This is a genomic window from Alteromonas sp. S015, from assembly GCF_036864485.1.
Taxonomy (GTDB): Bacteria; Pseudomonadota; Gammaproteobacteria; order Enterobacterales; family Alteromonadaceae; genus Alteromonas.
Map to the genome: position 1 here is coordinate 57,672 of NZ_JAZETO010000006.1, position 57,671 is coordinate 115,342.

General features: G+C 43.6%; 40 protein-coding genes. 30 read left to right on the forward strand and 10 right to left on the reverse strand.

All coding sequences use genetic code 11. The features are described 5' to 3' along the window. Window positions 1-294: 294 nt before the first annotated feature. From V7R42_RS12445 to V7R42_RS12495, 11 genes are all read left to right on the forward strand, one after another. On the forward strand, window positions 295-3,111 hold the full coding sequence (locus tag V7R42_RS12445) for a TonB-dependent receptor (RefSeq protein ID WP_334020576.1): 2,817 nt from the start codon (window positions 295-297) through the stop codon (window positions 3,109-3,111). A gap of 130 nt (window positions 3,112-3,241) precedes the next feature. Next, window positions 3,242-4,762, forward strand: a complete 1,521-nt coding sequence (locus V7R42_RS12450) for a tryptophan halogenase family protein (RefSeq protein ID WP_334020577.1) — start codon at window positions 3,242-3,244, stop codon at window positions 4,760-4,762. A 285-nt stretch (window positions 4,763-5,047) separates the two neighbouring features. After that, window positions 5,048-8,098, forward strand: a complete 3,051-nt coding sequence (locus tag V7R42_RS12455; protein WP_334020578.1) for a TonB-dependent receptor — start codon at window positions 5,048-5,050, stop codon at window positions 8,096-8,098. 83 nt (window positions 8,099-8,181) lie between these two features. After that, entirely contained in the window at window positions 8,182-12,513 is a 4,332-nt protein-coding gene (gene pulA, locus V7R42_RS12460; protein WP_334020579.1) for a pullulanase-type alpha-1,6-glucosidase, read from the forward strand. Between the two features lie 165 nt (window positions 12,514-12,678). After that, window positions 12,679-13,539: a patatin-like phospholipase family protein gene (locus V7R42_RS12465; protein ID WP_334020581.1), complete on the forward strand. Its 861-nt coding sequence runs from the start codon at window positions 12,679-12,681 to the stop codon at window positions 13,537-13,539. Window positions 13,540-14,235: 696 nt separating this feature from the next. Then, a complete protein-coding gene (locus V7R42_RS12470; protein ID WP_334020582.1) occupies window positions 14,236-14,745 on the forward strand; it encodes an RNA methyltransferase in 510 nt (169 codons plus the stop codon). Window positions 14,746-14,837: 92 nt separating this feature from the next. Continuing rightward, window positions 14,838-15,734 carry a PEP-CTERM/exosortase system-associated acyltransferase gene (locus tag V7R42_RS12475; RefSeq protein WP_334020583.1) on the forward strand — a complete coding sequence of 299 codons (897 nt, stop codon included), beginning with the start codon at window positions 14,838-14,840 and terminating at the stop codon, window positions 15,732-15,734. Between the two features lie 124 nt (window positions 15,735-15,858). After that, on the forward strand, window positions 15,859-17,811 hold the full coding sequence (locus V7R42_RS12480; RefSeq protein WP_334020584.1) for an alpha-amylase family glycosyl hydrolase: 1,953 nt from the start codon (window positions 15,859-15,861) through the stop codon (window positions 17,809-17,811). Window positions 17,812-17,968: 157 nt separating this feature from the next. Further along, the gene (locus tag V7R42_RS12485; RefSeq protein WP_334020585.1) at window positions 17,969-19,915 is read left to right on the forward strand and encodes a glycoside hydrolase family 13 protein; all 1,947 of its coding nucleotides are present in this window, start codon (window positions 17,969-17,971) and stop codon (window positions 19,913-19,915) included. Window positions 19,916-19,953: 38 nt separating this feature from the next. Continuing rightward, a complete protein-coding gene (locus V7R42_RS12490) occupies window positions 19,954-21,435 on the forward strand; it encodes an MFS transporter (protein ID WP_334020586.1) in 1,482 nt (493 codons plus the stop codon). A gap of 1 nt (window position 21,436) precedes the next feature. After that, on the forward strand, window positions 21,437-23,134 hold the full coding sequence (locus V7R42_RS12495; protein WP_334020587.1) for an alpha-amylase family glycosyl hydrolase: 1,698 nt from the start codon (window positions 21,437-21,439) through the stop codon (window positions 23,132-23,134). 121 nt (window positions 23,135-23,255) lie between these two features. On the opposite strand, the gene V7R42_RS12500 is transcribed toward V7R42_RS12495, so the two are convergent. After that, window positions 23,256-24,278 (reverse strand): LacI family DNA-binding transcriptional regulator, encoded by a 1,023-nt coding sequence (locus V7R42_RS12500; RefSeq protein WP_334020588.1) that lies wholly within the window; start codon window positions 24,276-24,278, stop codon window positions 23,256-23,258. Between the two features lie 298 nt (window positions 24,279-24,576). On the opposite strand from V7R42_RS12500, the gene glnS reads away from it, so the two are divergent. After that, window positions 24,577-26,244 (forward strand): glutamine--tRNA ligase, encoded by a 1,668-nt coding sequence (gene glnS / locus V7R42_RS12505; protein ID WP_334020589.1) that lies wholly within the window; start codon window positions 24,577-24,579, stop codon window positions 26,242-26,244. 95 nt (window positions 26,245-26,339) lie between these two features. Here the strand turns inward: glnS and V7R42_RS12510 are convergent, their stop codons facing one another. Beyond that, the gene (locus V7R42_RS12510; protein ID WP_334020590.1) at window positions 26,340-27,083 is read right to left on the reverse strand and encodes a YciK family oxidoreductase; all 744 of its coding nucleotides are present in this window, start codon (window positions 27,081-27,083) and stop codon (window positions 26,340-26,342) included. Window positions 27,084-27,403: 320 nt separating this feature from the next. On the opposite strand from V7R42_RS12510, the gene V7R42_RS12515 reads away from it, so the two are divergent. From V7R42_RS12515 to V7R42_RS12530, 4 genes are all read left to right on the forward strand, one after another. Next, the gene (locus V7R42_RS12515) at window positions 27,404-30,001 is read left to right on the forward strand and encodes a VolA/Pla-1 family phospholipase (RefSeq protein ID WP_334020592.1); all 2,598 of its coding nucleotides are present in this window, start codon (window positions 27,404-27,406) and stop codon (window positions 29,999-30,001) included. A 240-nt stretch (window positions 30,002-30,241) separates the two neighbouring features. Next, complete coding sequence (locus V7R42_RS12520) at window positions 30,242-32,755, forward strand: acylase (protein WP_334020593.1); 2,514 nt, start codon at window positions 30,242-30,244, stop codon at window positions 32,753-32,755. 119 nt (window positions 32,756-32,874) lie between these two features. Continuing rightward, complete coding sequence (gene sohB, locus V7R42_RS12525) at window positions 32,875-33,909, forward strand: protease SohB (protein WP_334020594.1); 1,035 nt, start codon at window positions 32,875-32,877, stop codon at window positions 33,907-33,909. Window positions 33,910-34,011: 102 nt separating this feature from the next. Beyond that, a complete protein-coding gene (locus tag V7R42_RS12530; protein ID WP_334020595.1) occupies window positions 34,012-34,635 on the forward strand; it encodes a TetR/AcrR family transcriptional regulator in 624 nt (207 codons plus the stop codon). Between the two features lie 143 nt (window positions 34,636-34,778). On the opposite strand, the gene V7R42_RS12535 is transcribed toward V7R42_RS12530, so the two are convergent. After that, on the reverse strand, window positions 34,779-35,123 hold the full coding sequence (locus tag V7R42_RS12535) for a hypothetical protein (RefSeq protein WP_334020596.1): 345 nt from the start codon (window positions 35,121-35,123) through the stop codon (window positions 34,779-34,781). A gap of 230 nt (window positions 35,124-35,353) precedes the next feature. Between V7R42_RS12535 and V7R42_RS12540 the strand changes: the two genes are divergently transcribed. Then, window positions 35,354-36,115 (forward strand): Nif3-like dinuclear metal center hexameric protein, encoded by a 762-nt coding sequence (locus tag V7R42_RS12540; RefSeq protein WP_334020597.1) that lies wholly within the window; start codon window positions 35,354-35,356, stop codon window positions 36,113-36,115. 15 nt (window positions 36,116-36,130) lie between these two features. Then, window positions 36,131-36,874, forward strand: coding sequence for a methyltransferase (locus V7R42_RS12545; protein WP_334020598.1), 744 nt, complete (start codon window positions 36,131-36,133; stop codon window positions 36,872-36,874). Window positions 36,875-36,931: 57 nt separating this feature from the next. Here the strand turns inward: V7R42_RS12545 and V7R42_RS12550 are convergent, their stop codons facing one another. Beyond that, a complete protein-coding gene (locus tag V7R42_RS12550) occupies window positions 36,932-37,972 on the reverse strand; it encodes a 2-hydroxyacid dehydrogenase (protein WP_334020600.1) in 1,041 nt (346 codons plus the stop codon). A 236-nt stretch (window positions 37,973-38,208) separates the two neighbouring features. Then, entirely contained in the window at window positions 38,209-38,694 is a 486-nt protein-coding gene (locus V7R42_RS12555; RefSeq protein WP_334020601.1) for a glutathione peroxidase, read from the reverse strand. An 88-nt stretch (window positions 38,695-38,782) separates the two neighbouring features. Between V7R42_RS12555 and V7R42_RS12560 the strand changes: the two genes are divergently transcribed. After that, complete coding sequence (locus V7R42_RS12560) at window positions 38,783-39,658, forward strand: NAD(P)-dependent oxidoreductase (protein WP_334020602.1); 876 nt, start codon at window positions 38,783-38,785, stop codon at window positions 39,656-39,658. A gap of 152 nt (window positions 39,659-39,810) precedes the next feature. Here the strand turns inward: V7R42_RS12560 and V7R42_RS12565 are convergent, their stop codons facing one another. Then, window positions 39,811-41,394 carry a response regulator gene (locus V7R42_RS12565; protein ID WP_334020820.1) on the reverse strand — a complete coding sequence of 528 codons (1,584 nt, stop codon included), beginning with the start codon at window positions 41,392-41,394 and terminating at the stop codon, window positions 39,811-39,813. Window positions 41,395-41,652: 258 nt separating this feature from the next. Between V7R42_RS12565 and V7R42_RS12570 the strand changes: the two genes are divergently transcribed. From V7R42_RS12570 to V7R42_RS12580, 3 genes are all read left to right on the forward strand, one after another. Next, the gene (locus V7R42_RS12570) at window positions 41,653-42,807 is read left to right on the forward strand and encodes an acyl-CoA dehydrogenase family protein (RefSeq protein ID WP_334020603.1); all 1,155 of its coding nucleotides are present in this window, start codon (window positions 41,653-41,655) and stop codon (window positions 42,805-42,807) included. Between the two features lie 57 nt (window positions 42,808-42,864). Next, on the forward strand, window positions 42,865-43,995 hold the full coding sequence (locus tag V7R42_RS12575; protein WP_334020604.1) for an enoyl-CoA hydratase/isomerase family protein: 1,131 nt from the start codon (window positions 42,865-42,867) through the stop codon (window positions 43,993-43,995). 136 nt (window positions 43,996-44,131) lie between these two features. After that, a complete protein-coding gene (locus V7R42_RS12580; protein WP_334020606.1) occupies window positions 44,132-44,980 on the forward strand; it encodes a putative RNA methyltransferase in 849 nt (282 codons plus the stop codon). Between the two features lie 275 nt (window positions 44,981-45,255). On the opposite strand, the gene V7R42_RS12585 is transcribed toward V7R42_RS12580, so the two are convergent. Both V7R42_RS12585 and V7R42_RS12590 read right to left on the reverse strand, forming a co-directional pair. Beyond that, on the reverse strand, window positions 45,256-46,782 hold the full coding sequence (locus V7R42_RS12585) for a DUF3413 domain-containing protein (RefSeq protein WP_334020608.1): 1,527 nt from the start codon (window positions 46,780-46,782) through the stop codon (window positions 45,256-45,258). An 8-nt stretch (window positions 46,783-46,790) separates the two neighbouring features. Further along, entirely contained in the window at window positions 46,791-47,009 is a 219-nt protein-coding gene (locus V7R42_RS12590) for a DUF1414 domain-containing protein (RefSeq protein WP_014949499.1), read from the reverse strand. Window positions 47,010-47,168: 159 nt separating this feature from the next. Here V7R42_RS12590 and yejK point away from each other — a divergent pair, with 159 nt between their 5' ends. From yejK to V7R42_RS12605, 3 genes are all read left to right on the forward strand, one after another. After that, window positions 47,169-48,275, forward strand: coding sequence for a nucleoid-associated protein YejK (gene yejK, locus V7R42_RS12595; RefSeq protein WP_334020611.1), 1,107 nt, complete (start codon window positions 47,169-47,171; stop codon window positions 48,273-48,275). A 66-nt stretch (window positions 48,276-48,341) separates the two neighbouring features. Further along, on the forward strand, window positions 48,342-49,217 hold the full coding sequence (locus V7R42_RS12600) for a 6-carboxytetrahydropterin synthase (RefSeq protein ID WP_334020614.1): 876 nt from the start codon (window positions 48,342-48,344) through the stop codon (window positions 49,215-49,217). A 38-nt stretch (window positions 49,218-49,255) separates the two neighbouring features. Next, window positions 49,256-50,164 carry a M23 family metallopeptidase gene (locus V7R42_RS12605; RefSeq protein ID WP_334020615.1) on the forward strand — a complete coding sequence of 303 codons (909 nt, stop codon included), beginning with the start codon at window positions 49,256-49,258 and terminating at the stop codon, window positions 50,162-50,164. An 86-nt stretch (window positions 50,165-50,250) separates the two neighbouring features. Here V7R42_RS12605 and V7R42_RS12610 read toward each other — a convergent pair whose 3' ends face one another. Next, on the reverse strand, window positions 50,251-52,077 hold the full coding sequence (locus V7R42_RS12610; protein WP_334020617.1) for a M61 family metallopeptidase: 1,827 nt from the start codon (window positions 52,075-52,077) through the stop codon (window positions 50,251-50,253). 191 nt (window positions 52,078-52,268) lie between these two features. Between V7R42_RS12610 and V7R42_RS12615 the strand changes: the two genes are divergently transcribed. The 4 genes from V7R42_RS12615 to V7R42_RS12630 all read left to right on the forward strand — a co-directional run bounded on the left by V7R42_RS12615 (window position 52,269) and on the right by V7R42_RS12630 (window position 55,524). Then, entirely contained in the window at window positions 52,269-52,952 is a 684-nt protein-coding gene (locus tag V7R42_RS12615) for a PilZ domain-containing protein (RefSeq protein ID WP_334020618.1), read from the forward strand. 60 nt (window positions 52,953-53,012) lie between these two features. Then, window positions 53,013-53,474, forward strand: coding sequence for an Mpo1 family 2-hydroxy fatty acid dioxygenase (locus V7R42_RS12620; protein ID WP_334020619.1), 462 nt, complete (start codon window positions 53,013-53,015; stop codon window positions 53,472-53,474). Window positions 53,475-53,621: 147 nt separating this feature from the next. Further along, a complete protein-coding gene (locus tag V7R42_RS12625) occupies window positions 53,622-54,695 on the forward strand; it encodes a sensor histidine kinase (protein WP_334020621.1) in 1,074 nt (357 codons plus the stop codon). A gap of 1 nt (window position 54,696) precedes the next feature. Then, the gene (locus V7R42_RS12630; protein ID WP_334020622.1) at window positions 54,697-55,524 is read left to right on the forward strand and encodes a LytR/AlgR family response regulator transcription factor; all 828 of its coding nucleotides are present in this window, start codon (window positions 54,697-54,699) and stop codon (window positions 55,522-55,524) included. 112 nt (window positions 55,525-55,636) lie between these two features. On the opposite strand, the gene V7R42_RS12635 is transcribed toward V7R42_RS12630, so the two are convergent. Continuing rightward, window positions 55,637-56,641 carry an ATP-dependent 6-phosphofructokinase gene (locus tag V7R42_RS12635; RefSeq protein WP_334020623.1) on the reverse strand — a complete coding sequence of 335 codons (1,005 nt, stop codon included), beginning with the start codon at window positions 56,639-56,641 and terminating at the stop codon, window positions 55,637-55,639. Between the two features lie 175 nt (window positions 56,642-56,816). Between V7R42_RS12635 and V7R42_RS12640 the strand changes: the two genes are divergently transcribed. Continuing rightward, window positions 56,817-57,659 (forward strand): DUF6279 family lipoprotein, encoded by an 843-nt coding sequence (locus tag V7R42_RS12640; RefSeq protein ID WP_334020624.1) that lies wholly within the window; start codon window positions 56,817-56,819, stop codon window positions 57,657-57,659. Window positions 57,660-57,671: the final 12 nt, after the last annotated feature.

Here is a 57,671-nt window from a genome sequence, read left to right on the forward strand (position 1 = left end):
ATTAAGCGGGCTTTTTTGTGCGCGAGTATTAACAACTTCCTAGAAAAAATGTAAAAAAAATTACAACTTATTGCTTTAAAAGCCCCGTTTAATCTATTTTGTGTTGTTAAATTACATAATATTCTGAACATTCTTTGTTAATAGTGTGTTGCATATATTTTATTGAATACGTATGCAGGCAATTGTGCAAACCTTGGCTCCTCTATAGCATTGTCCCCGTGAGATGTATTGTCATTTAATTGTCATAAGAACAACAAAAAGACAACAACTATAACTGTATGGGACACCCGTTTTATGAAACAATTTAAACCCAACCTTATTAAAGCTGCGCTTTTTACAGGCGGTATGGCTTTTGGTAGTTCGCCAGCGTTCGCGCAAGATGCAAATACTGATGCTGTTGATGAAGCAAATCTTGAAGTAATTCAAGTTAGCGGTATTCGCGGCAGCTTACAGCGTGCTCAAGCAATCAAAATGGATAACACCTCAATTGTTGAAGCGTTATCAGCAGAAGATATTGGTAAGCTACCAGATACCAGTATTGCAGAATCAATCGCACGTCTTCCTGGTGTAACTGGTGAACGTCGTAACGGTCGTACAAGTGGAATCTCTGTTCGTGGTTTTAACGAGAACTACGTTGGTACGTCACTGAACGGTCGTGAACTTCTAGGTATGGGTGATAACCGTGGGGTTGAGTTTGACCTTTATCCAACGGAAATCATTTCAAACATTCTGGTATACAAAACACCAGAAGCGGGCATGACTACCCAAAATATCGGTGGTTCAATTGATCTTCAAACGGTTAAGCCTCTAACGGCAGAAAGTACGTTTACCGTAAACGGCACGTTCGAGAAAAATGCTGAGGACTCTCCAAACCCAGATTTTGATAACGATGGTCACCGAATTTCTGTAAACTTCGTCGACCAGTTTGCCAACGATACAATTGGTTTAGCGTTGACAGTTGCAAGCATGGAATCTCCTCGTCAAGAGCAGCACCTGAGAATTTGGGGTTATCCTGAAGTTGGTCTAGACAATCCTCGTCGTGACCTTGATCCCGTAGACGTTCCGGAAGGAACAGTGGTGCTTGGCGGCCATGATTCATTTCAGCGTTCCGCAATGCTAGAACGAGACTCGTTTGCCGCTGTTGTAGAGTGGGCGCCGACTGATAAATTAAATGTTCAGCTTGATGCGCTTTACATTGATTTTGTTGAAAACGATGTGCGTCGTGGTCTTGAAGAAGGTGGTGCTGAGTGGAGCTCCAATACCTACACAGTTACTGGCGTAGAGAATGGCTTGGTAACTAGCGGTGAATTCGACGGTTTCTATAGTGTTGTACGTAACGATGCTCGTCGCCAAGAAGCGGACCTTACTACTATTGGTATTAACGCTGAGTATCAAATTAATGATTCTTGGACGCTAGAAGTCGATTATTCAACAGGCAAAGTTGAAAAAGAAATTATTGAGGTTGAGAGTTATTCTGGTGTTGGTCGTGCAGGGATTGACGGACGTCCCCTTACTGCACGCAGTTGGGAAATGACGTCGACAGGCGTACTGTTTTCTGACCACCCAACCATTGCGCCAGTAGACCTTACAGATCCATCACTCATCAGTTTAGCTGGACCGCAAGCTTGGGGAGCACCACCTTTACTAGAGTCTAATGGACAAGACGGCTTCGTAAACCAACCGCTTTTTGAAGAAGAGCTTGATACCCTTCGTTTCGACGTTAAAGGTTATGTTGAGTGGGGCGTTGTAACGGGCCTTTCTGCAGGTGTTGTTTACTCTGACCGCTCAAAATCTAAAGATAACAATGGTGCATATCTTACAGCGCCTTCCTATCCAGATGATGCAGCAATTCCTGATGTACTTGGTGTAACTAACCTTAATTTTATCGGCATTAATGGTGTACTTGCATATGACTCACTGGCGTTATATGAAAGTGGTTACTATATTGAAAACGATGCGAGCCGTGTTCAAAATGACCGTCTAGGTGATACTTACACAGTTGATGAAGAACTACTCACTTTATACACCAAACTAGACCTAGAGATGGAATTTGGTGATATTTGGATACGCGGTAACGTAGGCCTGCAAGTAGTAAGTGCGGATCAAGAATCTACAGGCTTTTCTACTACATCAGATACAGTAGGGTACACTATTGCAAACCCTATATCGGGTGGCACAGACTATACAGATGTGCTTCCAACACTTAATTTATCTGCAGAAGTTGCTGAAGGTCAATTCGTACGCTTGGGCTTAAGCAAAGTAATTTCTCGCCCTCGTATGGATGATATGCGTCCAAATACACAAGTTACATTTGCTTTCAATGACGGACAAATTACTAGCGATAGCCTTGAAAATGGCCCATGGAGTGGTAGTGCGGGCAACCCTGAGCTGCGACCTCTTGAGGCAAATCAATTCGACTTGGCGTACGAAAACTACTTTGCCGATACGGGTTATGTGGCTGTGTCTTTCTTCTATAAGGATATAAAAAACTGGCATCGCGACACTTCAATTGTAGAAGACTTTAGTGAATTTTATATTCCAGATTTGCACAAAGGCTCTGAAGGTCAAACTCCAGTGTTATTTGAGGGGCAGGTCAATCGAGTATTAGATGGTTTCGAGGGGTTTGTGCGTGGTTACGAACTTCAAGGTTCACTACCCTTTGACATGATCCACAATTCACTTGAAGGTTTTGGCTTGTTCGCGAGTGCAACCTTCATGGACGGTGAAGTTGACCCGGCTCCTGGCCAAACTGAAACTCGTATTCCTGGCTTGTCTGAAGAGTCGTACAGTATGACTTTCTTTTATGAAAATGCTGGCTTTGAGTTCCGTTTGGCTGCAACAAAACGTGACCAGTTCTTGACTGAGGAAAGAGGTACAAGTCTTGCGCTTGTTGATGCAACAAAGCAAGGCGGTACGCTCGTAGATGCTCAAATTGGTTATGACTTTAGCGAATCTGGTATCGAATATTTAGAAGGTCTGCGCGTTACATTACAAGCGCAGAACCTGACAGATGAAGATGATGTTCAAGCTTCAGCTACTGACGATCGTCAAATTACCCAGTTCCAAACATACGGAACTAACTACCTATTAGGGTTTAACTACAAGTTCTAATTGTTACATGTGTGTAAAGCCACCAGCTGCTTTATTTTTTAGCTTGTGCTAAAAAAGAGAGCAAATGGTGGCTTTTCTTTTTGTATGAAAGGAACTTTTCGATAATTTTGTTAAGCATTGCGAGACGTTTATGCAAGACCCTCATAATAATCCAGTAAAGCGTGTTGTGATTGCCGGTGGTGGAACGGCAGGCTGGTTAGCGGCATCATTAATGAAAAAAATATTAGGTAAAGCCGTTGATATCACGTTGGTTGAATCTGAAGCGATTGGTACAGTAGGTGTCGGCGAAGCTACCATTCCCCCAATACGCCTAGTCAACCAAGTGTTGGGCATCGACGATGCCCAGTTTATTCATGACACCAAAGCGACAATAAAGCTTGCTATACGGTTTGAAAATTGGAAAAAGAAGGGCGAAAGCTACTACCACACCTTTGGTGCTCCGGGCAAAGGCATGGCGTTTTGTCATTTTCATCATTACTGGATAAAAGCGCGGCAGCAAGGACTGAAAAACGATATATGGGACTTCGATCTCAATTATCACGCAGCCGAAGCGGGAAAATTTGCACAGATAAACGCCAAGGACCCAGTAGTCGAGCTACCTTTCGCTTATCATTTTGACGCCAGTTTATATGCCGAGTATCTACGAAAACTCAGTGAAGTTATGGGAGTTGTGCGTTTAGAAGGTAAAATTTCACGTGTTCAACGCTGTATCGACAGTGGCTTTATTCAAGCACTACATTTAGAAAGTGGAGAAGCAGTAGAAGGAGACTTATTTGTTGATTGTACGGGTTTCAAAGGCTTACTGATAGAAGGCGCGCTGGGTGCTGGTTACGATGATTGGTCACACTTGCTCCCTTGTGATAGTGCTCTTGCTGTACCGTCTGAACGATACGATAAAACGGCGCCATATACGCGCTCCATAGCCCACGACGCGGGTTGGCAGTGGCGAATTCCATTGCAGCATAGGAATGGAAATGGCCACGTATATAGCTCGCGCTATATTAGTGATGACAAAGCCTGCGATACTTTAATGTCTAATCTAGACACTAAGCCGCTAGGCGACCCCAAACTCATTAAGTTCACAACCGGAAGAAGACGCAAGCAGTGGTATAAAAACGTTGTGGCAGTGGGCCTATCAAGCGGGTTTTTAGAGCCCCTTGAATCTACCAGTATTCACCTAATTCAATCTGCAGTAGTTCGCTTAATTCAGCTATTTCCGCACAACGGATTTGCGCCAAGTTTGGAAGCCGAATATAACAAGCAGTCTGAATTAGAATTTGAACAAATTCGAGACTTCCTTGTTCTGCACTACACCGTTAATGAGAGAACTGATAGCGCGTTTTTCAATGATATGCGACATATCACTTTGCCTGACTCCCTTGCGCACAAAATAGCGTTATTCAAAGAAAGCGGAAATTTACTTCGCGAACAAAACGATTTATTCCTAGAGAGTTCGTGGCTTCAGGTATTGTACGGGCAGGGTATTACCCCAAAAGATTATCACGGACTAGTAAACAGTATTCCTGAGTCACGGTTAAATCAAATGTTGACAAGCTTATTGGAAATTAAAAAAGAGCCGATCGCTAAATTACCAAGTCATGATGAATATATTAACGGCATGGTGGCAAAGCATCAGCGTACGCTGAAGTAAACATTGAGGTGAGGGGCTCAGAACGTTTTCATTGCTTAGTTTTAAGTGTATAGATTTTGAAAAGCAGCTTAATGGCTGCTTTTTTTGTTTCCTTACATTGTTTACTCCTTATTAGACAAATGTTTTATAGATTAATTAACAATATGTTGCGTACATGTAAATGAATACGTATGCATAGCATTGCTCCCTTTTTATACAAAACAGTAGTATTTGGTATTCCATAAGAGGCATTTTTGGGTGTGGTAGTCCTAAGAGTGTCGATAATAAACAAGGGATGGGACACCGATGAAAACATTCAAACCCAGCACGATCATGGCGGCCTTGATTAGCAGTGGGGTGGCATTTAGCGCACTTCCACTCTATGCCCAAGAGTCTCCAGACACCTCAATAGATGAAGTAGAACAGCCACAAGACGATACCTTAGAGCGTATAGAAGTGCGTGGTTTCAGTACAAGCTTAATCCAATCACTCAACCAGAAACGCTTTTCTGATACGGTTTCCGAACAAATATCTGCAGACGATTTGGGCGGGCTTCCCGATGTATCTATGGCAGATGCACTGACACGCTTGCCGGGTATTTCTGCGGTAAGAACCGGGGGACAAGCCGCGCAGATAAACATTCGTGGTCTATCCGGTGATTTTGTGTTTTCTACATTAAACGGTAGAGAGCAGGTATCGACCAGCGGAAGTCGCGCCATCGAGTTTGACCAATACCCGTCTGAACTTATTAGTGAAGCGGCAGTGTACAAGTCGCCTAAGGCATCGTTAATTGAAGGCGGCATAGCGGGTACGGTAGAACTTAAAACTGCATCGCCCCTCGCTATTGAAGAGCAGCATAAATTCAGCGCCAACATGCGTGGCATGTACAACGATAGAGCGTCAGAGGTGAGTGATGCTACAGAATATGGACATAGACTGAGTTTTTCCTATCAGGGTAAGTTTTTAGACGATACGCTAGGTGTATCACTAGGTTATGCCCGTCTATTCCAACCGAGCGTTTCTACTCAGTTCATTGGTTTAGCTTATAATGGTCAAGTTGATGTAGACGGACTTGAAGGTGATACAGATGGGCCAGCAGATTGCCCCAATTGTGAACTCATTTCAGAAGGCTTTGAAATGCAGCACAAGGGCGGGGAAGAGACTCGTGATGGATACGTCGCTGCGTTTGAATGGGTACCTATCGATACCTTTACGTTAAAAGCTGATGCTTTTATCTCGAAATTTGACTCCGAAGCCTTTGCGCGCGGCTTTCGCGTTAAGTTAGGTGGAATAAACGCTGGTATAACTAACCCTGTAGTTGTAAATAACAGCGTAATTGGCGGCACATTTTCTCGTACAGACAGCAGCTTTACCCGTGTTGAGTTGGTAAACGACGATAACCAAGATTTCGACAGTGTTACTAACTTAGGCGTAAACGCAAGTTGGGAGATATCGCCAGATTTAGCGGTACAGTTTGACGTATCCCGTTCAAGTGCTGAAAGTGATTTTAGAAACGGCTTGCTGTGGTCACTTGTTGGCGAAGACGCAACAGCGGCAACCCCGGTGTTTGATGAAAATATTCAAATATCCTATTTGCTTAACGGTTTGAACCTGCCCGATATTGGATTTAACCAGACAGGCGCCTTTACTGATTTAGATCGCGTCATGGTAAGTAAATACGGTATTTATCCGTATGAAAACAAAGATGAGTTAGACGCGTATCGCGTAGACTTCCAATATTATCTCGATGTGCCTATCATTTCTGGCTTTGAATTCGGCTATCGTTATTCAGACCGGGAGTACAACAACGATCGCTCTGTCTTTGAATACGGAAACGACAGTGCCTTTTCAGTGAGCGAGCCGCCGCTTCGGCTAACGTCTGACATGGTCGAGCAAGTTGACTGGAGTGGTGACTTTGGCTACTTCCCAAGTTATCTTTCTGTTGACCTAAACAGTGCACTCAGTGCATGGTTCCCGGGCGGTAGGCCTCAGCCTGTTCAAACATGGGGGCCAGGCGCAGCTGGTGTTATTAATGGGCCTGGAACAGGACCCGCTACAGCGTGGACGCTGCAAGAAAGTGGAGATGTATTTGAAACGGTAAACTCGGCCTATTTAATGGCTAAGATCAATTCCGAAATAGGCAGTATTCCTGTTACGGGAAATGTGGGTTTTCGTTACGTTAAAAGTAAACAGAGCTCAACTACGCTGCAGCGTGCTACACAGCTAATTCAAGACCTAGAAACAGGCACATCAGTCGAAGTTAGCGATCCTATCGCAGGTGCGCAAAACATTACAGACGATGTTGGGCTAATCAACAACTTCTATCGACCAGCTTTGATAAGTCATGAGTATTCAGACGTACTGCCCTCTATCAATTTGAACTTTAAACTTACTGATGACACACAGCTTCGTGTAGCGGCAGCAAAGGTGATGGGGAGAGCGCCAATAAACCGCTTTGCCGCGAATGCATCTACTACCATTGAAACGGTTACCGCTTTCCAAGACAGGGATTCAGGAGAAATTACGCTCTCTGACCCAACAGCACGAGTAAGCGGTAATGCCCGTAACAGCCCTTACTTAGAGCCGTTTTATGCAACGCAGTACGACGTGTCATGGGAATACTATTTCTCGGATACGGAAGGTGCGCTGATTGTTGCTGGATTTTACAAAGACATTGAGTCGTTTGTAGAAGACATTGAAATTGAGCCCTATGATTTTAAAGCTAATGGCATTGTTATTCCTGACAATGTAAGCGTGCCGGTTTACTTAACGCCAGAATTTACAGGGCAAGAAGCTGAACTCGCGCGTGATGCAAATGGCGATCCCATCTTTATTACCGTTCCTACTGAAAATGGGAGTTACAGTACAGCGGTAAATAACGCTGAAGGCGGCTATATTCGCGGTCTGGAAATCGCCTACACGCAAATTTACAGCATGCTGCCTGGCATGTGGTCAGGTTTAGGTGTTAGCGCTAGTTACTCTTACACCGAAAGTGAAATTCAGCGCACGCTAGGGGACAACGTCTACGCCGCTAATTTACCCGGGCTTTCTGAAAATGTTGCCACGTTAACCGTGTTTTGGGAATACGAAGGCTTTGAAACTCGTCTGTCTAGCCGATATCGCGACGCGTTTGTTTCGCAGCAGGTCGCAGTTAACGACCAGGTGGTAAATTTTGATGAAGAACTGGTAATTGATTATCAAGCCTCATACGAGGTCAACGATAATTGGAGCGTACTGTTTCAGGTGAATAACCTCACCGACGAGCCAACGAAGAGCTATTTCTCGTCAGAAGAGCAAACCGGCACTATTCAATACTTTGGCACGCAATATTACCTAGGGATGACATACCAACTATGAAAAACACCATCTTAGGTAATTTATTTAGCGCCGCGAACGAATATTCGGTTGCCAAAAATAGCGAAAATTTTCAGGAGAATTCTATGTTTACTAAAAAAAGAGTAGTGCGTGCTGCGTTGCTCCTGGTAGGCGTATACACACTTGTAGGTTGTGGAGGCTCGGGTGTTGAGTCAGGCACTAATGACCTCTTGACCTGTGAGGTCCCGAATGTACCTAATGCAGCAGGTACGGCCTGTGTACCACCACCACCCATCCAATGTGAAGCGCCGCTTGTTCCTAATGAAGCCAATGATGCTTGCGTAGCTGGTGCTGACCCAAGTTTACCTGCCCCCGTTTTTACCCCGTCGCCTAACCAAGCTGTGCTTTACTATAATCGCGCGGCAGTGGATGCGGATAATTCTAGTAATGATATCAGTTATGAAGGGTGGAGACTGCATACGTGGAACAATGATGAATGTGATGCCTATGCCGACGCAGACACGGATTGGGCCAATGGACGCATTCATAGCGGCATCGATCCAAACTATGGAGCATATTGGATTTTAGATCTTAAAGAAGGGTACGGTAGCTGCCACAATTTCATTATTCACAAAGGTACTGATGACGCTGGTAAAGAAATGGGAGGCGGTGACTTCCAAGGTTCGCTAGTGCAAAATGACGACACATTTGTACGGATGAATTTTACCCTTTCTGGCGAGCCAACTATATTTGAGTTTCCTATTATGTCGCTTGGCCCTCAACCTGTTGATATAGAGGGCTTTGGTGCGCATTGGCTAGATAAAAACACTATTATATGGGACGTACCTGACACCGTTTCTGAAGTAAAGCTTCACTATTCAGCGCAGGCCGACTTAGAGAGCACGCTGGAAGAGGGGATCAACGGCACTCAGGTATCGTTAATGAGTACAACACTTACCGAGGAGCAAACTACCCGAGCGCCTCACCTGTCTGGCAAGCAAGCATGGGAAGGCGGCTGGACTGTTGAAGATGCCAAAACGGTATTGACGACACAAGCAGTAGTAGGGGGTTATGATGCTGATGGTGCGCTTGTAGCAGCAACAGGCATCCAATTAGCTAATGCTATTGATGCCCTGTACACCTTAGGGGAAGACGATGCCGACGAAGCACACCTTGGCGGCATTTACACAGACGCGGGTATTACCGCTGCGCTTTGGGCGCCTACTGCTTCGAATGTCGACCTTTTACTTTATAACGACAACAAGACATTAAATCAGCGTATTGAAATGGTTCGTGACGATACCTCAGGGGTTTGGCGCTACGAAGGTGATATGTCGCTTGACCGTCAGCTTTATCGTTATGAAGTTACTGTTTATCATCCTATTACGGGCAAAATAGAGACACTGCTTGTAACAGACCCATATTCTGCATCATTAACCACAAACGGCCGTTTCTCTCGCTTTGTAAATCTAGCCGACGATGATTTAAAACCTGAAGGGTGGGATACTCACACCATTCCGACGGTAGAAAATTATGAAGATGCGGTTATTTATGAAGGCCACATACGTGACTTCAGTGTACGTGATATGTCTACGTCTGAAGAAAATAGAGGCAAATACCTTGCCTTTACTGAAGAGAACACGGCACCGGTTGCACACCTTAAAAAGCTTGTAGAAGCAGGGCTTACCTATTTCCATATACTTCCAGCAAATGACATTGCAACCATCGATGAGGATCCGACAAAAACGGTAGATTTATACGATACGGTAGGCAAACTGTGTCGCTTAAATAGCAATGCTGCTGTATGTGAAGAAGAAAGCGCTGATGCACTGCTAATTGACGTTTACAACGGTTACGATCCTTTATCTCAAGCGGGTAAAGCACAGCAGTTGACTAATGATTTACGCAGTCTAGATACATTTAACTGGGGCTATGATCCTCATCACTTTAACGCGCCGGAAGGTAGCTATGCGTCGAGTGCAGAGGGTGTAGAACGCATTGTGGAAATGCGCGCCATGATCCAAGCACTTCACGAGATGGGGCTTCGAGTTGCATTAGACGTTGTTTACAACCATACCAATGCATCGGGTGTTTTCAACAAGTCTGTTCTAGACAAAGCAGTACCGGGTTATTACCATCGTTACGAGGTGGATACTGGGGATATAGTGCGCGAAACCTGCTGCGATGACACTGAACCTCGCAATGTCATGATGGAAAAGTTCATGAAAGATTCGTTGCTTATGTGGACTGAACACTATAAGTATGATGCTTTCCGTTTCGATATCATGAGCCAAGCCACAAAAGATTCTATGGTACGCTTGCGTGACGCAGTCCAAGCTATTGATGCTGACAACTATTTTTACGGTGAAGGTTGGACGAGAATAGACCGCGGTTACGAGCAAGCGAACCAGCTCAATATGGCTGGCACTGAGATTGGTACTTTTAACGACCGTATTCGTGAGGCTATTCGTCAGGGGGCTATTTTCAGACCGGAAGATGATGGGCTATTGAGCGCGCAAGACCGTGTAAAAATGGGCATGATAGGCACATTGAAAGACTATGTTTTAGAAACGTCTTCAGGAAGTGCAGGCGCAACCAGTAACCTAGGGGGCTACGCTGAAGATCCTGCCGATATTATTAACTATGTGTCAAAGCACGATAATGAAACACTCTGGGACCAATTAAACTATACGCTTCCACAAGATATTACTCTAGAACAGCGGGTACGTGCCCAAAATGTGGCCATGGGTATCAACCTTGTGTCTCAGGGCATTCCATTTTTACAGATGGGCGGCGACATGCTTCGCTCTAAATCAATGGACAGAGACACCTATGACTCTGGGGATTGGTTCAATTATGTTGATTTCACTTATGAAACTAATAACTGGAACGTAGGGTTACCACTTGCGTCAGTAAATGAAGCAAAATGGGAAGAGATGGGCAACTTTATCTACAGCCCTGATCGCGCAGTATCAACGTCAGATATTATGTTTGCCTCTGATGTGTTTGCAGAGTTGCTAAACATTCGTATGACAAGCCCATTGTTTCGATTGACCACCGCTGAAGACATTATCGATCGTATTGGTTTCCATAATATCGGTGAGCGCCAGCAGCGTGGCCTTATTGCGATGAGTATTGATGACGGCGTATCGGAAAATAGCGATACGTCTCGACAAGACTTAGACATCATGAATGATGCGATTATGGTGCTAGTGAATACGGGATATGAAGAGAAGTCTATCACGGTAAACACAGCAACAGGCTTTTCGCTTCACGCCACACAAATGAATTCTGTCGATGCTGCGGTACGCGGCGCCACATTTGTAGAAGGTGAAGATGGTAATGGAACCTTTACCGTTCCTGCGCTCACCATTGCTGTGTTCGTAAAACCACAGTCTGGAGCCCAAGGTTATGGTCTTTCAGCGTTTGCTACGTCGGGTGCGCCTGATGTTGTGCCTTACGGTGATACCGTTGCTTACCTCCGTGGAGACATGAACGGCTGGTCAACGGATGATGCATTTACCTATCAAGGTGACGGTATTTATACCACTACTGCTGTGCTTGAAGGTGGTGTTACATATGGATTCAAATTCGCATCTGAAGATTGGAGCACGGTGAACTTTGGCGCAGTAGATGGTGAAGAAAATACAGTAATAGCGGGTGAAGATAAGGTTCTGGCACGTACTAATACTAACTTGTCCTTTACTCCTTCCATTAGCGCTACATATCTGTTTACCGTCGACGCCACTGACAGTGAAGCACCAATCTTAATGGTCGAAAACGAAGAGCCCTATGTTGGTACACCGGTGTATCTTCGTGGTGCAATGAACGGTTGGGGGACAGATGAGGAGTTGGTGTACCAAGGCGGGCGCATTTACACCTTCGCTCGTGATATTGAGCCAGGTACTTACGAATTTAAAGTGGCTTCAGAAGACTGGAATACCGTGAATTTTGGTGCATTCTCAGCTGATGACGCGGATCGAAACCTGGCTCCAAGTCAAACTCTAGGTCTCGCTGCAACTAACGATAACCTTATCTTGAACATTGAAACAGCAGATCGCTATGTGTTCGTATTCAACGTAACTGATATAGATGCACCAACCATTGGTGTATTTAAAGAAGCGTTTTGGGGCGACACTCAAGTCTATATCCGTGGTGGCATGAATGGCTGGGGAGCGGTCGACCTTTTTGAATATCAAGGAGATAGTGTTTATAGCGTTGATATTGAGTTAAGCGCTGGTAGTGTTGAATTCAAAGTCGCTTCTGAAGACTGGTCGTCGGTAAACCTCGGTAACCCAAACGACGCAGCAAGCAACGTAGTAACGCCTAGCGAGCCGAAAATACTTGGCGCGAGTAACAATAATTTGATGATTGATGTTGCGGAGTCTGGACTATATGAGTTCAAGGTGTCAGGGCCTGATGGTAACGCGCCTGCGTTAACGGTTACGAAAAAGTAAGTGCGATTGGCCCTAGTCAGGTCAATTTCAAAAACAAAAAATTTCAAAAACCGCGCTTTAGTACGCGGTTTTTTTGTATTTGGCACATCTCTTGATTCCGATGTAGTATGACCCTACTTGAAGAGGTCATACCAGAGCGGTAAATTGATTCAAAAGGAGATGAAAATGAAAAGTGCACTTGTTGTTGAAGGTGGCGCGATGCGCGGAGTTTTTGCAGCAGGCGTGCTAGATAAGTTCATGGAGCACGACTACCATTCGTTTGATTTTGCGATTGGTGTTTCAGCCGGGGCAACAAATCTTTCAACCTATGTGTCGAAAATGCACGGGTTAAGTAAAACCATCATCACGCAATATGCTACCAAGAGGGAATTTTTTAGCCCACTTCGCTTTATAAAAGGGGGGCACATGACTGATGTCCACTGGCTGTGGCATCACTCTAAACAGTCCATGAATATTCCTGCGCCAGGCGAGAAAAGTAGCATGCCACTTTATGTGGGTATTACTAATGCAGAGTCGGGTGAGTGTGAATATATACAAGCCACTAAAGATAATGTAGATGATTTAATGGTCGCGTCTTGTGCGTTGCCAACTGCATACCGCGACGAAATTTCAATCAACGGCACGCGATACTTGGATGGGGGCGTGGCTGATGCAATACCTGCTATTCAAGCATATAAAATGGGGGCGAAGGATATTACGGTCATCCTTTCTCAACCGTTAGGGTTTACAAAACCAGAAGTAAAGTCTGTATGGCTGATGCAGAAGATGTATGGTAGTCAGCCTGCGCTTTTGGAGAAAATGTTGCAGCGAGCTGCAATCTACAACGATACGCTAGATTTTCTTAACAACCCTCCTAGTGATTGTTCCATTCACGTAATTGCCCCTGATAAAGCTTTTTGTGTTAAGCGTCTAACTATGGACAAGAAGAAGTTGTTGCGGGGCTACGGGCAGGGAAGACGCATGGCAAGACGTTATCTAAAAGGTTGTTCCGAAAACGCAATGGAAAAACAACGTAAAACCGCTTAATTGTTAGACTGATCTTCCCCTCTCTGCATAAAGCCTGTATGCAAATCGCAACAAAAGCAGTATGAAGCTTGGTTTATTGCCAAGCTTTTCTTTTGCTTATAAGAAAAGATTATAATTCAATGGGTTACAGTGTCACAAATTCGCAACAGTTTAGCCTTGTCTTATTGATTTCACTCCTGGTGACGGTGTCATAAATGGTCATTTGCTCTTAATTTATCGCTGTGATTTTTACCCTTTTTTGAAAAAATTGCCATGTTTTCTTCTTGGTTAACAACTTGAAAGAAATAACATTTTTCTAGTTTACGAAAAAATGTATGTAAACTTTGCAGGAAATGTGCAATATTTTCATTCGATTGGTCTGCATCTTGCTGAACATCTTGTTGAAAGAATCGCATTTAATAATGTTTTTTTAGCGCAACGAAAGTTGATGAAGGTTCATTTTTTCAATTTTAGCTCCTGTTTAAAGTAGGGCGTGAGAAAATGACCAAACTGTCACACGTTGTTAAAAAATAAAAATTATAATTTACTATGTTTTAAGTCAGCAAATTAAGACCAAAGCCAACTCGCAGTGTTACAGTGTGAATTAGGTGCTTGTGACTTTTAGACAAATATAATCATACTAATTGTTAGTTTACGCTAACCTGTCTAGCACCGTGGTAATATCAAACAAAAACTAAAATAAACATAAATTTAAACGTGCAAATTGCGAATCAGAAAGTTTCAATTGGGTTAGTAAACCCAAAAAATCCGGTGAATGTTGCTTCTATACTGCGAGCTGCAGGTTGCTATGGTGTGGCCAGTGTTTTTTATACTGGTCAGAGATATCGATTTGCTAAAGATTTTAATGCAGATACTAAGGCATTCCATAAAGTCATACCGACCATTGGCGTCGACGATTTAAAAGAGGCTGTGCCTGAAGGTGCGTCTGTTGTTGCGGTTGAATTGGTAGAAGGTGCTACGCCTCTTCCTATATTCGAGCACCCAAATAATGCGTTTTACTTGTTAGGTCCTGAAGATGGCAGTATTGGTGACGAGATTTTGTCCTGGTGTGACCATGTTGTCTATGTACCTACTTATTCATGCATGAACTTAGCGGCTACAGCGAATGTGCTGCTGTATGACCGCCTATCAAAGTCTGATTATGTAAGTGGCGATGCACTTATCAGACAAAGTAGAGATACGAATAATAAAACTAAGATTAAATAGTAATTAACTAAGGCTGTCGTTGCGAACAGGAAGTTACCCACAAGCCTAATAATAAAGTAAATTAGGGGAGCTTTGCGTTGAAGATGAGAACAATGAGCGCAGTTCGAGCGCTTAATGGCGCAGTGTCTAACAAACTGGGTCGACTACCACAAACATTTTCTAGGGTCTTGCCTCGTCGTTTTTCACTTGAAGAGAGTATTTCTAATTTCTTCTTTAGCCGTTACGAACTTGTGATTGCTAACGAAGAAAGCGAAAAGCAGGTGAGTTATAAAACACGGCATAAAGTGTATTGTGAGGAAATGAACTTTGAACAGAAAAATGCTACGTCATTAGAAAAAGATAAGTTCGATGATCGCGCGATAAATTGCTACATCAAGCATTTGCCAACAGGAGAGTGTGCAGGCACGATCAGGTTGGTCATGCCAACTGAAGCCGGTCTGGCATTACCACTAGAAGAAAAATGTGCCGAGGTTATTGGGGATGGTACGTTGCTACCTTCAAATTTGTCGCCACAAAGTGTTTGTGAAATTTCTCGTCTTGCAATACCAAGAGAATTTAGATTGCGACAGTTACGTTCTAAAATTCTACCCGCTGAAAAAATAGAAAAAGTTAAACAGAAGAAAAATGTCCCATTTAACGTAGAGCATTTTCCATATCTTTCAATTGCGCTTTATTTGATGGCAACAAGTGTATGTCTGCATTTAAACGTAAAGCACGCATACGTTCTCATGGAACCGAAATTAGCAAGACGAATGAAGGCATTCGGTATCCATTTCAGCCCGGTTGGTGAAGCTATTGAATTTAATGGTAAACGAGTGCCTTATAGACTCTCATCCCATACTTTGTTTGAAGATTTGGCTCAACCTTTGAAAGGTTTCCATAGAAAAATTCATACAGAACTTTATAGCGCACTACAGGCTATGGGCGATGTGGCAGTTCCCTCTATTCAACATACACAGAAACCACTTCGTATAGCTCATGCGGCGTAAGGCCTTGCAACAATAAATACAAAGCCGCCTAATGAGGCGGTTTTTTTTAACGTTTGAATACGTATGCATGTTTTTTAACATCCAGTTAACGCGTATCCTATTGGCATAGTTTACGTTTATCACAATGATTATCATGTCAAATTTCCTATTCCGTTACTCTCTTAAACCTTTGTCTGTTGCTATGCTTTCAATGGGGGTAATAGCGTGTTCAGAACCATCACCTTCTGTGAACAATCAAAATTCAGTGAGCAAAGAGGCGAGTCATTCAGTGCTTGGTCAGAGCGGCGGTACGTCAAACTTAAGTAATACGACTGATAGGGAAGGAAAGCCTGTGGTCTATCAGGTCTTCACCCGACTTTTTGGAAATACAAATTCGAACAATAAGCCTTGGGGCACCATTTCACAGAATGGCGTAGGTAAATTTAGCGACTTTACCCCAGAGGCACTTACAGCAATAAAGTCTTTGGGAACTAGCCACGTTTGGTATACCGGCGTGCCGCATCACGCAGTGATTAACGACTACACAGATTACGGTATTTCAAATGATGATCCAGATGTAGTTAAAGGGCGAGCAGGGTCTCCCTATGCAGTGAAGGATTACTATAACGTTAACCCAGACCTTGCTGATGACCCTGCGAAACGACTCGAAGAGTTCGAAGCGTTAATAGCGAGAACGCATGCGGCAGGAATGAAGGTGATTATTGATATCGTGCCTAACCATGTTGCCCGTAACTACCATTCGCTTTCTGCACCTGAAGGCGTTAGTGATTTCGGCGCGCACGACGACACGTCTGTTGAATACGCCCGCGATAACAACTTTTACTATGTAGTGGGTGAAGCTTTTCAAGTGCCCACCGCTGATAACTATCAAACTTTGGGTGGCGAAGCACACCCGTTGGCAGACGGTAAGTTTGATGAGTTTCCTGCAAAATGGACGGGGAATGGCGCAAGAGCGGCGCAGCCTGATATAAACGATTGGTACGAAACGGTAAAAGTGAATTATGGTGTTAAACCAGATGGTACTTATGATTTTCCTATTTTACCCGAAGCGTACAGTGACAAAACTATTGAAGAACATGCTGCTTTTTGGGCAGGCAAAGACGTTCCAGATTCGTGGTATAAATTCAGAGATATTGCGCATTATTGGATAGACAAGGGCGTTGACGGCTTCCGTTACGACATGGCTGAAATGGTTCCGGTAGAGTTTTGGTCGTTTCTAAATAGCAGTATTAAACAAAAAGCGCCAGATGCATTCTTGTTAGCAGAAGTCTATCAGCCAGATAAATATCGTGCGTATATACACAAGGGTAAAATGGACTACCTCTACGATAAGGTGGGCTTTTACGACACACTAAAAACTATCATGCAGGGTAATGGAGACGTTAGCCAACTGGTTGCTACTCATAATGAAATCAGTGATATCGCCCCGCATATGCTTCATTTTTTAGAAAATCACGATGAGCAACGTATCGCCAACCCTGACTTCGCCGGTAGCGCCTTAAAAGGCAAGCCAGCGTTAGCAGTAAGTGCACTTATCAGCAGTTCGCCTACGCTATTGTATTTTGGTCAAGATGTGGGTGAAGACGGTAGCGAAGAGACAGGTTTCGGAGACCCGACGCGTACGTCAATTTTCGATTATGTAGGCGTTCCTGCCCATCAGCGTTTTATGAACGAAGGCAAATTTGATGCAGGGAAATCTACCGAAGAAGAAAAAGAACTCCACAATTTCTACAAAGACGTGATGGCAATTGCTGCCACTAACCCAGCAATTACAGGTAAATACCAAAGCCTTCATGCGCTGAATCTTGATGTATCAGATTCGGCCTACAGTGAGCAGCAGTTTGCTTTCATTCGTGCTAAACAAGACCATGGCTTTGTGGTAGTGGCTAACTTCAGCGATAAGCCTACTGCGCTGGTGAAATTTAGCGTGCCATCTGAGGTCTTAGGGGATGATAACGAAAACATCACGCTGAAACCTCTGTTATCTCATCAAGCCTTAACACTGGAAAAAGATGGTGTTAACTACAAAGCATCGTTTTCAATGGAAGGGCTCGAAACCAAAGTGTTCGCCTTTTAAGCCTCTTTTTACATTAAAACTGTTAGTTAACGCGAAACACCATGTTTTTTTACATGGTGTTTCGTGAATACGTATGCAGAGCATTGGTCAGATAGACCTAGCAAGGTAGTATCTCATCACCATCTTGTACTTAACGTATTTTTAACATGGGGTTGAAGTGCTTAAACGTAACAGTGTAACTAATGCCGGTAGCCGAATAAAAACATTCAAGCAACAGTGCGCGACTCCGCTGCTTATCGGCTGTATCACAACATTCCCAGTGTTTTCAGTTCAGTCTTCAATAAACAAAGGCATTGAAGTTTACCCGCCAAATTGGTGGGTAGGTATGCAAAATAGTAACGTTGAATTGATGATTTATGGCGATGATGTTGCTGATGATACTGTTTCAGTGGCGAAAGGCGATGTGATTATTAAACATAGCCAAGCCCTTGATAGTGAAAATTATCTTTTTATAACGCTAGATACCTCGAAGGCAAGTGCACAAGAGTTAGTCATAAAGCTTACTGACAGCGATGGTTCAATTCGTGATTTCTCGTATGAGTTGAAGGAACGAGCACAAGGCTCAGCATCACGAGAAGGCTTCGGGCCTGCCGATGCTATTTATCTTATCGCTCCCGACCGATTTGCCAATGGTAAAAAAGAAAATGATAACGTCGAGGGTTATGGCGACCCAGCTGACCGCTCATTTAAGGGGGGGCGCCACGGTGGCGATATTCAAGGTATCGTAGATAGCTTAGACTACATTAGGGATATGGGCTTTACCCAAATTTGGACCATGCCCATGCTTGAAAATGCCATGGACAAGTATAGCTATCATGGTTATTCCACTACAGACTACTACAAAATAGATCCCAGGTTTGGTTCCAATGACGAATTTATCGCGTTAAGTGCTGAAGCAAAAAACAAGGGTGTCGGTATAATAATGGATATGGTACTCAACCATATTGGCAGTAACCATTTATGGATGAAAGATACGCCGTCACACGACTGGATCAATAATAACGGTAAGTTTATAGGCACGAGTCACAAGCGCGCAGCGCTTCACGACCCTCACGCCATAGCGAGCGATATCAAAGGGTTTAGTGACGGTTGGTTTGTACCAACCATGCCAGACTTAAATCAGCGCAATCCCCATTTAGCCAACTACCTTATTCAGCAGGCGATATGGTGGGTAGAAACCGCGGGTCTTAGCGGGATACGTGTGGATACCTATTCTTATCCCGATAAGGCGTTTTTGAGCCAATGGACAAGTCGAATAATGAATGAGTATCCGAATTTCAATATAGTAGGGGAAGAGTGGTCGGTCAACCCTGCAATTACGGCGTATTGGCAGGCAGGTAGCCATCGCCACGATGATTACGATAGCGCATTACCGTCGGTGATGGACTTCCCGCTTCAAACAGCTGTAGTTAAAGCCTTGAGTAGCGACGAAAGTTGGAATTCTGGTTTTATTTCCGTATATGAAACCTTAGCCACTGACTTCCTGTATGGCGACCCTAATAATCTAGTGATCTTTCCTGATAATCACGACATGAGTCGCATCTTTACTCAGCTCGATCACAATAAAAACAAGTGGAATATGGCAATGACGCTATTACTCACTACGCGCGGTATTCCGCAAGTCTTTTATGGCACAGAGATTTTGATGGGCAATAAAGGCAGCGATGACCACGGTATTATTCGCGCTGACTTTCCAGGCGGGTGGCCTTCAGATAGTGATAAAAATGCGTTTACAGGCCACGGCTTAACGGACGACGAACGTTGGGCACAGCAGCGTATAAAAGCGTTACTTCAATTGCGTCAATCGCATCCTTCACAGTTTAAAGGCCTGCTTAAGCATTATGCACCTGAAAATGGGGTTTATACCTATATTCGTGAAACCGATAAGAATGAAGTAGGCACTGCCAGAAAGGCAAATACTACGCAGTCCGAAAAAATCATGGTCATTTTAAACAAAAAGGCTGTCAAACTGTCTTTCAGCAAGTATGCAGAGGTATTGAGTAACAACCAGACATTAACGCGACTGAGCGATGGAAAGTCTTTTGTGGCGACGGATACCTTGGACTTACCTGCAATGTCAGCCAGTGTTTTCATCGTTCAATAACCGTATTAATTATAGTAAAACAATAAATAGAGCAAAATATGCAAGCAACTCAACCACGCCTTTCTTTCTGGCAAATATGGAACGTCAGCTTTGGCTTTCTAGGTGTTCAATTTGGCTTTGCACTGCAAAACGCAAACGTAAGCCGCATTCTTTCTGATTTAGGGGCTGATCTTCACTCGCTATCTCTATTTTGGCTTGTCGCGCCGATCATGGGGTTAATCGTTCAACCAATTGTTGGGTCAGCATCTGACAGAACGTGGAATCGATTAGGTCGTCGTCGTCCGTTTATTCTGGCGGGGGCTATTGCTGCGGTGCTGGGCATGATTTTACTGCCGAATGCCCCCATTTTTGTTGCCTTCTTAGCTCCTATGATTATGGGGGCATTAATGGTTGCGTTGATGGATGCATCGTTTAACGTATGTTTCCAACCGTTTCGTTCATTGGTGTCTGACATGGTACCGCCGTCACAACGTAACGTGGGTTATTCGATTCAGTCGCTACTGATTAATATCGGTGCGGTTATCGGCTCTATTTTACCATTTGTATTAACCAATGTTATCGGTCTAGAAAATACGGCACAAATGGGTGAAGTTGCACCTTCTGTTGTGTGGGCATTCTATATCGGCGCTACCGTACTGCTTGGAACGGTCATTTGGACAGTACTTCGTACCAAAGAATACGCACCAGACGAATACCACCGTTATAAAGGTCTTACTGAAGAAGTACAAACAACTGTCAAAGCGCCAAAAGCACCGCTTAGACAACGCTTAAGTGAGTTTTTCACTTTAGTGAAAGATATGCCAAAAACGATGAAACAGTTGGCTGTTGTTCAGTTTTTCTCTTGGTTTGCGCTCTTTATTATGTGGGTTTATACCACACCTGCAATTACACAGCACGTTTGGAATGTCGATAAGCAGTGGTTTGACCCAGCGTATATTGCTGCAGCGCCCATGGTGCCTGAAACCATTATTATGGCTAAAGGTGCCGCTGGTGACTGGGTAGGCATCTTATTCGCTGCATACTCGGTGTTCGCCGCTATTTTCTCCATCTTTTTAGCAAAACTTGCTGATAAGTTTGGCCGCAAAATTGTGTACGCGTCGTCTTTAGCGCTAGGTGGCCTAAGCTATGTAAGCTTTTTGCTGTTCCAAGACCTGACAATGGTAAATGTAAACTTATTGATTACTGAAGTAACAGTACCGCTGGGCGCAGTAAAGCTGTTAATTCCTATGATCGGTGTAGGTATTGCGTGGGCTGCTATTCTTGCTATGCCTTACGCTATGCTAGCCGGCGCGTTACCTGCAAATAAAACGGGCGTTTACATGGGTATTTTCAATTTTACCGTTGCTGCGCCACAAATTGTGTCTGGCCTAACGGCGGGTTGGATCTTAAGTAGCGTATTCGATAATGACGCAAAATACATTATCGTCGTTGCGGGTGTGTCTATGTTAATTGGCGCTGTGTCGGTGTTTTTCGTAAAAGAAGCCGACAAGCAAGAACTTGAAGTTGCGCAGGGAGCTTAATATGACATTTAATCGTACCGCAGTTGCTTTAACTTTGGCTGGCCTGTTTTGCTCAGCCTGCTCGAGTACATTTGTTCCTTCATCTAACGATATACAAGAAAACCACCACGCTATCGTAGGTACCACTGCGCCATTTGCTAGCGAAGCGGTGTACTTTGTTGTGACAGATCGTTTTGTAGACGGCGACCCTTCGAACAATCACGAAGAGCAGGGAGGCGAGCATCCCACATGGCAACTGCCGTTAGAAGGCCCTGATGGTAAAAAAGCGTATGTGGGTTACATGGGCGGAGATTTACAAGGTATTTTAAATAACGCCGATTACATTAAAGATATGGGATTTACCGCGGTATGGATGACGCCGGTTCACGATAACCCTGACTATGCGTTTAACGGCGATGAACCCATTAGCTACGGCGGCGCATTTAAAGACGGCGGTAAAACCGGTTACCACGGCTACTGGGCTACAAATTTCTATAAAGCTGACGAGCATTTGGTTAGCGATAATTTAAGCGTAAGTGACTATACGGCGAAAATGCGTCAACACGGCCTTAAATCTGTGTTTGATATTGTGGCAAATCATGGCACACCAAGCTTCACCATGGAAAAGGACTTACCTGGCTACGGCGAAATATATGATATGGATGGCAACCTGGTTGCTGACCATCAAAATTTAGCGCCTGAAGACTTAGACCCTGAAAACAACCCGCTTCATAGCTTTTTCCATAATTATCCGGATTTAGTAAAGCTTTCTAACCTCAATGATGAAAATCCAGCTGTGCGCGATTATCTTATTAACAGCTATTTGTATTGGATTTCTCAAGGTGCTGATGCATTTAGGATAGATACAATCAGGCATGTGCCTCACGCATTTTGGCGTGAAGCGTCAGATCGTATACGCAAGCAAAACCCTGACTTTTTCATGTTTGGCGAAGCCTTTGATTACGAAGCTAACAATATTGCGCAGCATACGTTAGAGAAAAATGGGGGCGTTAGCGTGTTAGACTTTCCTATGCAAAAGGCCATGGTTAATGTATTTGAACAGCCACTACAAAGTGATTTTGCCGACTTACAGAAGGTGCTTCACCTTACACACGGCCCATATAGTAATCCGTATGAATTAACCACGTTTTACGATAACCACGATATGGCGCGAATTAATGCCACTGACGACGGCTTTATTAATGCGCATAATTGGTTATTTACAGTAAGAGGCATTCCAGTTGTATACATGGGATCTGAAATTGGCTTCATGCGCGGTACGGCGGAACATGCCGGCAATCGAAACTATGTTGGCCAAGCGCGCCTAGAGCAAGCGAAGACACATCCTATTCAACAAGCGCTAACAAAGATTGCCAATGTACGTAAGAACACAGTCGCGTTACAGCGCGGTATTCAAGTTAATCTTGAACTTGATGGCCACCGTGCGGCGTTTTATCGCGTTATTGATACCACAGACACACAACAGACTGCACTGGTATTGCTCAATAAGGGAAGTGCGGCAGAATCGTTTGAGGTTAGTAACTTTATGCAACCGGGCGATTGGAACGAACAATTATCTGGTCAATCGCAAAGGGTTATGCTAGGCAATGCTTTAACTGCCACGGTTGAGCCAAATGGCGTGCAGGTATGGGTGCGTGAAGGCGAGATAATTAACGACGCGCTACTCGCGCAAATTAAACACCAGTTGGCACGTCAATAAAACGCATTGTTTTCACAAGCATTATTAATAAAGTCCCGAAAGTAAAACACTCGGGGCTTTTTAATTGCCACTTTAAACTTTCTCGCTTCAGCGCTAGGTGCGTGCTGTAATCTGCGAGCTTTTAATCGCTTCCACAAGATTGACGAATAATGATATCTGCGGGCATCAAATAATCCTGTACTTCTTCATTATTAATGGCTTTCAATAACGTATTCACCAGTAATTCACCTGCAAGTTTGGTATTTTGCTGAACGGTGGTAAGAGAAGGTGTAGTGTAAGCAGATACAGCAATGTTGTCATAGCCAACCACGGCTACATCGTCAGGCACATTCACCTTTGCCTGACGCAGCGCTCTTAATACCCCCATTGCAATGAGATCAGATGCACAGACAATCGCCTGGGGAAGTTCGCCACTTTGCAGCAAAGATTTCACTGCTTCTGACCCCGCGTCCTCAGTCGAAATGGCATTGCGCTGAACACTTGACTGGTTAAGGCCATAAGCCTGAAGTGTTTCAAAATAACCGTTAAAGCGCGCTTTAAATTCTGGGGCGTGGTCGCCATTGTCGCCAATAAAGGCAAAGGATGTTTTACCTAAACCAATTAAATGCGATGTTATACTTTGGCCACCTTGATAGTTATCACAACCGATACTCACCCCTGGGTGGGCTTCATCTGGTGCACCCCAACGAACAAAGTGCGTGCCCTGTGATTCAAGTTGCGCAACTTTATTTTGGTAATCAGTATAGTCGCCATATCCTAATAGAATAATGCCGTCAGCCTTATTTGAGTCTTCATATTCTGCGTGCCAGTCATCATCTAAATTTTGGAAGGACACAAGCAGGTCATAGTTTGCTTGCGCACACGCGCGAGTAATACTGCCGAGCATCGCTAGGAAGAACGGATTAATCATCGAATCATCGGACGTAGGATCTTCAAACAAGAGTAGGGCAATTGTGCTGCTCTTTTGCTTTCTCAAGTTACTCGCGTTTTTATCCACTTTGTAATTGAGCTCCCGGGCAATACGCTGAACGCGGTCTCTAGTTTCTTGATTAACTAACGGGCTATTATTTAACGCTCGCGAAACCGTCGACTGCGAAACACCTGCCAAGTGGGCAATGTCAAAAGAGGTTGCTTTTTCTTTCATAAACACCATGATTTGCTGCTACGACCTTGTTGTCGCAAAATTAGATTACCATATTTTCGAACCAACGCGTGCTTTTTGCAGCACAGACGCATAAAAGCCATGCAAAGTTAATACATCGTTAGCTTTTGTTTATCGTTACGCGTTTTTGGCAAAGGCTTCAATTGACTGCATAACCCATGGTTCGCTCTTAATTCAATCACTTGTCAGGCTTCTTTGAATAAAACATGGTTGAAGTAATTGCGAGAGTGTTATACTCAGCAAGATTTTGAAATATTACGTGCATAAGGGGAACAAGCGAATGGCCGAGACTGAACACCGTCCGACCAATTTTATCCGTCAGATTATTGATAAAGACCTGTCTAGTGGTCTACATGACGCTATTAAAACCCGGTTCCCACCAGAGCCGAATGGTTTCTTACATATTGGCCACGCCAAGTCTATTTGCTTGAATTTTGGTATTGCACAGGACTATAAAGGTACGTGTAATCTACGCTTTGATGATACCAACCCTGCGAAAGAAGACATTACATTCGTTAATTCAATTAAAGAAGACGTGCAGTGGCTTGGATTTACGTGGGACGGTGAAGCGCGCTATTCATCGAATTATTTTGACCAGCTTCATGCATACGCAGTTGAGCTAATAGAAAAAGGCTTAGCCTACGTCGATTTTTCTACCCAAGACGTTGTGCGCGAAATGCGAGGTACACTAAAAGAGCCGGGGCAGAACAGCCCTTATCGCGATACAGACGTTGAAACTAATCTTAGTGAGTTTGCCAAAATGACGGCAGGCGATTATAAAGAAGGTGAGTGTAGTCTGCGTGCGAAAATCGATATGGCATCGCCATTTATGTGTATGCGTGACCCGGTAATTTATCGCGTTAAGCACGCGCACCACCACCAAACCGATGACAAATGGTGCGTGTATCCGATGTACGATTTTACACATTGTATCTCAGACGCCATCGAGGGGATAACGCATTCATTGTGTACGCTAGAGTTCCAGGACAACCGCCGTCTTTATGATTGGGTTATCGAAAACATCTCTATCGAATGTACGCCAAGACAGTACGAGTTCTCACGCCTTAATTTAGAGTATACGGTGTTGAGCAAACGCCGTCTTATCCAGTTAGTCGATGAAAGCCATGTAAATGGTTGGGATGACCCACGCATGCCTACCATTGCAGGCTTGCGTCGTCGCGGTTATACGCCGGGTTCAATCGTGGAATTTTGCAAGCGTATTGGTGTGACCAAGATGGACAACATGGTTGAAATGTCCATGTTGGAAGCCTGTATCCGCGATGACCTAAATGCAAATGCGCCTCGCGCAATGGCGGTGCTAGACCCGATAAAACTGGTCATCGAGAATTATGAGGAAGGTCGAACTGAAACACTGGTTGCGCCTAATCATCCTAACGATGAAACTATGGGTACGCGTAACATCGGTTTTAGTCGAGAAGTCTATATAGAAGCAGAAGACTTCCGTGAATCTGCGAACAAAAAGTTCAAGCGTCTTGTGCTTGATAAAGAAGTTCGTCTTCGTAATGCATACGTAGTTAAAGCTAATCGCGTTGAAAAAGACGAAAATGGCAATGTAACTACTGTCTACTGTACTTATGACGCAGATACGTTAGGTAAAGATCCTGCTGACGGTCGTAAAGTCAAAGGCGTTATCCACTGGGTAGATGCTGCAACGGCACAGGCAGCAGAGTTTAGACTGTATGACCGTTTGTTTAACGTACCTAATCCCGCAGCAGAAGAAAATTTCACCGACGCGATCAACCCTGATTCGCTAGAAATCAAGCAAGGTTGGGTAGAAGCTGGTTTGGCTGACAATGTTCCTGAAGTGGGAGCATGGCAGTTTGAACGCACCGGCTACTTCTGTGTAGATAAAGACAGCACAGACGACAAGCCGGTCTTTAACCGCACTGTAGGTCTAAGAGATACATGGGCCAAAATGGGCGAGTAGGCACTGGCCTTTAGCCATTTATGCGCTGTAAATAAAAAACCGCTTAAGTGCTGCTTAAGCGGTTTTTTTGTTTAATGGAACATTGCTTTCGTTAATTACTTTGGTTGGCAATCAAGTGACTGTCCGGTTGTTTCCTTACTGTCTTCGCCCATAAGATAAAGATACGTAGGCATAATATCTTCAGGTGTTTTTAGTGTATCAGGGTTTTCTGCTGGAAACGCTTGAGCGCGCATTTGTGTGCGGGTACCACCTGGATTAATACAGTTAAAGCGCAGTGACTTATTTCGATATTCATCAGCAAGGGTTTGCATAACGCCTTCTGTTGCGAATTTTGATACGGCGTACGTTCCCCAAAATGCGCGACCTTTTCTGCCTACGCTAGAGGTAGTGAAAATTACCGATGCACTTTGCGCCTTTTCTAGCGCGGGAATAAGCGCTTGAGTCATAAAAACCATGCCATTTAGGTTTATCTGCATCACGTCTTGCCATTCTTGCGCATCAATATCTTTAAATGCGCCGAGATGACCTAAAATACTGGCATTGTGAAGTACACCGTCTAGTCGACCAAACTGGTCGATAATGGTTTGCGTCATTTGCTGATAATGAGAGGGCGTAGCGCCTTTGATATCTAAAGGGACAATGGCGGGCTCTTGCCCACCTGCTGCGACAATGTCGTCGTACACAGCTTCAAGCTTAGACACAGTGCGGCCTAACAGAATACAAATAGCGCCATGTGCAGCATACGTTTTTGCGGCTTGAGCACCAATTCCATCACCAGCTCCAGTGATAAGAATAACTTTATCGCGTAACAAATCCGCCGGTGCGTTGTAATTGTTCATCGTTTTCCTTCAAAAGGTTAAATTTTATCGCAGTGATTAGGCCCTTAAAGCCCAATAGAAAGTGAGGTCTCAGATCATACTTAGACTGCTTCATAAGTAAAACAATGAATGAAAATTTCTTTAAACGTAAAAAAAGTTAACAAAAGTAGTTAACAAAACTTTGCAAAGTTGCAACAAAGTCAATAAGATTGAGGGAGATACAACTGGTCTAACATGTTTAAAACTATCACCTACGCCTGTAAAGACAGGGTAGAGCAAGCTACTTTTAATAGAGTTAGGTTTTAGACACAGAATAACAACAATGCTTGTAGGGAGTAGAGATGAGAAAACTCGTATTAAGTTCCAGTGTGGCCCTTGCGCTGGGTCTAGCAGGCTGTGGTGGCTCCGATGAAACCCTTTCCGACATTCAGGCCGAAACAGAAGTCCAAACACCATTTTCACGTATTGTTTTTGACCCAGCCACTGGGAATCTGAACATACCTAATGACCTTCTAATGCTCCCGGGCGACGACGGTTTCTTTGATTACACACTAAATATTCCTGTCGATGACCCTACAAATTTTAGTGATCCACAAAATGCACTGAATGTGTTAGACGGTTGGTCTACTCAGCACCCATTTGTTATCAACGTTGACACACCAGCGGGCGCGTCGCTAGATGCGAGCACATTATCTGCTGGCGTATTGCTCTTTGAAGCAACCCTTGGGCTTGATCAAAGTGATCCAGATTGTGCGCAGGTTACAACACCGTCTGCGGGTTGTAAGCTTGGCGATCAGCTAACCTTTGGTGTTGATTATGTACTTAGCTTAGCGGACAGTAATACCATTACTTTTGTTCCCCTTAAGCCGCTGAAGCCTGCACAGGGTTATATGTTAGTCATGACAACCGACTTGAAAGATTCTTCAGGAAAAGCTGTAAAAGGGTCTACGACTTGGGATTCAGTAAAACAAGATATAAACGCTAATCCTTTATCGAGTGACGCTCAGCTTCAACTGCAGGGTCTTGTAAATTCATTGGTTAATCCATTGCTAGGCGAGGGTTATGAACGTGAGGACATTACTTATGTCTCTGCTTTCACGACCCAGTCTATAAGTAACTCGCTCGATACCATCAAAAAGGTAATGATTAGCCGTTTTGCTCAGCTTGCAGCGAACGGTGACCCATCAGCACCAACAGCGCTCCCAATGATTACAGTCAACGACGTGCCTGCTAAGCCAAATGCCATGGAGGCGATAGGGCTAGTTAATGAGACCGTTGTTGCTGGTGTGGTTGAAGCGGGTAAACAAGGTCAACCGGATGCTGTTCAAGCTGCTATTGATGCGACTGACTTCAGCTCGTTGGAAACGTGTGCAGGGCTTGCTGGAACGGCGTCCGGTCAACTTTCTGCTCAATGGGGGGCGTTAAATGAGTTTGCAGTTGGTGTTTCTAAAGGAATTTTAGCGCAGGCCGGTCCATTCTGCGCAGCGCAGCGCTATGAAGGTACCATTGCACTGCCTTATTTCTTAGGCGTTCCAAGTGCCGAGAACCCAGAAGCACCTGTAAACGAATTCTGGAAAGCGGCATGTGACAGCGGCATTGTGCTAGCAGGTACACCGCAAGAGGTAATTGCCACCGCAGAACCAGGGCCAAATGCAGCTATGTGTTCTTCGCTGGGTCTTGCTGACGTTAGAATTAACGGCGAAATGTTAGACAGTGCGAGAAACATTACTAAATTCAATCCGTATCCACAACCAAGAGGTGGAAACATGGGGACGGAAACCTTAGACGTTCAGGTTACCATTCCTGATCCAGCTATTGCAGGTGCGCTGAACGTTCCTATTAGCATGCCTGAAGCAGGGTGGCCAGTGGTTATTTTGGCGCATGGTATTACCAGTAGAAAAGAAGATATGCTTGCTATCACTGGTGCCTTGTCTCTTGCAGGTATCGCATCTGTGGCTATCGACCAGCCACTGCACGGTAGCCGTGGCTTTGACCTAAACGGCGACGGAACGGATGAAATTAATGCGACATCGGTAAGTGCCGTACACTATATGAACTTACAAAGTCTGCCAACGGCTCGCGATAATTTACGTCAAAGTGTTTCAGATTTACTCGGTCTGCGTTTAGGACTAAATGCCGTTGTAGATACTACTGCTGCGCAAAATGTTAAGTTTGATATGTCACGTGTATCAATTATGGGCGTGTCTTTAGGCGCAATTACAGGTGGTAATTTTGCCGCGGTTGCAAATACATCAATGGGCGACGATTTAGCGGCACTTGACGGCATGTTTGCTGTTAAGCAAGCTTCTCTTGAGTCTCCGGGGGGCGGTGTCGCACAGTTCCTGATTGAATCAGCTGGGTTTGGTCCACTTATTAAAGGTTTGTTGCTGTCTCAAGCTTCGGAAGAGTTTGTTGCCTTGCTAAATCAGCTCTATAACACCGCAGAAGTAAGCGAACAGCAGCTTCGTGCGGCGGTAGCGGTTTTTGAAGACAACCTCACTGACGAGCAAGCAGCAGAAGTGAACGCGGTATTTGCTGAGTTTGCTTTCGCCGCTCAAACTGTGATGGATGCAGGTGATCCCACTAACTACGCGCAGACACTAGGTAGCAATACACCTGTTCATATGATGACTGTTGTAGGTGATGGTAGCGATGCGAATCTACCGGATCAGGTTATTCCAATTTCAACAGCGTTACCGTTGTCCGGTCAGCTTCCACTGGCATCTATCATTGGCTTAGAACAGGTCACTACAACACAAGGGCCTGTGGCAGATCCCATTAGCGGTTTGGTACTGTTCAATAGCGGTGCACACGCTTCTAGCTTAAGCCCGGCAGCCAGCGAAGCGGTAACCACTGAAATGCAAAAAGAAGTGGCAGGGTATATTGCTTCAGACGCTTTAGTGCTACCAATTTCTGATGAGAGTGTTATAGCAAACTAGTCACGTGTAATTGTTACGAAAGGCGCAGTATAACACTGGGCTCACTTTACTAATAAAAAGCCGGCATTATTGCCGGCTTTTTCGTTTAAAAATTATATTGTTGTTTGAATGTTTCAGCATGTTAATGTAGTGTAAATTCAGGTCCGATCAGTTTTACTTTTGTTGTAATTAACACCGCTTTATAGACGCGTGCGGTAAGAGTGGTTGACCTTTTTCATTTATCATTAGGGAACAATTGGGATGATTAACAACACCATTAAAGCTAAACGGACGCTTATTGCGTTATCTCTTACTGCGCTACTTGGGGCGTGCGGCGACAACGACAACGACTTTTCAAACGTAGAACAACCAGCGCCCACCACACCCGATCCAGCACCAACCCCCATTCAAGCATTTTCAACTGACGGTAAATTGTCTGCTGATGTAACTTGGACTACTTATGGCGTTCCACACGTAAAAGCCGATAATTTAGAAAGTATGGCGTACGGTGTAGGTTACGCGTTTGCACGTGACAACTTATGTGTACTGGCAGATCAAATTGTTAAGTACAATTCTGAGCGAGCTAAGTATTTCGGGCCAGACCAGGTTCCTGGCAGCGGGGACTCAGAGCACCTTATTAATGACTTTGGTTTTCTTACTTTAGGGATTAGAGAGTTAGCAGAAGAAAACTTACCGCGAATGTCTGCAAACTCACGTGCAATGTTTCAGGGATACACGGCTGGGTACAATCGATACTTAAGTGAAACACCTGTAGAAGATCAAGATCAAAGTTGTGCAGGTCAACCTTGGGTTACTGAAATTGATAGTGTGGATCTTCTAACATATTCATTAGGTGTGGCTTTACTTCCTGGGGCAGCTAATTTCCTTGGGCCCATGTTTATAGCCGCGCCTGAAGGCAAAAGTTATCTGCCCGTATCGGCCTCTTCATCAACTGAAATTACCTTGTCATTAAACGTTACGCCTACTGTTAGTTTACCAGAGAGAAACCCTCAAGAAATGGGTTCAAATGGTTGGGGACTCGGGAGCGACAAAACAACCAATGGCAAGGGTATGGTATTGGGTAACCCGCACTTTCCTCATACAGGCAACTTACGCTTTTGGAACTTTCATGCTCAAGTACCAGGTCATTTAAATGTAACAGGTAGTTCCTTGATGGGGTTACCTGGCGCCGTAAATATTGGATTTAACGAAAACGTCGCATGGACCCACACATTCTCGACCGCTGAACATTTCGTTGTGTACCAGCTCACTCTCGACGAAAACGATGAATCTGGACTTACTCATTTAGTTGATGGTAACAGACGCACCATTTACGAGAAGCCACTTCAAATTGACGTTGCAGTAGGTGGTGGACAAACCATCAAGCTTAATAAAACCGCTTATTACACCAATTATGGTCCGATGATTGAGGTTCCGGGTAACTTTGATTGGAATGGTAATAATGCGTTTGCCATAAAAGACGCGAATTTGCCTAACCTTGATATCGTAGACCATTGGCTTGCTATGAATATGGCAACATCAATGGACGAGTTTAAGCAGGCGTTCAAAGAATACGATGGTGTTATTTTCAATAATACGATGGCGGCGTCTGCTGATGGTCAGGTTTTCTATATAGACGACTCTACCGTGCCGAATTTAACTGAAACCGCAATACAGCAACTAACAACAAATCCGCAACTTATTCAAACTAAGGCGGCAGCTGGCTTTACCGTATTACCGGGTAATATTTCGCAGTTCGATTTTGAAGGTCCCGTCCCTTATGAAGAAGCGCCTAAGTACGAAGGCACCGATTCGGTTCAAAATTCAAACGACAGCTATTGGCTGACGAATTTAAATTCACCTATTGTTGTGGATAATCCGTTATTTGGAAACGTGGACTACCAACAAACGCTACGCTCTAGAATGGGACAACAGTTTATTGAAAATGAGGCTGGAAGTGACGGGACCTTTACACCCGCCGAAGTGGAAGGCTTACTGTTTAACAACAGGAGTTATTTAGCAGAGAACATATTGCCCTCACTACTTACCCTATGCGCTGCACGAGGTGCGACACCTGTAAATGTAGACGGAACAGATGTTGATGTATCACAGGCCTGCGCCGCATTAGAGGATTGGGATAGCACTATGAATCTTACGAGTACTGGTGCGCACGTGTTTAGGGAGTTTGCTTTTCAGTTTAACCAAGCGCCGCAGTGGGAAACGCCGTTTTCACTTGACTCACCGGTCACGACACCTTCTGGGCTGATGCAAAACGAAATCACCCTTGAACAACTAGCAAGAGCAACGCTTGTTATTGAACAAGCTGGTGTCGCTTTTGATGCGCCGCTAGGTGACGTTCAGTTTGTTGAACGAAGCCTGCCAAACGGTACAGCATCTGGTATCAAATTACCGTGGGCTGGGGCGCACAACGTAGAGGGCGGTTTTAACGTCTTTGACGTTATAAGCAATAGGAACGGTACGTTGTTACCGCGTCATATGTATGAACCAGTTAACAGTAACACCATAATGAGCGCAGAAGCCGAAGGCTATCATATTAACTATGGTACCAGTTGGGCGATGGTCATTAGCTTTACTGATGAGGGTCCTAAGGGGCGGGGGATTTTAACCTATTCACAGTCTCGCAAGTACGGCAGTGAGCATTTCTTAGATCAAACTCAACTTTATTCAACACAGCCTACGCTAAGAGATATCTTCTTTACAGACGAGGAGATAGAGGCTAACAAGATTGAGCAAGTTACCCTATCGTCAGAATAAGACGAGACTGGTATTATAACGTAATGAGAACAGCGGCTTTGCCTTATAAAAGGCATGGCCGCTATTTACGTTGTGGGTAAACAACGACGCTTACCCAACTATTTTACTAGGAGTAAAGTTTGGAGTTTTTGTACGAGTACGGTTTGTTTGTTGCTAAGGCAGTGACACTAGTTATTGCTTTCGTAGTGGTTATATCGACCATTGTCGGTGTAGCGAGTAAGCAAAAACACGGGAAAGGGCAACTTGAGATCGTGTCTATTTCTGAGCAGTTGAAAGACATCACAAACTACGCGAAACAGGTTCTGTTAGATAAAAATGCATTAAAGAAGCTGGCAAAGGAACAGAAAAAAGAAGCGAAAACAAAAAGTAAAGAGAAAGACAAAGCGCAAGGTGAAGGGCCTGAAAAATCTCGACTTTATGTCATTGACTTTAAAGGGTCTATGGATGCTAATGAAGTCGAGCATTTACGTGAAGAAATTACCGCCATTCTGTGTGTCGCGAATAAAGAAGACGAAGTTTTGGTGCGCCTTGAAAGTGGCGGTGGCGTTGTACATGGTTATGGACTTGCGGCGTCGCAACTTCAGCGTATTAAGGAAAAGGGCCTTAATTTAACGATTGCGGTTGATAAGGTAGCCGCAAGCGGTGGCTATATGATGGCTTGTGTTGCAGATAAATTGCTTGCCTCCCAATTTGCCTACATTGGCAGCATAGGCGTTCTGGCTCAGTTGCCTAACTTCAACAAGCTACTGAAGAAAAATGATATCGAGTTTGAACAACATACAGCTGGGGAATTCAAACGTACACTGACGGTATTCGGTGAGAATAATGATGAAGGTCGCGCGAAATTCAAAGAAGAAATTGAAGAAATTCACGTGCTGTTCAAAGACTTTGTTCAAAGCCAGCGCCCAGATATGGACATAGATAAAGTCGCAACAGGTGAGTACTGGCCAGGTGTTAAAGCAAAGTCTCTTGGTTTGGTCGACGACATTACAACGTCTGATGACTATATTCTTTCTCATTATCCAGCGCGTGAAATATTTAGTGTTAAATATGCGGTGAAGAAAAATGTAGCGGAGAAGCTAGGAATGTCGGCAGCGAATGTTGTTGAACGCGTGTTTATGAAATTAATGAGTAAAGCGCGTTACTGGTTTTAATAGCGAAAATTCGTTTGTGTTTAAATATGCAGGACCGATAAGAAAGATTATAAACACAAACGAACGTTAAATTTTTAACCTTAAAAAGATAATAAAAAGAATATGGCACGGCATACTAAAACCGATATATTAGATGCGGCAGAGTACTTATTTTCTCAAAGTGGATTCACGCAAACATCTATGCGAGAAATTACCGCAAGAGCTGAAGTGAACTTGGCGTCGGTGAACTATCATTTCGGCAGTAAGAAAAATTTAATTCAGGCTGTGTTTAAACGGTACTTTGATCACCTAATGCCACAAATAGAATCTTGCTTAGCGTCCTTGTCACCCCTTGAAGGTGCTAAAGGCGTTGAGCAACTCTTATATTCGCTGATCCCTCCTATGTTAAATCTTAATACCATTTCGGAGCAGGGCACTGCAACGTTTGTTAAGTTGCTGGGACGTGGATACAACGAAACACAAGGGCACTTGCGTAGGTTTCTAATGAACGATTACGGTGATTGTATCCGTGCTCTTGTCGACGCCATTAGGCATTGTCTTCCTGAACTACCAGAGGAAGAGTTGTTCTGGCGATTGCATTTTGCGATGGGAAGCTTTGTATTTTCGATGGCGTCGAGCCAAGCGTTAACAGAAATTGCTGAGTCTGACTTTCATAAGCATGTCGACATAAAAGAAGTTATCCAACACCTTGTGCCGTTCGTTGCCCAAGGGCTTGCTGGTAGTTAATTTAATTAAGCTCTTACTATGGCTAGTTTGTCGCCAATACTAGGTAATATCAGAAAGTAGCGCGCTCACGTAACAAAAGTGTCGTTTAGAGCACACATGTTACGTGAAATATATTGAGCTTTGACGATAGCGCCTTGCGCAAATTATCGAGGGACGATAGCGCCAGGCGTTTCTGCGTTGAGTTTTTCAGCCCAAAAATCTTTAACTGAGAACCCAGACTTTTTTGAATGTGTTTTTTTCTGAGCTGGCTTAGCCGCGGCTTTTGCTTCACTCTTTGATGTTTTCTTCTTTTCGTTCTTACTTGTGATGTCAGGTGAACCAGATACTAACGACTCTGTCATTTCATGAAGTTGTGCTAGGCGTACATTTTTACCGCCGTCTACACTGTACCATCCACTTTTACTCTCAATTGATGGTGCTTTGCCGTTTGCCTTTTTGTAAGCCGCGGTAAATGCTGCTACCACAGCGTCTTTGTCTAAGTTTGCCATGCTTTTTTGCTCTTTATTTTGTTAAGATGACGAACGCTATGCGACGTATGTAATTGCTATAACGCTGACAAAATCTCGCCCAGCGTAATGACTAAGCAAGCAGGTGTCGCAAAAACAAAATTGGACCTACTCACCGCTCACATTTGTCTAATTACAGGTATAATGCTAAACGTTCGCGTCTCCTTATAACGTTTTTTGAACAATTTGTCTAACTTTCAACCGGAGGACTTGTGTCTATTACCCGCCTAGAACTACAAAATTATCTTGATGGAATGTTAAGGGTTAGCGAAATCAGTGATTATTGCCCCAATGGTTTACAGGTAGAGGGCGCAAGTAAAATTGAAAAGATAGTAACGGGTGTTACTGCGTCACAAGCACTCGTTGATGCCGCCATTGAAGCCAAAGCCGATGCGCTAATTGTTCACCATGGTTATTTTTGGAAAGGTGAGTCACAAGTGATTGCCGGTATGAAAAAGCGCCGCCTTCAAGCGCTACTATCAAATAATGTCAATTTATTTGCGTATCACCTCCCACTGGATGTACACCCTGAATTTGGCAACAACCGACAACTTGCATCGCTATTAGGCATTCAAAATATACGTGCGGTGAGTGGTGTGAAGCCTGTTGGTGTTGTTATGCATGGAAATTTTGAGGAAGAAATTGAAGGAGCAGCGTTACAGAACAAGTTACAGCAATTGTTGGGTAGAGATGTTCTGATAGAAGGGCCAGTATCAAAACCTATTTCAACGCTTGCTTGGTGTACAGGAGGAGGGCAGGGTTTTATTGAACAAGCCGTTGAACTTGGCGTGGATGCTTTTATTACTGGCGAAGTATCTGAACAAACGGTTCACACTGCAAGGGAAATGGGAATTACCTTTTTTGCCGCCGGGCACCATGCTACTGAACGCTACGGTGTGAAATCTTTAGGCGAACATATTGCGCAGCAATTCGAGGTATCTGTTGATTTTGTTGACATTAGTAACCCTGCTTAACGGTGGCTGTGGTATATGAATAACGATCGTATCTTCGATGGTATTGCAGAAAAGTTCGTCAACAATATATACGGCACCACAAAGGGAAAGTTAAGACATACGTTGTTGTGTGATGTTCTCGAGCCGTATTTAGCAACGCCAATTCGCGCTATTGAAATTGGCGGGGGAACTGGTGTTATGACTGCGCACATTGCGTCGAAAGGTCATTCCGTCGTGCTAACTGATGCGTCAAGGGATGTGCTTAAACAAGCTGAGATTTTGCTTGCTGATGCGGCTAATATCACAATTAGGCATCAGTTTTTACAGCAAATTGAAGATCTGGGCAGTTTTGACTTAGTTATTTGCCATGCAGTACTCGAGTGGTTGGATGCACCATTCGATGCTATTGACTTTATGTATGAGCGCATGAAGCCCGGTGCTCGTTTAAGCCTTAGCTTTTTTAACCGAGATGCGAATTTATTTGCCAATGCCATTTACGGCAATTTTGATTATATTGCGAAAGGGATGAAAGTAAAAAAGCAAGTCAGGTTGAATCCAAAGCAGCCGCTAAGTGCAATGCATGTGGTTGAACATTGTGAGTCACTGGGCTTTAATATCGTTGATAAAGCAGGCATTCGTTGTTTTCACGATTACATGCGAGATATTACCCATCAATCCAGTAAATTTGACGACTTACTTGCATTAGAGCGTCAGTATCACAAGAAAGCGCCTTACCTATGGCTTGGGAAGTACTTTCAGCTAATCCTAGAAAAAGCGTAACCCGGTTTGTTGAGCTGGTTGAACATTGGTCAATACCTAGTTGCTACGTTTTACTCACTATAGCGTGTTGTCTCCGGTCATAATATTATTCAGTGTAGTCACGGCAATTTCATTTAGGGCTTCTTGCGTGAAAAAACCTTGATGGCCAGTTATTAAAACGTTGGGAAACGTGGTTAAGCGCTGAAAAATGTCATCCTGAATAATTTCTTGTGAGTGATCGTTAAAAAAGAGTTCAGATTCCCTCTCGTAGACATCTAGCCCTAAATATCCAATTTTTTTCGATTTAAGCCCTTTTATAATGGCATTGTCATCGACAAGCCCGCCTCGAGACGTATTAATAAGCATGACGCCGTGGGGCATCTTATCAATGCTTTCAGTATTAATTATATGATGACTCTGTTGGTTAAGTGGGCAGTGAAGGGTGACAATAACGCTTTCTTCTAATAGTTTATTGAGTGGGACATATTTGGCACCCATTACCGTGACATCATCATTGGGGCATGGGTCGAAGCAAAGTACCTGACAACCGAACCCCATAAGTATTCGTATGACCGCTTTACCAATTTTGCCTGTGCCAATGACCCCTACGGTTTTACCGTGAAGGGTAAAACCCATTAATCCGCCAAGGTTGAAGTTACCCTCACGAACCCTGTTGTATGCTTTATGTGTTTTGCGGTTCAATGTAAGAATAAGCGCCAGTGTGTGTTCGGCCACCGTTTCAGGGCTATAGGCGGGTACACGACTTACAGTAATACCAGCCTTGGCAGCTGCATCCACATCAACATTATTAAAGCCAGCACATCGAAGCGCCACATGTTTAACACCACAGCATCTCAATACGTCAATTGTAGCCTTGTTGATGTCGTCATTAACAAACACAACAACATCACTGTATCCCTTGCAGCTAGCTGCGGTTGATGCGTTTAATGGATGTTCAAAGAATGTGGCGTTAACAGGTTCATGGTTTGCATCGTTCAGATCTTCCAGTAAATCAGAAAATAGAATGTGTTCATAAGGGCGGGTACTAAAAAAAGCGATTTTTTTGTTTCGTAGGTCGCTGAGATCTGACTGTGCTTTTTTGCGCGTAGTGGTATTCATTCTAGTGCTCAGTTGAGTCGTTTTAAACGACTAAAACTTAACACGTTAACATTCAAATTACGTAGATTTAGATCAACAAAAGTAGCTGAGCAGATTCAGCACTAACGCTTTGTGTATCTTCAAATACACTACCACGACTCATATAGCACACGCTGACTTTGCCTTATAAAACCCGCGTACTCAATATGCTCGAATGCTACTTCTATAACAACGTACTTTTTATGTCGAGCACGAGATTACTGTGCTGGAAGTAGCTTCGCGATATCTTTTTCAATAGCTTCTGGTTTTACAGTAGGGGCGTAACGTTTTAACACTTTACCTTGGTCGGAAACTAAGAACTTAGTGAAATTCCACTTAATACGATTCGTGCCAAGAAGGCCGGGGGCGTCATGTTTCAATTGCTCAAAAAGCGGGTTGGCATCTGGTCCATTAACATTCGTTTTCTTAAATAAAGGGAACGAAACACCAAAATTGAGGCTACAGAATTGAGCAATATCCTCATCGCTACCCGGTTCTTGATGTCCGAATTGGTCGCAAGGGAATCCTAAAATTTCAAAGCCTTTATCGTTGTAGTTTTTATAAAGCGACTCTAGTCCTTCGTATTGAGGAGTAAAGCCACATTTGCTCGCTGTATTCACGATGAGTAACACCTTTCCTTTATAGCGTTCAAGGGTAGTTTGTTCACCGCTGTTCAACGTAATAGCGTGTTCATAGAGCGTCAAAATTATTTTCCTATATTTTTGTTGTTGTTAAGTCTGTTACTCTTAGGTAATCCAAACATCTTTGTTAAGTATCTAGAGTATATTTTGTATGAGTAATTTGAAAGTGAGTTTTTTAGGCTTGGGTGTAATGGGGTTTCCTATGGCAGGACATTTGAGCAAAGCTGGCTATTCGGTCACTGTTTATAATCGTACATCTCAAAAAGCGCAGGACTGGCTATCGACGTATGGCACAGTTGGCACCAGTGTCATTGCAAGCGATACCGTTTCTCAAGCATGTAAGGGCGCTGATATCGTATTTATGTGTGTGGGTAATGACAACGATGTAAAAGAGGTGGGCACTCAGGCATTAGCCGTAATGAAATCGGGCAGTGTGCTTGTCGATCACACAACAGCATCAGCCGATATCGCCAGAGAACTTTATGCGCGCTGCCTCGATAAGCAAATTGGCTTCTTAGACGCGCCAGTTTCTGGCGGCCAGGCAGGGGCTGAGAATGGACAGCTGACTATAATGGTCGGTGGCGATGAAGATGTATACAACAACGTAGAGCCGGTAATGGCACATTACGCGCGCCACAGCCAGTTACTCGGAAAGAGTGGCAGTGGTCAACTGGCGAAAATGATGAATCAAATTTGTATTGCCGGTATCGTACAAGGCTTGGCCGAAGCACTCCATTTTGGCCAGCGTGCTGGGCTAGATTGTAATGCGGTGATTGATGTGATTAGCAAAGGCGCAGCGCAGTCGTGGCAGATGGAAAATAGGGCCAGTACCATGCTAAATAATAGTTTCGATTTTGGATTTGCTGTTGATTGGATGCGAAAAGACTTAAGCATAGCATTGGATGAAGCTAGAAAAAACGGCTCGACTTTGGCGCTAACGGCACTGGTTGATCAATATTATGCTGATGTTCAAAAGCTTGGGGGCGGCCGTTGGGATACGTCCAGCTTACTAACTCGACTAAAATAAATAAAGGTATTAAGGTGCATTACAGGTCTGCTTATACTTCCTGATTCGTGATGCACTAAGCAAGGTAGCAAAGAGAAACGAACTGAGAAAATGTGTTGTCATTCAACAACGCATTTTCTCGCCAGTAGTTCAGGTCAACGGAGCAAGAATTATTACAGCGCTTGTTCTTGGGCAGAAAGAGTGAGTTGCTCTAAACGGGCTTTATTAATGTCATTCATAGAAAGTGAGGTAATCTTGTCGAGCAATTGTCTGATGTTATATTTGCGGTAAACACCAATGTCTGCCTCAATCATGCACTGAAGAAGGTTTAAGCCAAACGCGGCAGTGTCAGGAGAAAGCTGGAAGGCATCATAGAAATGTCCCATTGCCTTATTAAACACCCCCTCTATAAAAAGCTGTGTGCCGGTTTCGTTAATAGAAATGGCTTGTTCGTGGTTTAAACCTAACCGCTCCCCGCCAGAAAAGATCAACTCTTCATTCATCACCTGTTCGGAGATAGCTTGTAATTCCGCGTTCTTGTGTTTGGCCATCAAGAGTAATTCACCCGCTTTGCGTTCATCTCCCAGACTGTGATGCACTTTTGCAGCAATAACGAGTGTTGACGGCTCAGTACGCAAATAATTGTCAATGTAGTCGCTTTCAAGTAAATGTGCCGCTTTCTCTAGGTCGCCATCCAGCACTGCCGAAAAAGCGAGAAGATAATCTCTTTTTTGTAACGTTTGAGGGTCACCCTGGCTTCTTCCGGCAATGCCTACTAATTTTCGAGCCTGAGACAAACTTTCCTGTCTATTTGTTTCAAGTGACTCTTGTGCAAGAAACAAATAGAACTCAGCGAGTTCAAACGTAAAGTCATTGAATCGATCTTTTGCGCTTCGATGCATAGCCCGTTTTTTCTGTAAAAGATCGATGGCTTCAATGACCCTGTCTTGCTTATGGTAGGCAATAGTTTTTAATTTTGCTGCTGGTAAGCTAAGTTCGCTGAATTTAATTTCGTTTAAGTATTTCTCTACCTGATCGTAGGAGTTTTGTTCAAAGGATATGGATGCTAGCCATTCAAACGCTTTATCGCGAGCCAAGCTTGAATTAACCATTTGACTTAAATGGCTTTTACAATGTGGCCATTGACCTGAGGCATATTGGCATTTCACCTTTCCCCACTGTGCCCAAAGGACTTTGTCAGAACGGGTTAGGACATCGTCATATATACTCAACGCTCGTTGCAAATCACCGTTTTCAACAAGAAGGCGTGCATAAAGTTTTCTGATATCTGCAACGAGGCGAGGGGGTATACCTTCCGAAATTTTAGCTCTAACGACACTAAGAGCGCGGTCAAGAAGCTTGTTATCCAACGCATGCAACACATTTTTGACAAATTCTCGAAAACTCAAGTAATGGTTAATTTGACGCGTTAAAGAAGCAATCGTATAAGGCTTAATAAGCAAGACATCGGGTTGCAAGTCCATTATACGGCCTATGCTCTGAGGGGAGCGATCTGAGGTTAAGAAAATAATACCTGTGCTAGGTCTTATAAAGCCTGTTTTCCTTAAATTCTGGATCCACTCTACGCCAGTTTTGCCGTGGCCTAAATGATAATCCATAAGCAGAAGTTCAAAGTTTTGCTTTTTAAGTGCCGCTTTTAGTTCTATACCAGATGCAAAGCTACTTATTGATAAGTTAGCTATTGACATTAAATGCCCTCGAAGTGTGGTTCGAGCAGTAGCATTGTCTTCTACTATGGCTATTCTGAATTCCACGGCGACTAAACAAGATAAACATTCATTAAGTTAGCTTAACAGTGAGAAGATAAAAGTGCATTAGTTATAGGGATAAGTTTTTGCACCCTCGTAGTTGGATCAACATAGAGCCGCCTTTCTCGTCATAAAATATTTACATTAATATTAATAATATTTAAACAAATATTTACCTTTACGTTTACGTAAGGGGTAGGTATTGGTTATTGTAGTTCAAAAGCAAATCAATTGAGGATAAGCCTTATGAATTTTGAATTAACCGATGATCAGTTAGCGTTTGAAGAAACCGCTCGTCAATTCGCTCTACAAGAGCTGGCGCCTCATGCTGCTATGTGGGACAGAGAGCACCATTTCCCCGTAGACGCAATAAAAAAAGCAGGGGAATTAGGTTTTTGTGGGTTATATGCACCTGAAAATGCTGGTGGTCTTGGTTTATCGAGGCTTGATTCTTCTATTATCTTTGAACAGCTTTCAATGGGGTGTACAACGACGGCAGCTATGTTAACCATTCACAACATGGCGACATGGATGATTGCTACTTGGGGCAGCAGTGAAGTTAAAACGATGTGGTGCGACCAACTTGTAACAGGTGACAAACTTGCATCTTATTGTCTGACGGAACCGGGGGCAGGTTCAGATGCTGCCTCGCTTAAAACAAAAGCGACGAAAACTGACAATGGATTTGTGCTCAACGGGTCGAAGGTATTTATCTCTGGTGCAGGCAGTACCGATGTGCTTGTAATTATGGCGCGTACCGGAGGAGATGGCCCAAAAGGCGTATCAGCATTCGCGGTTCCGGCTAATACCGACGGGATTGAGTACGGCAAAGCCGAAGAAAAAATGGGATGGAATGCACAACCCACGCGTATGGTCACATTTGATAACGTGAAATTGGATAAAAGTTGGTTACTTGGCGAGGAAGGGCAAGGCTTTAAAATGGCCATGCAAGGTCTTGATGGAGGCCGAATTAATATTGCAACCTGCTCGGTAGGAACAGCACAGCAGGCGCTAAACGTTGCACGCGATTACATGAACGAACGAGAGCAGTTTGGTAAACCTATTGCAGGTTTCCAAGCGCTTCAGTTTAAGTTGGCTGATATGGCAACTGAACTTGTTGCAGCGAGACAAATGGTACGTATGGCGGCTTGTAGGCTTGATAATAACGACCCAGATAAAACCACCTATTGTGCTATGGCAAAAAGGTTCGCAACCGATGTAGGCTTCAACGTGTGTAACGATGCCCTTCAGCTACACGGTGGGTATGGTTATATCAAAGAGTATCCGTTGGAGCGTCATTTCAGAGATGTTCGTGTACATCAAATATTGGAAGGTACCAATGAAATTATGCGCGTAATTATTGGTAGACGCTTGCTGTCAGAAGAGAGAAGTGTACTGTAGTAGATCTCGATAAGAATCAATTCGGGCATGATTTAATGGCAATGAAAAGGAATAGAAATGGCAGATGTGGAATCGGTAGTCATTGTTGATGAAATCAAGACGTCTAGCAACGACTACACAATAGGCCGATTAACGCTGAACAAGCCAAAGGCATTAAATGCATTGGATTTGGAAATGGCTGGCATCATGCTTGACGCGCTTCAGCAGTGGCAGTCTCGCAACGATATTGTGGCTGTGGTGATTGATGCAGCAGGCGAAAAAGCTTTTTGCGCTGGTGGCGACATTGTTTCGATGTATAAATCGATGGTGGAAGCTAATGGGCAAATTCCAGCTTTCTTAGAAACATTTTTCGAAACTGAGTACACGCTAGATTATACTATTCACAATTACAGTAAGCCCATTGTTGTATGGGGCAGTGGAATTGTTATGGGCGGTGGCATGGGGCTTCTATGCGGTGCAAGCCATCGAATAGTAACCGAAACCTCTCGTCTTGCTATGCCGGAAATTACGATAGGTTTGTATCCGGACGTAGGCGGAAGCTATTTTCTACCTCGCTTACCTGGCAAAGCGGGTCTTTTCTTGGGTTTAACGGGTGGGCAAATGAATGGCACCGATGCTTGCTTTTTAGGACTTGCAGACAGTTTGCTTGCTAGTTCCGAAAAAGACGCTTTGCTTAATAGCCTTGTAGAATACTCGTGGGAAAAGACCGACAGCGAGAGTCTGGCTTCTTCTGTTGCGAATATCATCGATAAAATGAAAACACCTGAAGAAATGCCAAGAGGCAACGTTGAGCCGAATATGGCACTTATTAATGGCTTGTGTTCGGCTGACAATGTTACCGACGTAGTTCATGCCATTCTTAACGCAGACATGAGTGAGAATAAGTGGTTACAGAGAGCGCAAAGCACCTTAGCCAAAGGTTCTCCTATCACTATGCATTTGGTATTCGAGCAATGTAAGAAAGGCGCGAATATGACATTGGCTGACTGTTTTAGAATGGAAGCGGATATGTCCTGTCGATGCGGTGAAAGTGGTGAATTTCAAGAAGGCGTAAGAGCGCTTTTGATTGATAAAGACATGTCACCACAGTGGAAGTATAAAACGGTAGATGAAGTGCCGGACGACGTAATCGAACATTTCTTCACTTCGCCTTGGGCTAAAGAGGAACATCCTTTGGCCAAGTTGTAATTATAAGGGCTGCAAAATAAGCACATAAGGGCTATTGGTGCATGCTGACTTAAGTTGGTAAATAGTGTCTTGTATTGCCGTAAAGGCATCAATTTTGATATCCTTTACGGCAAATTCTCAGTAAAAAGAACCTGTCATGTGGCACTGCCCACTTTGTAAACTCCCTATCTCATTACATACAACGCCTATTCGCTGCGAAAACAACCATACCTTCGATAAAGCGAAATCTGGTTACGTTAACCTTTTGCCTGTTCAATTTAAAAAATCGAAACTTCCGGGTGATGACAAAGCAATGGTAAGAGCCAGAAGGGAATTCCACCAATTAAATGCCTATAAGCCGTTGAAAGATAAATTAGTGACGCTGGTGGAAAAGGTACTAAATGAAACGGCAGCCAATGAAGAAGCATCAAAGAATGCCATAAAGGTTTATGACGCGGGTTGTGGTGAGGGGAGTTACTTGGATGCGATGGTACAAGGACTTTCAGCGAATGGTTTAAAGGTTGAAGGAGCAGGTAGCGATATCGCCAAAATCGCAGTAGAGCTGGCAGCTAAAGCGTACAAGCAAGCACAGTTCGTTGTTGCTAGCAGTTTCGATTTACCCCTAAGCAGTAACTCGCAAGACGTGATGATTCAGGTTTTTGCACCAGGTAGTAATGAAGAATATGTGAGGGCTCTTAAAAACAATGGCCTTTTAGTGACGGTCGATCCTGCGCCTGAGCACCTGTTTGAGCTTAAACAGCAGGTGTACGACAATCCAAGACAGCATGAAATCGACAACCAAGAACGAGATGGGCTTACACGGGTTTACAATGAATGTTTTTCCTTTCCTATCCAATTCGAAAGCGAAGAACATGCGCTGGCACTTATTAAAATGACGCCGTTTTATTGGAAGCTTCCAAACGGCAAAATCGATGAGATTGTTGAAACGTTGAAAAGCGTCACGGCAGACTTCCATATTCAGCTATGGCAAAAAACACCACAGTAATATCTATAATGGATTACCCATCAGTTCTGTCGATGGGGAGACAGCCATTCCTCTGAAGCGTGACTTCCTACAAGTATAGTTTGTACTTGTTTCGTGCGGTTTAACACAATGTATGTGGGGAACTCGTTTTGACCGGTAGCCCGTAGCAGTGCCGGGTCACTGCTTTTTTTAAGAAATACAATTAGATGTCGGGTTATGCGTAACCATAACAAGCAGTTGATCTACAACATCAAAGCGATACACGGCAGACCTTCCTTAGTCTGCCGCTATTTTTATTAATTCTGTGTAGAGAATCTAGATAAGTGTTTAATAGCTTGACTCAATAAGTCTACATTGAGCGCTTCTTTACTGCGCTTACCGGTTGCCATGTCACTTATTTCATAGCTGCCGTTGCTCAGAACGTCCGTACGCTTATTATCATGAAAAACAACAATACGTTCACCAGAGGTGCTAACAAGCCAAGGCCTTGAAGGAGAAAGTAAGCTCTGACCTGTAGAATAGAAGGTAGTGGGAGCATTGCACCCGAGCGCGTCTAAAATGGTTGGCGCTAAATCTTCTGTGCTGGCTAAACTGGCGTTAAACTTAAGGGTGCTGTAAAGCGCACCTTTACCGCTTTCGCTACCAAAGCCGGTAGCAACTATTACATCGTGTTTACGTGCCAAAGTATTTTTCACATAGCTTTCGATATCAACACTTTTTAAAAAGGCAATGTGGAGACCGTCGTGATTGTTGCTAAGTGGCTGCAAATATCCCGCTAATTGAGGCAGAGGTAATGCTTCGTCGCTGTGAATCGACACTGGCATGCCAGACCCCAAAGGAAGCGCTAATAACACTGGACGCTTTTGAGATAACGCGTCTTGATATATCTCGGGTACACCAAATAGCGTAGTGGTCATCAAGCCTTCTATGCTACTGGCCGTCGAGTAGTAATTGTCCATCTTGTTAAGAGTATTGCGCTTGATATTGCTTAGGTCCACCGTCTGTTCATTATCTATTTGGACAGCCACGGTTAAATTTCTACTGGTTTCAATAGAGCAATAAACTGGCTCGGCTGGGTAAGTAATATTGTGAATATCTGGGTTGAATTGTAGTTGCTTTCTTTCTTCATAGGCAGCTAAATCGAGTAAGCCATACCGCGACATCGTCGTTTTCGCCGTTGCAGGATAAGAAAGCGGAAACATGTTGTCTTGCTTAATGATAGGTTGATACAACTTGGCATCAGCCCACACATGAATGGCGTGACTAGTAACGAAGCAGCTAACAAAGAATGTAGCAACAGGAATGCCTACTTTATGGCGTGTAAAGCGTTCAACACGTTTCCATATTGCATTAGCTAACACCAACTGGAAGCCAAGCCACACAATAAAAAGCAGAAATAAGAATACCCATTGCTGCCAGCTTTCTATCGCCATTGTCGACTGTGCTTCATTGCGCAGTAAATCCGCGGAATGAAAACTAAAGTGAAAGCCTGTGCGGTTAAACAGCAATGCATCGAAAGCCAAGAGTGCTAAACCCACTGCTGCAATAATAGATGCGCTAACTTTTATGACTCTGGGGTTGTTAACTAAATAACAAAGAGGGAGGATAAAGATAACAAAGCCGAAAAAGGTCATAAACCCAATATGACCAAACCAGTTGGCTAATAGATATAGCGTGCCGACACCGGTGCCAGGCATAGGTGATGAAAAAACAAAAATAGAGGCAATAACAATGGCGATGATAATATTCGCCAAGGCAAACCAGTGCCCCCAATTTACCAGTTTAGTAACACGCTGGCGACGAGGTGATTCGGCAAGTATCATGCTATCCCTTAGCTATTTTTAACGCTTTTCTTGAGTACGTCGGCAAATTGCGTTGCCATGGCTTCGCGATTTTCAGGGGCTACCTGAGTATTTAAAATGTGCGTTATGACATTGCCTAACACCATAAGTGAAAGATCACGGTTTGCACCGCCTTCTTCAAGGGTTAGAATAACGTTATTCATTAGCGTTTCGAATTCGTCGTTGCTATAGCGGCTTTGTTGGGGCATTGCTACGCCTCTTTTTTATGATTTCTTTGATAAAAAGAATGGTTTTACACGTAAAATGATTATAATCGTTGTTTGAGTGAGTACAATCATTCATTCTAAAATCCCGCAATTCTTTGGATATTTCTGACACTTTTTAAGCAACAGGACACCCGATACTCTATGAGTGCACTGATTCATCACTTTGTTGTACATCGATTGATAGTAAACAAAGAAGAGAAAATTGAAGCCATTCCCCGTGATAACTGCTTGGCAGTAACACCGGAAATCGAGCTTCTTGCCCATCAAATAAACCACAGTTTCAACGCTAAGCCTGGAAAAGGCGTTGGCCACTTCGTGACGGAAGTCACGCGCGAAGCAAAAGTGGAAAACGAAGAAGGCGAAGCGACTACGCAAAAAAGCACCGAGAACGTGGCAGAGTTTGCGGAAGGCCTTAAGCAATACGTGGATATTCAAAAAGCGGCAGGTGATAACGTTGAAGATGCATTTCATGCGTTTTCAGTGTCAGCGACCAACCGCTTAGTTCGTACATTGGCTGAAACGGGTACAGTAGAAACCGGCTTTCTCATTTTCTGCCAGTACGAATATTTAGCGACACAGTATCTGATGATTGCGCTGCTAAATACTCGTTCGCACGTTGAAGTGACCAACTCCTTAGATCTTTCTGCTCGTGAACACCTAGATTTGGCAAAAATGCAGCTCGCTGTGCGATTCGATTTAACCCAGTGGGACATTCAGCCAGAGCAGCAGCGTTACGTTAGTTTCATTAAAGGTAGAATGGGGCGAAAGGTATCTGACTTCTTTATGCAGTTTGTTGGCTGTGAAGAGTTGGTGGATGTTAAACAGCAAAATAAACAATTGATCTCTACAGTTGATGCCTACCTTGCCAGTGAGTCTCTAGACCCTCAAGAACAGCATCAGCACAGAGAAGAAGTGAAATCGTACTTTAAAGAAAAGATTGATGCGGGCGAGAGTTTATCAGTAGATGAACTGGCTAACAGACTTCCACAAAACGAAGAAACAAGCAGTAACTTTTCAGCGTTTACTCAGTCTATGGACGTACCGCTAGAAAAAGAAATACAGCCCGATCCAGCTGCGCTAAAACAATTAGCGAAGTTTACCGGACAGGGCGGTGGTATTTCGCTAAGCTTCGAACGCAAGTTAATGGGGGATAGGGTGTTTTACGACCCGGCTACGGACACGTTAACTATTCGCGGAATTCCACCCAATTTAAAAGATCAGCTTAATCGCCAATCTTCAATGGACTAGTCGCTGCGAAGCGAAGATAAAAAACGTATACTAGTTAGTAGAAAATAAACTCGATTCAAGGGTGTTATGCAATTATTTGTAAATGATTTGACAGTTATGGACTTTTCTTACCTATGCCCAACGCGCGGCATGGTGGGTGAAAGCTGGATTGTCGATGTTATTTTAGACGGTGAACTCAACGAAGAGAGCATGGTTCAAGATTTTGGTCACGTGAAAAAGAACTTAAAGCGACTAATCGACGAGTATGTTGACCACAAGTTGCTTGTACCTGCTGAGTACAGCGGTTCAGAGGTCATTCACGATGACGATTCTGAACAGGTTGAAACCCGCTTTACCTGCAGTGATGGGCGTAGCATTATGTTACATTGCCCAGCTGAAGCATATGCGTTTGTTTATTCTGATGAGATAAACATGGAGTCTGTTGGCGTTTACTTAAAAGAAGTGTTGGCGACGCACCTTCCTGAAAACGTTGAAAACATAACGCTGCATTTGCGTGAAGAAGTTATTAACTCTCCTTATTACCACTATACTCACGGGCTTAAAAAGCACGATGGTAATTGCCAACGTATAGCACACGGTCATCGTTCGCGAATTGATATTATTCTTAACGGTAATGTATGTAGTGAAAGTCAGCAATATTGGGCTGACCGCTGGGCTGACATCTATATAGCAACCCGTGAAGACGAAATTGCCTACAGTGAAAGAAAGCTTAAAGGTGAAGTCGCAAACGAAACGGATTACTACTGTTTCGCATACGAGTCATCACAGGGCTATTTTGAATTATTAATTCCTAAGTCAGATTGTGAAGTCATTGAAACCGACTCAACCGTTGAGTGTTTGGCGCAATATCTTTTGGAAGAGCAAAAGAAGCGTACACCAGATGGTGTTTGCCAAGTCATCGCTTACGAGGGCGTAGGTAAAGGCGCCACAGTAAAAGGTTAACGCTCGTTTACTGCTAGTTATAGGTGAGGGAATTAACGATGACATTCACGCTTTCAAAAGCCACATCACGCAATCCAATATCTCGTATATTGAATTGTGTGGTGGCGCTTAGTGCAGCTGCTTCCATGTTACTTGCTGCTGCGGCTGCTGAGGTAAACGACCAGACCAATGTGTTATTGGGTCAAGAGCAAATAGACGTAGCGCTGAACGGCAAGTTTACGCAAGGTGCTCTGCTACGCGGGCAAGCACCCGCAGGGGCCAAGGTAACGCTTAATGGCGAAACCGTTCAAACAAATAAAGATGGAAAATTTGTGGTCGGTTTTGAAAGGGAAGCACCACTTCAGCAAACGCTGGTTGTAGAATTAGATAACGGTCAAAGGTGGCAGCGTGACATTACCCTTGAAAAACGCGAATACAACATTCAGCGAATTGATGGACTAGAGCAAAAAATGGTCGCGCCGCCAGCAGAAGTGACGGCGCGTATAAAGAAAGACAATGTCAACGTGGCAAAAGCACGAAGCGGCAATACTGATTTGGACGCACTGTTCACTCGGTTTGCATGGCCAGCAAAAGGCGTTATCACTGGTGTTTACGGTAGTCAGCGCATTCTAAACGGTGTGCCGAAATGGCCGCATTATGGTTTGGATATCGCCAATGAAACAGGTACGCCAGTGTATGCGCCAGTAGATGGTGTGGTGACGATGGCTGATGATCTCTACTATTCGGGTAACACCTTGATTCTAGACCACGGCATGCGTGTGTTTTCTACGTTTCTTCACATGGATACTATAACGGTAGAAGTGGGGGAAGCGGTTAAACAAGGCGAGCAGATTGGTACAATAGGCTCGACAGGGCGCTCTACAGGCCCGCATCTAGATTGGCGAATAAATTTAGGCAACATTCGCTTAGATCCCCATACTATAATGTCGGGGTCGCCAGAACAGTAACATTTAGCTTTGACATTCACAAAGAAAAAGGCGCTTTCAGGTAAACCCTCAAAGCGCCTTTTTAGTGTTTTAATTACAGGTTGATGTTATCTTCCCAGCCACTGATTTAGCTTTTCTTCATCAGTGATTTCAAAGTAAGCCATTTCTTTTCGAGCCTCGGTTACCTCAAGAGGCAGCGTTAGAAGTCGCCCATCTCGAATAAGCGTTAAATCTACCTTTGACGTTTGGGCATTATCTAACAGGCGCTGAAGCTTTTGGGCATTTACAACGTGGCCGTTTAACGCAATGATGACATCGTTTAAGAGAATACCTGCCTCCATGGCGGCAAGACCTTCAAAAACCTGCATTACAGTAAGCCCGAAGGCAGCTGGTTTTAACGTGGCGCCAAGCTGATTTTTAATGGCAGGCAGCGAGGAAGCCCCCCCTTTATCTTCACCTGACACGCGAGCACGAACCGCATAGTAAACGCCCATTTCAGATACTAACGAAGCCAATTCTACATCGTCTGTGCCATACACCACGCGATTTAAGTATTCTGAAACATCAATACCAAAATGCGTTGTACATAGATTTTGGATCACGTCATCAGGCGTACCTTTTTCATCCACGCCATAGTGTTTCCACAATAACTGCATCAAGGTATCTAAATTAACTTTGTTTTTTGACTGTTTGCGAAGCAATAAATCCAAGCCAAGGGCTATAATGCCTCCCTTGGTGTAATAACTAACGATATTGTTAGTAGCGCTGGCATCTTGCTTATAAAACTTTGTCCATGCGTCGAAGCTGCTTTCAGCTGCACTTTGTTTGAAGCGCCCCGCGTTTTGTAAAAGTCGACTAACATTTTGCGCAACAATATCAAGGTACTTTTGCGGTTCAATAAGGCCAGCTCTTGCAAGGGTTACATCGTCATAGAAGCTGGTGAACCCCTCATAAATCCACAGTTGATTGGTGTACGTTTCCTGAGACAAGTCTGGTTTTACCATTACGCTAGGTTTAATGCGCTTCACGTGCCATGTGTGGAAAAATTCGTGACTGCACAAACCTAGAAATGTGATGTAGCTATCGGTTTTTTTCTCACTTTCACCAACTTGAGGAAGGTCAAAGCGAGGGTACAGCAACGCAGTTGAGTGCTTATGCTCTAAACCGCCGAAGCCGTTATCTGCTAGCAGTGTCATAAACAGGTAGTGATTAATAGGATGTGGAGCACCAAACAAATCTAGGTGGTGCTTACATATCGGCGCTAAGTCATCCGCTATGCGTTCATAATCAATATTGTTATTACCTGAGAAAAGCAAAGTAAAAGTGATGCCGTCAACATCAAAGCTGTGCGTATCTGCAATGCCAACATAAATAGGATGATCAATGAGTTCATTGTAATTTTTTTCTTTAAAGTACCAGCACGACGCGCTATTACTTTCACTGCGAGAAGGCATAGACGTGTAAGCCTTCCAGTTTGCGGTTGATGAATCGCTGTCGTTAAGCTCAATGTCCACTTCACAAGGCACATTTTCAAACCCAGAAACGCTAAGAAATGCGCTGGTGCCATTGATAAACGCATATTGGTCGTTCATAAAAGCAGAACGAATAGATAAGTCATTGGCGTAAATGGTGTAATAGACCGTACAAGGTTTTCCATCCGTGTGCACTCGCCAGGTTTGTTTATCTAGCTTAGTTACGGAGAGGCTGTTTATTCTTTCATCTTCAAAATTGTCGACACTTTTATTTACAGTAACATTTGCATTTAGCTCGACGATACTTTTTGCAAAGTCACGAACCATATAGCTACCTGGGATCCAGCTAGGTAAGGAGAGGACTAGCGAAGAGTCAGTATGTTTGGGGATCTTCAGCGCAACAGTAAATTGATGAGCACGCCAATTTGAAATGGTTAACGTATAGTGAAGAATAGAACTCATAAACGTCCGAAAGATGAGTAAAACTATCTCTTAACTATATCAATCTATCGGGTGAATCCCAATAGATTGCTAGGTATTAACGGTTAATTTTTACGTATATTAAATGCCGTTTTCCATCGTATTGTTGATAAGTTTTTGATTGATGCGTACATTGGGTTAATTAATATTAAACCCAGCAATAACAAAGATAAATGGCTGAAAAAATACAAAGCAATCTACTAAACGAAGACCGATTGGATTCGTTGCGCACCTTGGTACCTGGCGATAAGGTAGATTTACAAATTGCTATGCCGGCAGCGTCAAAGCGTGTAAAAACGGATTACGTTGGCATGCTCATTAACGAATGTTTGCTTTTTCATATTCCAACATCGGCAAAATGGATAACCACAAGAGATGCGCTAACCGTAGGTAATGATATTGTGGTGCGATCTGTGCTTGAAGGGGATACCGGTGAAGTCATTGCGTTTAAAGTAAAAGTACTCAAATTGCTTTCCAAGCCTTCAGGTTTACTTATTACAACGTTTCCGAAACGTATTGAAAGCATCGGGCTTCGTTCGGTAAAACGTGCCCAGCTTGGCATTTCTGTTAGATTAGAAGCTGACGTGTATCCCAGCGATGAAAATATAATAGGAATCATTATAGATTTAAGCGAAAAAGGCTGCAAAGTCGCATTACAGGTTAAACCAAATTGGCCAGTAGTGCTTGATGAAGCGGAGGTTACACTACACTATTCGTTAGACGGTAAAGAAGTAGCGCTTACTGCAAAAGTTAAAAACCACAAGCTTGACAATGACGTGGTTTATTATGGGCTCGCCTTTACCTGTGATCAGAAATTGATAAAAACGCTGTTGTCCCGACACACATTGTTAACTTAGGTCAACAACGGTTGGGTGCGCTTTGGATAATAATCAAAATATCAGGCAGAGGGGATAGACATGAGAAGTATTGAGCGACTGTTAATGCAATACGGTGAAAGTCACCAAAACAAGACCAATATTATAATTCACGCCATTGCAGTACCCAGCATTTATTTCGTCACGATAGGTTTGCTTTGGAGTTTGCCGGTACCTGAGGTGATAGCACATTTTGACATCACGTGGGCGCATATCATAGCTGTCCCCGTATTGTATTATTATTTTATGTTGTCTGGCCCGATAGGCGCAGCAATGACACTATTAACAATTTTGTGTTTTGGTGCAGTGAATGCGCTAAATCACTTCAATATTTCAGTATGGTTTTTTTCCCTCGTACTGTTTGTCGTAATGTGGGTGTTGCAGTTTATTGGACATCACATAGAAGGTAAAAAGCCTTCATTTCTTGACGACGTACGCTTTTTGTTAATTGGTCCCGCCTGGTGGTGGGTACATTGGCTCAAAAGGCTGAAGATTAGTTACTGAGCTTTCCCAATCAATTAAGCAAGCCAAAACATGTCCAATTTCAAGATTTTGCTCTGCGACAGGAGGCATGAGTGGCACGACCAAGACGCTTGGGTAGGGACAAGGCTAGCGTATAATCATTTTATAAGTTTTTAAATTGGGAATGTTGTGAGTCGCTTTCAGCGTGTAATAGAAAGTAATGAGCGTTTATTTTGGACGCTGCACAGCGCAGGCTGGGCAGGGTTTGCAATAATATATTACATTGGATCATTTCTTCATGATGTAAGGCCAATCTGGGTTTTCATCATCATGCTTAATGCATATGCAGGATGGTTATTAACCATTCCGCTTCGCTATATCTATCGTTGGGCGAGAAAACAGTCTCCGCTTAACATGCTCATTATCGTAATAGTGTCGTGTTATTTGATTGCCCTATTATGGGCCGTGGTAAAAAATATTAATTACTGGGAAATTTATAAGCACGGGTACCGCCCAGACGAATGGTATATGTATTTTACCAACACAATAAATTCACTGATTATGGTGGGTTGTTGGAGTGGCGTGTATTTCGGCATTAAAAACTTCCAGATGCTTCAAAAAGAGAAGCAAAACGCGCTTAAGGCCAGCACTATGGCGCATCAAGCGCATATTAAGATGCTGCGTTATCAGCTTAATCCCCATTTTCTGTTTAATACGTTAAATGCTATTTCAACCCTAATTCTTTTGAAAGAGAATGATACCGCTGAGGCCATGGTTTCCCGCTTAAGCGACTTCTTGCGTTACTCTTTAGATAACGACCCAATAAAGCGCGTTCCGCTGGGACAGGAAATAAAAGCATTGCGACTTTATTTAGAAATAGAAAAAGTGCGTTTTGACGATCGTCTAGAAGTGCTATGGGACATCGATGAAGGCTGTGAAAGCGCTCTTGTTCCTAGCATGATATTACAGCCAATTATTGAAAATTCTATAAAACACGCCATATCTAAAATGCAAAATGGTGGACGTATTTCGATAACGGCACGTACCTTTGGTAATGATTTATTAATGGATGTTGCTGATAACGGTCCAGGCGCCGATATTAAGAATGGCACGCTCAGTCGTGAAAACGGGGTGGGCTTAGCCAATATAAAAGAACGTTTGCAATCCCTTTATCATCGTAATTTTGCATTCTCTATAGAACACAATCAGCCTTCTGGTGTGCGAGTTAGAATTCGCATACCTTATGAAGTTAAGGACGTATAACATGACAAAGCAAGTGATAAAAACCATTGTAGTGGACGACGAACCTTTAGCGCGGAGAGGTCTTCGTGCCAGGCTAGAGCGACATGAAGATGTGCAGGTGCTTGCCGAATGTCAAAACGGGCTTGAAGCTGTTAGCAGCATTTCTCAACATCGTCCAGATTTGGTGTTTTTAGATATTCAAATGCCGGGGTTGAACGGCTTTCAGGTCATTCATAAACTGCGTGAATTGAAGCAACCAATTCCCATGATTGTTTTTGTAACAGCTTATGATAGCTACGCCATTAAAGCGTTTGATGTACATGCGTTAGATTATCTGTTAAAGCCGGCAGACGACGAGCGGTTAGGGGCGGCGTTAGACAAAGTGCGCGAATACTTTTCAACTCAGCATCAGGACGAGCAGTCGCAAAAGCTGGTTAGCCTTGTTGCTGAACTTACTGGCGATGATTGCGAAGAGATTCTGCGTAAGTTGGCAAATGGTGAACCGGTCGAAACCAACCCGTATCCAGATGTATTAGCCATTAAAGATGGCTCAGAAGTTACCCGTGTTAACGTACAAGACATTCAGTGGATTGATGCTGCAGGCGATTACATGTGTGTACATGCTTTAGATGGCATGCACATAATGCGTAAAACCATGAAAGAGCTTGAACAAGAATTAAACCCACAATTCTTCGTTCGCGTGCATCGTTCAGCTATTGCTAACATTCGCTTTGTTAAAAAGTTAGTGAGTCATATTAGTGGTGAGTATCACTTAATACTTCAAAATGATACTGAGCTTAAAGTAAGCCGTAGCCATCGAGACAAAGTTAAAGCCGCAATGAAGATGTAAGGCTTAGTGTAAGTTCCTATACGAAAAAGGCGTTGTTTTCTTAAACCACGCCTTTTTTATTTGTGTTAGCTTTGTTGTACTTTATCAGTTAACCCGTCACTTGTGCGTACATTCATTCGCTACGATATCGTTCGTTCATAAGCGTACGCATAGCGTCAACACGTGCTTCGTTGAGCGGCTTGGTGTTTTCCCAGGTATCTGACAGGGGTACGGTTACAGGGCGCTGGTTCACTTCACCAACCATAACGTTCGTTACATCTTTGCCTACTAAACTGATAGCGAATTCGCCTAGCGTAGTGGCAAGTAAGCGGTCTTGTGCTACCGGTGAACCACCGCGCTGCACATGACCTAAGGTTACCGGTCGTACGTCATTAATATCATATTGCTGTAGCGCTTCAGTTAAGCCCAACAAACCGTTTGGCCATACGTTTTCAGCCACTACCACAATGAAACTGACAGGTCCTTTTAATCGTCTCTGCGCTTTTATTTGCGTCACTATTTTTTGTGTTTCAGCATCAGCAGACGTGAAGAACTCTGGAACCACCACATAGTCTGCTGCGGAAGACAGCGCGGCATTAAGCGCTAAGAACCCAGCGTTACGTCCCATAACTTCTACAAGAAAAATTCTCTCGAAAGCATCCGCCGTATCTCGAACCTTGTCTATAGAACTCATTGCGGTGTCTATAGCAGTGTAATATCCAATGGTAGCGTCTGTACCAGCTATATCATTGTCAATGGTACCGGGAATACCGATGATTTGACCATTCCAATGTTCACTCAACTTTGACGCTCCACGAAACGAACCGTCACCACCAATGACAATCAGAGTATCAATATTTGCTTGTGTTAAGTTTTCAGTTGCTTTAACTAGTCCTTCAGTCTGTTTAAATTCTTTACAGCGTGCACTATGTAAAATAGTGCCCCCTTGTTGAATAAGGTTATGGGTAGAGTCGAGAGAAAGCGATATGTACTCTTGCTGGAGTAGGCCATTGTAACCATGTTTATATCCAAGCAATGTAAAATCAGCTTTCTGACACGCAATAATTGTGGCGCGAATACAGGCGTTCATACCTGGGGCATCGCCGCCAGACGTTAATATAGCGACACGTTTTGACACATTAAAATCCTTCTTTTTACAGGCAATGACATTAAAGTAGAGTAAAGGCTGTGTAACGTAAAGTGCACTATTACATGTATTTGTTGCGCAATATCAAAGTAAAATTCAATTTTTAACCACACAGTATTAAGCGGATTTACTCACCACAGCGTAGTTAACGTAAAAAGGATATGTTATGCGTTCTTTATTGGTTCTATTCTTCCTGATTTTTCTTACATCATGTAGTTCAAAGTTGGCCTATAACAACTTGGACTGGTGGGTATATTGGTATTTAGACGATTACATTGAACTTAAAGATGGGCAAGAAGAGAAGTTTGATATTTATTTGAGAAATTGGCTGAACTGGCACAAAGAAAGTGAACTTACACGTTACAAAGCACAGTTAGAGAGCATAAAAAGTCAGATTCAAAACGGCACCTTAGACTCCAATAGTGTTTATAGCAATCTTGAATTAGCAAGAGCGCACTGGGAACGCGTGCGTGATGAAGTCAGCCCACAATTAGCAGAAATTGCTAAAACACTTGACGACGAACAAGTTGTTTCACTTTTCGCAGCGCTAGAAAAAGATAACCAGGAGGAAGAAGAAGAGCGTGACGAAACACTCAACAAGTCTGAAAAAGAGCGCTTAGAAGAACGAATAGAACGTATAGAAGAGGCTATCAGTGAACGCATAGGAAAGCTAACGAGCGAGCAGAAGCAAATTGTAAGCACCTATGCTACACAATTTGTTCCTACTGGCGGCGAGTGGCTAACCTATCGAAGGAAAATACAGAATGCAGCACGAAAGCTGTTTGTTACACGAAAATCAAATGATAGCTTTGAAGCCGAACTCATTATATTGATGCAAAACCCTGATAGCTATAAAAGCGATATTTATAAGCAAAGTAGCGCGCACAATATGACAGTAAGCGCGACTTTAATATCTGAAATATTTACTACGCTCACTAACAAGCAACGAGAAGTGCTCATTGATAACATAGAAGACTTGATTGATACTGTAGAGAAATTTCAAGGTTGAATGCAGCAATGT

Excerpts from the sequence above, each read along its gene's own strand:
- V7R42_RS12445 (WP_334020576.1), top strand. The coding sequence starts at position 295 with ATGAAACAATTTAAACCCAACCTTATTAAAGCTGCGCTTTTTACAGGC.
- V7R42_RS12450 (WP_334020577.1), top strand. The coding sequence starts at position 3,242 with ATGCAAGACCCTCATAATAATCCAGTAAAGCGTGTTGTGATTGCCGGT.
- V7R42_RS12455 (WP_334020578.1), top strand. The coding sequence starts at position 5,048 with ATGAAAACATTCAAACCCAGCACGATCATGGCGGCCTTGATTAGCAGT.
- pulA (WP_334020579.1), top strand. The coding sequence starts at position 8,182 with ATGTTTACTAAAAAAAGAGTAGTGCGTGCTGCGTTGCTCCTGGTAGGC.
- V7R42_RS12465 (WP_334020581.1), top strand. The coding sequence starts at position 12,679 with ATGAAAAGTGCACTTGTTGTTGAAGGTGGCGCGATGCGCGGAGTTTTT.
- V7R42_RS12475 (WP_334020583.1), top strand. The coding sequence starts at position 14,838 with ATGAGCGCAGTTCGAGCGCTTAATGGCGCAGTGTCTAACAAACTGGGT.
- V7R42_RS12480 (WP_334020584.1), top strand. The coding sequence starts at position 15,859 with ATGATTATCATGTCAAATTTCCTATTCCGTTACTCTCTTAAACCTTTG.
- V7R42_RS12490 (WP_334020586.1), top strand. The coding sequence starts at position 19,954 with ATGCAAGCAACTCAACCACGCCTTTCTTTCTGGCAAATATGGAACGTC.
- V7R42_RS12495 (WP_334020587.1), top strand. The coding sequence starts at position 21,437 with ATGACATTTAATCGTACCGCAGTTGCTTTAACTTTGGCTGGCCTGTTT.
- V7R42_RS12500 (WP_334020588.1), bottom strand. The coding sequence starts at position 24,278 with ATGAAAGAAAAAGCAACCTCTTTTGACATTGCCCACTTGGCAGGTGTT.
- glnS (WP_334020589.1), top strand. The coding sequence starts at position 24,577 with ATGGCCGAGACTGAACACCGTCCGACCAATTTTATCCGTCAGATTATT.
- V7R42_RS12510 (WP_334020590.1), bottom strand. The coding sequence starts at position 27,083 with ATGAACAATTACAACGCACCGGCGGATTTGTTACGCGATAAAGTTATT.
- V7R42_RS12515 (WP_334020592.1), top strand. The coding sequence starts at position 27,404 with ATGAGAAAACTCGTATTAAGTTCCAGTGTGGCCCTTGCGCTGGGTCTA.
- V7R42_RS12520 (WP_334020593.1), top strand. The coding sequence starts at position 30,242 with ATGATTAACAACACCATTAAAGCTAAACGGACGCTTATTGCGTTATCT.
- V7R42_RS12530 (WP_334020595.1), top strand. The coding sequence starts at position 34,012 with ATGGCACGGCATACTAAAACCGATATATTAGATGCGGCAGAGTACTTA.
- V7R42_RS12535 (WP_334020596.1), bottom strand. The coding sequence starts at position 35,123 with ATGGCAAACTTAGACAAAGACGCTGTGGTAGCAGCATTTACCGCGGCT.
- V7R42_RS12545 (WP_334020598.1), top strand. The coding sequence starts at position 36,131 with ATGAATAACGATCGTATCTTCGATGGTATTGCAGAAAAGTTCGTCAAC.
- V7R42_RS12550 (WP_334020600.1), bottom strand. The coding sequence starts at position 37,972 with ATGAATACCACTACGCGCAAAAAAGCACAGTCAGATCTCAGCGACCTA.
- V7R42_RS12560 (WP_334020602.1), top strand. The coding sequence starts at position 38,783 with ATGAGTAATTTGAAAGTGAGTTTTTTAGGCTTGGGTGTAATGGGGTTT.
- V7R42_RS12570 (WP_334020603.1), top strand. The coding sequence starts at position 41,653 with ATGAATTTTGAATTAACCGATGATCAGTTAGCGTTTGAAGAAACCGCT.
- V7R42_RS12575 (WP_334020604.1), top strand. The coding sequence starts at position 42,865 with ATGGCAGATGTGGAATCGGTAGTCATTGTTGATGAAATCAAGACGTCT.
- V7R42_RS12580 (WP_334020606.1), top strand. The coding sequence starts at position 44,132 with ATGTGGCACTGCCCACTTTGTAAACTCCCTATCTCATTACATACAACG.
- V7R42_RS12585 (WP_334020608.1), bottom strand. The coding sequence starts at position 46,782 with ATGATACTTGCCGAATCACCTCGTCGCCAGCGTGTTACTAAACTGGTA.
- V7R42_RS12590 (WP_014949499.1), bottom strand. The coding sequence starts at position 47,009 with ATGCCCCAACAAAGCCGCTATAGCAACGACGAATTCGAAACGCTAATG.
- yejK (WP_334020611.1), top strand. The coding sequence starts at position 47,169 with ATGAGTGCACTGATTCATCACTTTGTTGTACATCGATTGATAGTAAAC.
- V7R42_RS12600 (WP_334020614.1), top strand. The coding sequence starts at position 48,342 with ATGCAATTATTTGTAAATGATTTGACAGTTATGGACTTTTCTTACCTA.
- V7R42_RS12605 (WP_334020615.1), top strand. The coding sequence starts at position 49,256 with ATGACATTCACGCTTTCAAAAGCCACATCACGCAATCCAATATCTCGT.
- V7R42_RS12610 (WP_334020617.1), bottom strand. The coding sequence starts at position 52,077 with ATGAGTTCTATTCTTCACTATACGTTAACCATTTCAAATTGGCGTGCT.
- V7R42_RS12615 (WP_334020618.1), top strand. The coding sequence starts at position 52,269 with ATGGCTGAAAAAATACAAAGCAATCTACTAAACGAAGACCGATTGGAT.
- V7R42_RS12620 (WP_334020619.1), top strand. The coding sequence starts at position 53,013 with ATGAGAAGTATTGAGCGACTGTTAATGCAATACGGTGAAAGTCACCAA.
- V7R42_RS12630 (WP_334020622.1), top strand. The coding sequence starts at position 54,697 with ATGACAAAGCAAGTGATAAAAACCATTGTAGTGGACGACGAACCTTTA.
- V7R42_RS12640 (WP_334020624.1), top strand. The coding sequence starts at position 56,817 with ATGCGTTCTTTATTGGTTCTATTCTTCCTGATTTTTCTTACATCATGT.